The following is a 57,671-nucleotide window of genomic DNA, read 5'->3' on the forward strand; positions in this document are numbered from 1 at the left end:
TGTTAACCATAGATAAACAAGTGCGACTTCGGGGAATATTTCCCACGCAGCAGCCTCACGACTATGATAAAACAGATAAAAACGAAGACTCCCCCAACCTTGGAGGAGCCTACAACTAGCTAAATTGGCGCTACTCGAAACATTCCTGTTAAAGCAGGGTACTGCTGAAAGCCGTATTTTTCATACAGTTTCTTGCCTTCGTTAGACGAAAAGAGACCGATAAAAGCTTGGTCGGGAGCACTCTCTTTTAGATAGAGCATGAGATTGTCCCTATCCCCATTTTTTGAAACTCCGGACGCACAACAATATCTTGCACATAAAAATAAACGTACCCCAGCTCCGAGTCTCAAACCTTTTTTCGCCCAAAGCGATCAGCGTCACCCATGGCTGGTGAATGGTAATTGTTTTCATGCCGAACTGCCCCCCCATTGATCGCAGCTATCTACGTTCCTCGTCGTCTTCAGCCGCAATGCCACACACAACAATCATATGTTTTGACACGTATGTACCGATGGCTGCTCGCTTGCATTCACGTTCCTTGAATCAGCTTGGCACTTTCGCTGTCTGCCCCTCCCGATTATCCGATCGTCCATTATCGTAAAACGACGGGCAGAGATATCGGTGAGAGATCCTTCATGATTTTTTCCACTTCCTGAGCACAAAGCGGTTTGATTTGACTGAAATACTTCTGTTTTGCAAGCGACATGACAGTTGTGCAAATATGCGTATTAGTCACCGCTGGAACTAATACTACATTAGGATCAACAGAGTAAAAGCCTTTTGAAGCAACCTCGCTTTCAAAGTCCTGGGTTAGCCGCACAATATCATAAATTTTAATACTGAATAACTCATCGCTGAACTTAACGTAGACATCAAATCGGCAACCTCTGCTTTCCGCCTCAAACTCAAGACACTCAGAATTATCTGTAACGTAAATTTGGATTTGGTCCATGCTCGCCTCGCTTGATTTTTTTGTGATGCAATCATGATGCCCCCTGAACGAACGGGTAGCTATATTCATTCTCTCATGGAGAGTAAGAAACAGGGAGGATTTAATTACTTTATTGGTGAGAATTTCGAAAATTAAAAACTCCATCCCATGCCCTTTTGGCAAAGCTGAAAAAGAGAGTCCCTGATGTTACAAATCATCCATGCGGCAAAAATAAACACTCGCCCAGTCCACTCACCTACAGCGGTACATACGTATAGCAATAAGGCACCTCGTTTACGGAAGGAGTGATTCGATGCCCATCGCGAATGACAACAGGCAGCAGGTTTTGCAGACATTCGGAAAAAGTCGTCCTTTTTTTGTCCCGAATGTCGGCCAGGCGGATTCCCGACTTCATTATTACGTAAAAGGAGCCGATTATGAAGCGTACTTCATGCCGGGAGAAGTTCTCCTGACGTTTCAAGAGAAGCCTGCCGGAGATTTTTCGCCCACAGCAGCCCTCGGCTCTATTTTTCCTCAATCCGCGGAGAAATGGAACAAGCAGGTACGCGGAGTCCGGCTGTCTTTGGCGTTTTTGGACTCCAACCCGGCAGCAAAGCCGACAGGCCGCAAGCTCGCTACAAGGACAGTCAACTATTTGAAGGGCAACGATTCTTCCAAATGGCATACAAATATTCCTACGTATGAGCACGTCGTCTATCCGAAGCTGTGGCCGGGAATTGACCTCGTGTTTCACGGTGATAACGGCCGGATCAAATACGAATTTGTCGTTCAGCCCGGTGCGAAGGTGGCAGACATCCGTTTTGCCTATCGCGGAGCAAAATCGTTGTCTCTGGATGAGCAAGGGAATCTCCTCATACACACCGAAATCGGGGAGCTTCGCGAAGCACGTCCGTTCAGTTACCAGCAGATCGGCGGGCGGAAGGCAAGCGTCGGCAGTTCCTTTTTGCTCGAACAGCAACTAGATGGCGCACCCGTCATCCGCTTTCAGATCGGAGCTGACTACGATCCGCATTACCCGCTCGTCATCGATCCTGAGCTGGAGTACTCCACGTATTTGGGCGGAGGGAATTTCGAGATCGGCTTTGCGATCGCGGTCGATGCAGCGGGGAACGCCTACGTGACAGGCTCTACAAACACTCCCGAAACGGCTGCCGTTCCTTTTCCCGTCACTCCCGGGGCCTTTCAAACAACATTTGGCGGGACATCGGATGCATTCGTCGCGAAACTGAATCCCGCCGGAAACACTTTCCTGTACTCCACTTACCTTGGTGGAGGGGGGATCGACCAAGGTTCGGCGATCGCCGTCGACTCCTTGGGAAACGCCTACATCACAGGCAACACGAACAGCTCTCAAACGAATCCGGTTCCGTTTCCCATCACTCCGGGGGCCTTTCAAACGACTTTTGGCGGAGCGCTGGATGCATTCGTTACCAAACTGAACCCTGCGGGCAACGCCCTCGTTTACTCCACCTACCTTGGCGGGGATTCCATCGATTTCGGCTCGGGTATTACCGTCGACGCCGCCGGAAACGCCTATATCGTCGGCACTACGGCAACTTCTCAATTGGATTTCACACCTTTCCCCATTACTCCCGGCGCGTTTCAAACGTCGTTTGGAGGGAACACAGATGTGTTTGTCACCCAATTGAATGCCGCGGGCAACGCGCTCATCTACTCTACCTATCTGGGCGGAGGATCGTTCGATTCCGGGGCCGCCATCGCGGTCGATTCCTTGGGAAACGCGTACGTCACGGGAAGTACCTCTACTCCCGAGACCGATCCCGTTCCCTTCCCGATCACCTCGGGTTCCTTCCAAACGCTTTACGGGGGAGGCAGCTCTGACGCGTTTATTGCCAAACTGAACGCCACTGGCAGCACGCTTGTCTACTCTACCTATCTGGGCGGCGGGCAAAACGATGCAGGAGCTGCCATCGCGATGGATACGGCAGGCAACGCATACGTGGCCGGAAGCACCGCTACCCTCCAGACCGATCCCGTCCCTTTTCCAATCACCCCGGGCGCCTTCCAGACGGTCCACGGAGGGGGGCTCTTAGATGCATTTGTCACCAAGCTGAACCCGACAGGCAGCGCGCTTGTGTTTTCTACCTATCTGGGCGGCAGTCAGGACGATCAGGCTTTCGGGATCGCACTTGATTCCTTGCCAAACGTCTACGTGGCGGGTATCACCAACACACCGCAAACAGCACCCGTCCCTTTTCCAATCACACTGAATGCCTTTCAACGCAACTACGGGGGCGGCAGCCACGATGCATTCGTGACCAGCCTGAACACCGCAGGCAACGCTCTCCGCTATTCCACCTACTTGGGAGGCGGGCAAGACGACCAAGCTTTCGGCATCTCCGTAGATGGATCGGGAAACGCCTACGTGACAGGCATTACTTCCACTCCTGAAACAGATCCGGTTCCGTTTCCCATTACTCCAGGGGCAGCGCAGACTTTATTTGGAGGGAATCTGGACGCATTTATCGTCAAAATCATCGTGCCAGCTCCGCCGATCCCTATCAACGTCCTCGAAGTCTGCATCCGCGTCCCCAAAATATACGACTGGGTCTACACTGCGCTCTCGGGCCGAAACGAAGTCCGGATTCCAGACGAGTGCCGCCCGCTGGTGGAAGCCGCAATCCTGGCCGGTCAGCGTATCGATATCCAATGTGCAACGCCGCTTGTTCCACCATCATCCGGACACGTCCAGCCACCGTGCTGTTCAGACGCTGCTTGCTCGATTATCAGCATCCGCCGCGACACCAGTCTCGTTTACGGAAACGCAGTGCGAATGGGCATCGTCCACTTTCTGCTTCGCTCCACGCAGTTGATCCGCGTATTTGCCGACAGCGCGCTGCTGTGCGAATTTTCGGCTCCTGCCCAGCTCGACAGCGAAATCGCGCTTTGTTTGCCCGAGCCTCTGAATGCCTCCAACATCCGCTACCACATCGTCGCCAGCGAGTGTACGCCGAGCAGCCATGTACTGTTGGACGGCAGGGTCGCCATGGACATCGTCATCTGCATGCAGATCCAGGTGGAAACGGATGTGAAGCTGGAAGTGCTCGCCAAACTTTGCGCACCTCGTCCGAACTCGTTCCCGGTTCCCGTCCCGACCCCATCGTTCCGTTGCCCGCCCATTGCTTTCCCGCCGCAATGCCCGAGCCTGTTCCCGCAATGAGCAACGATCGTCAAGCCGGGAGACGTGCGTTTTTTGCAAAAAGGCAGCTGGCGCTTCGGACTTTTCATTCTCGTTCCAAGCTCGGCTGCCTTCTGTTTGCTGTCCGGATAGTCCCATTTTAGTCAGTGATCGCCGCGCTCAAAATTTTGTATCGCAAGAAGCGCGAAATGGAAAACATCAATATTCCATATTATGGTATAATTTTCGGTTAGCAGGAGTAGTCTGGGATTACTCCCGACCTTCGCAACTGTTCAAGTTGTCCGCAACTCCATCGCACGCAAAAATCAAATTGGTAATGGGTGACCGCTCAATGATAAAACAGCTCGCAGTTAAAATGCCTTTAGTCTACAAACTCAGAATCCTTCAGCTTCGTTTAAAGAGAACGACTCGCAATCTGTTTGTGAATTTTGCCAATGAGCGAATGGTTGATCGCTTCCCCCATGTAGTCAAACGACATCAATCGCTTTTAAGGAGAAAATTGGGTACATCCGATCCGATGTTACAGGAAAATAAAATTACCAATCTACGCATTGCCCTAAAATCCATGGACGGGATTGTTTTGAAGCCAGGTGAAACCTTTTCGTTTTGGCATTTAATTGGGAAACCGAAAGCGAGCAAAGGGTATATTGACGGATTGCTGTTATCGCAAGGTGAAGTGAAAACAGGTGTTGGGGGAGGGGTGTGTCAGTTAGCGAACTTGCTTTTTTGGCTTGCCTTGCATACACCGTTAGAAATCACGGAGAGACATCATCATAGTTTTGATCCGTTTCCAGACGAGCATAGGGTCTTGCCTTTTGGGAGTGGGGCAAGCGTATTTTTTAATTACGTGGATTTGCGTTTCTTTAATCCCACCAATGATCAATTTCAATTTCACGTTTGGCTAACCGACCAACATCTAAAAGGAATTGTCTTTTGTGAAAACGAGTTGCCCTTTTCCTACCATTTGGAAGAAAGAAATCATCAATTCCATCATATAGACGGGAAAAATTTTAGAGAGAACGAAATATGGAGGAGAGTCATTGATAAACGAACCGGGAATCTTCTGCATGAAGAATTGATGATTCACAATTATTCTGAAGTCAAATATGAAATAACTCGGTAGGGGCATCAAGAACCTATCTTGATTTGCCGTAATGCAAAAGTTGTTGAGTGGTCAACACCCGCTGTTCCGTTCTGCCAAAACATTTGCTATCTTGCCTGCCCTGTTTCCTGCCCCCTTTTTTGCGGTACGAATGTAAAGATTCTTTAGCCAACATGTCTTTACCCGTTAGCTGACACTCGATTAGACGTTCAGCCACTTCAGGCTGTTCAATCTGCATGTTTGGCACGACCGAAATCGTTGCGAGCCATAAGCCATAAAGGAAGGAAGTCCAGCTCGATTGTGCCTCTCTCTGACTTGCTCCTCTGGTGATTAGGGCAGTTATTGGCAAATGTCCTCATTACCTTTATTCATCTTCCTTGTCAAAAAAGCCGCTCGGTTGACCGACTCTTCCGCACTTTACTCAAGCTTTTCCAAGAAAAAACCCCAGATAAATCCTAAGGATCAGCCGCCAACGACTAATTTGTTTGGATCAACAAACGACATGACCGTTTTGTTGACCGCAAGCAGTCACATCCCGTTTGCTGAAAAAAGTATCGACGTTTTTCACAGAGAAAACCCTGCTCCTTGGATACTTGAAATATTACCCGCCGAATCCTCCGATACTAAATAAAGTGTCCAATATCCTGGCTCGGTAATAGTAAATCCATCCAAAAGCACCTGTTTCCGTTGATCGGCTGTTACATTCAATTGTCCAGATCGTACGATTCTCGGATCATTCCCGGCCATAATCAAACTTTTATTAGGCATAACGTTAAAATCCGCGTCCCTAACGAAGATATAGTAAATAGTCCCGGGCTCATCTGACCAAATCTCAAAATCTGCCGTGGTCGATGTGTGATTTCCAAGCATTGCATTCACGTTTGGAGTAATTGTATCATCGTGCGGTGTAACGATATGCAGTTCGCCTTGGGCGATATTGACATTATTCTTGTAAAAATGAAGCGTGATGTCATAGCTTGTATCCGCACGTAATGTTTTAATAGCACCAAATCCATAAGTCTCTCCGTAATTGAAGACCCTGTATTCCTGCCCATTTACATAAGCCACCATGTAATCGGCATAGTCGCTATCTGACCACCTCCATCTAAATTGGACTTGCTCCGCACTTAGTGCTGTCTGTTCGATTGTTACTGATAAGCTATTTCCGGGTCACCCTGGACCTACACCGTGCGAGCGACTTTCATCGCACACGGCGTTCCATCAACAAATAAGAAGATAACGATTTACAACGGGCAGATTTAGGGTAAAGGGAGCAAGCTTATCTTGCAGCTAACTAAAGTTATCGTTTCAACCCGCGCGATTTGATGAATGGCGGGATAATTGAATCTCCAGCCCCATGCCAGAAGATCAGTTAAACCAATGGATGATCATTTCAATTGCCATAACGACGGGCCCAATTCAGAAATTTTTTCATCATCACAATCTCCTCCTTAGTTTAGCGCTTAATAGCGCCTTCGCTAAGTAAGGACATCGGGAGAAAGATTTTAATAAACGACGAGAGGTAACCGGTAACAGGCATGAAGAAGCGTGAGCGGAAAATTTTTTCAAAATCGCAGCGCGAAACATTCTCAGCGGCGATGTTACACAGCTGGAACTAATCCACTTTCAAAGCATCACAAAAATGTCCAGCCGTTACATAGATAAGAAGTACATCACAGAGATGCGCCCGCGGTGGAACGACCAGGTCGAGATCCGAAAAAATAGAACCTTGCTGACGCGAAATACCCCACTTAAAGGAGGCATTTTACCAGTTTCTCGTCTTTCTTCAGCTGAAGGACCCCTTCTCGTTGCTTCGGCAGAACAAATCGGATCGAGAACGGATTGTCTATCTGGAATGCTATCTCAACACACCAACCCTTCCATATGTTACAAGAGATCAGACAGCATGGCGGTTCGCCACTGACTGTACCGCAAGGATGTTGTCGATTACAAAGACACGCGGCGCTTTTCTCGTGAGGCAGTACGCTTTTAGTCGGTCGTCTGAAATTTCGATGGGACGCAAAGTTCGCTGTGTAGTGCGGCCGTCACTGCCAAGGTAAATAATCCGGATGTACTGATGCTGTTGTATGGCTCTTTGCAGTTGCCTTTTCATGCTGTTCGCCTCCATATAGGAACGTTTGTTTGTATTATATGCGAACATAATACGAATATGCAAATAAAAAAAGCTCCACACTTGTGGAGCTTTGCAGAAGCGTCGAACTGCCCTATAGCTACCCGGTTAAAATTTTTCAGGGAATTGCTTGACGATGCCTTCTGTCAAAATGTCCGCCAAATGAATCATATGGATCTCGTTTTTGTCCGTTGCTGCAATATCCGCTTTCCAATCTCCTTTGAGACAGTTCAGAACTATTTCCGTAATCAATTGAAGGTGCGCATAAAGCATATCTTGCAGCGTTTTAAACTGCCAGTTCGGATTCGCTGCACTTAAAAATTTCGAAATATCGTCAGCGTTTCTATGCCAATCCGCCTCCAGCTTTTTCACATCCGCCTGATTGCCCGCTTTGGCAGCCGCTACAATTTTCCCAGCGATCAAAATATGCTCTCGGAGAAGATCAGCCAGCTTATTTCCGGCGGCTTCCCCATAATAAGGCTTGATCAGATTCCCGATATCCTGCTGGTTCTGCAAAAGTCGGTCCAAAACGTCCTGCTGGTCTGGACGATTCGATATGGCACTGACAATGTAGCTTCTCGTCCATATTGTATGGTCGATCCAGACTTTCTGCATATCTGTCTTCAACTGCACCATTTTGGGACTTAGGCAAACTGAATCAGCGGCCTTCCCCTCTTTGGCTTGCACGGATACTACTGCCTGCATCATGCTAAAAACGAGTGCCAAGGTCAACAGTAACGCAAGCATCCGTTTGATTTTCATATTCATCTGCTCCTCTGTTCATAGGAAATAAGTCTTTTCAGGCTGTTTTATTATGGTTGAGATACCTGATTTTATACATTGCACTTGCCACTTTGAGGTTATTTAGGGTTGGTTTTCAATGGTTGCCAAGAGATAGATGAAATGCTCATGGAGTTGTTTAAACAGGCAACAGCCCTCCCCGGTTATCCTCCGGACGGAGGGCCGTGCTTTTGTCGCGTTGTTTTTTCTGTCATCCGGTCAGGCATCGTAAACATAAGCCAGGGCAACTCGCTCAGTCCGCCTGCTGGATCGTTGGTCAATCGCTTTTTCCAGGCGTTCGAGTTGTTCAGTAGTCTTTTGGCAGTCAAACACTGTCAATTGCCTTCAAGCCGGCTTCACGTTTCCAGCTCTCCAGCTTGAAGGCCGTAGACGTTTCTTTATCGATAAAATTGTCAGGCTTATCAACATCATACTTATCTGGCCTATCCGTCTCAATCAACTTGATCAAATTATGCGGGTACGCTGGGTCAGCAACGTCACCCGTCTTCCATATCTTCTGGAAAACGCTTCTGCTGAGTGATCCAAGTGACACAATTCTACTAGCACTTAGCGGAATCAATGCATAAGTTGTTGAAGCGTCATGTCCTGCTGCCATTACTGGCCCGTCTGGTGAGAATGTGACAGGTGCACTGTCTGATCCAAGACTTTACTCGTATTTTGCACCCAACTTCCAAGTGATTCTAGAACAACCGTGTTCCTTCCCCCTTTCCAAAAGAAAAAGCCGCTCGGTTGAGCGACTTCGAAAGTAATGACTGATGGAGCGCTGTCTAATCTGCAGTACCAGTATAGAAAGGCAAACCGATAGGCGAAGAAGCATTGTGAGCTGCATCTTCAGCTGTTACATAAAGAGTGTAGTTGGTATGACCAGGAGTCAATCCACTTAGATGGACATTATTTGGGCTACTAAAACTCGCTGCGATATAACCACTATCTACTGCAAGGTTCCCTTGTCCGTCAGTTCCTGCCTTAATCTGAGAGCTGTTCGGTGCGGAAGCATTGCTAGGAACTACAACAAAATAGAGGGTTCCATCCTCATTCACATTGAACTTCAGATCAGCATCTGTGGCTCCAATCCGATAATCGTGATTCACAAATGTGAATGTTGGTGGTGTCGTATCGCTATTCTCGCCTTATCCCTTTTCTATTTCTCGGTTTATAACGAGCCTACACCGTACAGGCGACTTTCATCGCACACGGCGTTCCATCAACGGATAACAAAGGAGATTTACAACGGGCCAATTAAGCGTAAATATTTACAGGATTTGAATGCAACATTTGAATCCACGTAGCAAGTGATAACAAAACAGCCGATTGGATAAATCGGGGAGCCACTCGACAATCAGCTTCATCAAGGAACAGTCAAAAGAAGTTTTCACTGGGTTCGAACCAGCGCCCCACACCTCTTACTTACTTTTACTTACTTTGTATAAAAAAAGACTTTTAATAAAAGTCTCGTGGATTTGAATCACATTCTATTTTTAAAGGCATAAACCAATTTCTCAGGAATTTTCGTGTATCTGAAACTGTTATCGGAACATCGCCTTTTTGAATATCGAGGTACAGGCTATAGCCTCCATCAGATTTAGACTCAATTGGAATCAAGTCAATAAATTCGTTAAAATCTTTTACTGCTTCGCTGGCGCTATCTATTTGTGGTTTGGTTACATCACTTACAATCATCAAAAATTGTCTCTTCAACAATACACCCCATTGTTTTTATTTTCATTATATCACAGTAATGAAAAGCAGGTGGGAAACGAACAGTTGGCGACTTATCGATCTTATCAGAAAATGGTGGCTAACCGCCGCCCTTTGTATTGAGGTTTTGGGTGGGTCATTTGTACCTCTGGTGGCACTTCACTATCCCTACGCAAGTTGAATAGGTCTTTTGGCATCCTCACTCAGAAGACAGCTTTGCGGAAAATTCGATTCCATGATATCCGTCATCCTCATGCAAGCTTGCTATTGAAACAAGGAGTAAATTCGAAAAGGTTGTATTAGAAATGCTAGATCAGGCCAATGTCCGTATTACATTAGATACATATAGAAACCTTTGCCTAATCTCCAGAGAGACACCCGGGATGGATTTGGTAATATATTCTACAAAACCTAAAAGTAGCCTAAGTTCGTATCAAAACCAATGAAACAACCGAATGACAACAATAAGAAAAACCCCTTGATTACCAAGAGGTTTCAGCATTCATTATATGGTGATCCGGACTGGGTTCGAACCAGCGACCCCCACCCTGTCAACAAGAAGTCCTACATTTCCGTTCTTTTCAGAATGATGCATAATGCTTCTTTCTGCGCGGTTTCTTCAACAATATTTATGCGTAATGCTTCTTTTCATTTCCGCCTTTTGCAATCAATGCGTTTGCAGTTTTGTTTGCAAATAGTATTTAGGAAACATCTGTCGTTACCAGAAGTTATTAATATATTGTTACTGGTGATCTTTGAGTTATCCGAAGCGGATCAACTTGCTTGTTACTATTAAAACCTTGATCAATCCATTGGAATACAATTTCGGCAACAGTAGACTTTGGAATTTCAAAACCACACGCTTCGATTATTGCTTTAACTTGTTCTTGTTTTAATATTGGTTTTTTATGATTAAAAATTGGATCAAGCCATAGCTCTCTATCCGACTCGTCTTTAATGATGACCCGGTAACCTTTATCACTATAATCCCTTAAACCTTTGTATGAATATCCGTGTTCCCTAGCTTGGTCATCAGAATTAAAGATAGTTATTTGGACGGGTTTTGGAATAAAAGACCTGCTACGTTCTATAATTTTGAGCTCAAGGTCGTCATCATAATTATAGGGAAATTTTTCATGTATCAGTGCAAGATGATCATCGTGATAATAAAGCATTAATTGGCCTTCATCAAGTCCCCAAAAATGGTATTTACTCCGATCATGAGTAAAAACATCAGTTTTATCATTTTCTCTAACCATGGTTACAATATGATTTGAAAATACATGGTCAATATCTTCTTGAGAAAAACCAAGTTTTTTCAAAACTCTTTCCGTACCGTGGGGCCCTTCGCCACCGTAGCCGCAATTGCAACCGCCCAACCATAATTCTTGGCCAATTTCATCTATCAGTACTAATCCAGGGGTATTAACACTGAGTAAATTTCCACTCCTAAAATGTTCTGATGGAACAAAAAAACCGTAGACCGCAGCATCAATGTCTTCAAAGAATGCATGTATCTTAACAATGTTTCTTAGCTTATTAATATTTTGCTCAAAAAAGTCGATGCTGTTTCTAGTAACACCACTATTATCGAATAGCAGAGGAGCCGAGGATTTAATTTTCCGTTGAATTCCTAGTTTTTTATTCCTCGCATAACTATCCACATCACTTGCTAGAAATAAACTTACATTTTGTGTTTGCTTTATCGGGGATAATTCGCCACTCTTAACTATGGCATTTAACCGTTGTCGAGTAACGCCTAACATTTCTGCTGCTTCTGAGGTAGTGAGGATGTTTGTTTTCAAAAAGTCTAATAGCTTTAACTTCGAATTCATTTCCATATTCGCTCAGCCCTCCATCAACCAAGGAATAATTTCCCTAAACCTATTATACAATTCTATTGACGATCGTCAATCAATAAAATTACAACAGTAAACAATCTGTGTTTACGATTATAAAAAAACCCCAGTTATAAACTGAGGAAATAATTTATACTGCTTTTGTATTTCTACATTTTGGATAACTGGAGCATCCGTAAAACTCACCTTTCGCGCCTTTACGCAAAACCATTTTTCCTCCACATCTTTCACAATGCAACTCCTTCTGAGGTAATTGTGCCATTACTTGTTTGGGATTTGGCTTAGATTTGGGATTCATTTGAAGAATCATCTCTATGAGCATTTCACGGTTTATTAGTCGAACACTATTTGATGATGCAAGATTACGAGCAGCATCAGTATAATCTCGATTACTTACTACCCATGCCTCGTGAGCTTTATAGTGAGCAATTGATGCTTGTGCTTGTTGTACCGCTTCGATACCAACATTCTTACTATATCGCTTTGCTTGAACAACTATCCTTTTCCCTTCTTTATGAATGACCAGATCAGCTCCATAATCACCGGCGGCCCTTGTCACTTCTACCTTATATCCCTGCGACTTGAAGAGTAATCCTAAATAGTGCTCAAATTGGCGTCCGTCCATCTTGTCAATATCAGATATTCCTGATTTCATGAGTCGTTCTTCCCGCTTTATCTTCACAGCTAATACAATACCTAATGCGATAGCTCCAAATATTCCAAAAGCTACTGCACCAGTTACAAATGAGTTGGTGTAGTAATATGAGGTTAAAAAAATCAATAATGTGACACCTGAAAGTAATTCTCCTAATGGATCTTTAGATCTCCTTCTACGTTTTGCCATTAAATTAGTATCTCCTTCTGATGATTTTCAATTTCAGGATAGTAAAGAATTTCAGTGACAACAAGCCAAAAGAATTGACACATTTCGACAAAAATACACCCTTTCCTTTTGAAAGGGTGCAGGTACTTTAGTGCAGGTACTTACTGTCAACATGTATATCTTTCGGTACCAACCATAAGAAAATGCCTTCCGGAAGCTCTTCACGATGCTTATCTAATATTAATATTTGTTCTTCATCTAAATTCTTAACAGTCATTCTTCCAGTTGGCTTTCCTTTTGATATATATACTTCTAGATTCATGTTTTCCTCTAAGATGAAGTCAAACTGACTTGACCAAATTTCACAGCTATGTTTTACTTTCCCAATTAATTCAAGCTGCTGTTCATAAGTCAATCTTCTTTTTCTTTCCCTGTGAAATACAGTGATTCCTAATAAGATAAGTGTTGTCGCTGGAATAATAATTAAGCAAATTAGTGGAGCAATAAATGTTTCTTTGGTATACATGGACAAAAAGTAGTAAATGCCATAGACAAGTGATGAAGCTAACCATATGATCGGTACGATCATCGAGAAGGTCACCAACAACATTGAGGCTCCGTTAAGGGGAGGCCCAGCTGTCCACAGTTTTACTCGATAATAAAAAATACCAATGATTATCCAAAGCAACAACAGACTTATCTGTACAATTAACCAGGTAGGCATAACCCTCACCTTCTAAAAGTTATTGATTGTTCTCCCCCTTTAAGATCAACGGTATTTCCCTTAGAGGGGGATTAGAATTCCTTGAGTCTGTTATTACTAATTTATGTCGGAATTTCAGGAACGTGTCATCTACTTTAAATCTACCATAAAATACGCCTTCATTTACTGTTAAATCGATTTGTTTGTGAGGTAAATTTTTTGCACCAATCCCCATTGGACGAAGAATTGCTTTGGGATCGGAATTAACTATATGTTCTTTAGACCTCTCTGTAAGTAATTCAAATGAAAAAGTATATACTTGTCCAACTTCCAATACCTCCGTTGGGGGACCACTGAAGTACAAAGAATACTTTTCAGAGTACATTACCTCAATTACCAAATCACTAAATACGAATTTAACTCCCTTTACATCATCAGGGATAATCGAATTCATCTCTGTTTCGGTTAATCCTTTTGAGTGTAAATAAACCATTGGTTCCTGCATTTCATCAATAGCATTGCCAAATAAATTTTTAGCTATAATCCTTGGAGTTAATGTAGTCACATTTTCGCTCCACATTGCCTCAGGTATTCTACCCAAACTAAATGTAATTAATTTCAGAACCTCTTTTATTTTGAATTCATTTTCGCTATAGTAAGCTAATGTTACTTTTGAACTAGGTTTTGTTCGGAGCGCATTTAGTTCTGGAATTATTATTTGTTTATTTTCAACTGCATCGTTCCATTTTTCCTCCTCTGAATTCCCTTCCTTCATTACACTATAAAAAGTGGATACTTTTGATCCGCTACTAACAGGATTAAACATGACAGAGACAGCTTCAGGATCAATTTTTATATACAATTTTGTAGTAGGTTCAACATTATCTATTGTTACAATTACTTCGGATGTATCCGTCGGCCGTTTATATATGTCCTTCGCAAATACTTTGATCACGTTGTCCCCAGTTTCAAGAGGCAATATAATTTCTTCTTCATAGGGATGCGGACTTTGATTATTAACAGAATAAAAAATCTCATCAATAATGTCTTTGTTATCTACAGACACCTTAAGTTTTACTGGACCAGAGAAAATTTTCCTTCCTCTTCTGGAAGATTTTTTAACCTCTGCATCACCTTCTGAAACAGAAATACTTATCTTAGGTATAGGAGGCAAGCCGGTTGAGACTGGTTTTTTCACCTTACGAACTTTCTTTTTTTGCTCCCTACCCTCTACTGTCAAATTAGATTTCTCAGCTTCGTTTGATAAGTTTAATTTCAAGATTGCTGTAGTATCTTGACTTACCGGTAATGGCTCAAATGCAATTTCTGTTGTTTCTTCTTCATCTAGTAACTGAATTGAAACATCTGCTACCCCTGTTTTATATGCGTTAATTTCAAAAGACAAATCGATGTCTAAATCTTCTTCAATAAACATATATTTTGATTCACCCAAAGTGAATAACTCAACGGACTGATCTTTTAAAATGGGACTAACACCTGGCACACTTGGATCGAACACACCCGCGACATACAACCCATTTGAATCAAGAATAGTCGCTTCAACAGGGCACATAATTTTTGCTAGCTTTCCATTTTTCAGTTTTGAAGTAATGTTGTTATTTCTCTCAATTCCTGTTGGAATTGGCTGTATTTTTTCGGACGCTGACCATTTTACAAAATCGATAACTTCATTGTAACAACATAACTTGGAGTGCTTTCCTGAAAAAAAGTATCGATTAGCTACATGTGGTGGCTCTGCACTTCTAATTGGTACAACTCCATCCCCGTTATTAAAGATCGCCTCTTCCTTAAACATGAAAGCATTCCTTAGCCTGTTATCAGGAACCTTATATAAAGTTGCGTATCCATAACCAATCAAACAATCGTGCTCAATTTCCTCTGGTAGAGATTTTGCCATGGCTTGTTGTAATGGCTGCATATAATTTTTCCAAACATCAATAGTTGGCTGATCAGGCGTCTCCTTGTATTCTTCATTGAAAAAGCCTTGCACGTTCATAATGACATTTATATAGTCAGCAGTATCGAAAAACTTACCATCAACTGCATTAAAATATGCATCATGAGGCAATAATTGGTATACCGACGGGAATAACCTAGACATCGATCGGGTTCTCTCTTCACTATAAATAGGAAAGATGTGACCTAACCCCTCAAACAATCCAGGTTCTCCATAGGTCAATACCTTATAAGCGTCAGGTGCTCCCAACCATGGTGTTCCAATGGTAATCAATTTTTTAACCAGCTTACTTCTTTTTTGAGAAGCTAACTCCAAAATTGCTAATTTGGCTAACAGCCCACCCATACTGTGTGCTACAAGGATTACACCATCATTTACAGCAAGCTCAGCTATTTTATTCACTAAATTTTCTACATGATCGAACAAAGAACGGCGCCAATCATATGGAAAAAAGGACATTTCTTTAGGTGAAAAAGCTTGAATAAAATCGGAATACACCTTAAATTCGAATAAAGTATAAGCACTTACTGAAGATAGCAAGCTTTTTGCTTCAATATTTTGATTAGCGATATTCATAATCTTGAGATCATCGATTGTCTGAGGAAACCACACTTTATGACTTCCTGCAAACAATTCACTACCCTTAATACCTGGAATAAAAAGCATTTGAGTCACTGCTAATCCTCCTTGTAATGTCTGCTATAGTTTGTAAAATTATTAGGTAATTTATCACATTTTGTCACTTCATTATAGCTCGTTATCTTTATTACAAAAAGAGGAAATCAAAATAGCCACTAATACTCCACTTATATCCAATCAAAAAACGGCCTAATCTTGGCCGTTTATCTTATATGTCTTTTCCAGTGATTCGATAGCTTGTCCAATCCTTTCGATTGCATACCGGATAGCCTGCTCGGTCTGCGGAACAGCAGACTGTTCATATACTTTAACCGAAGTAGGTTGTAGTGCTTCTTTCTCTATATCGTGTTGCTCCCATTCTCTAACACGGTGCCAGTTGGCTTCCAATTCCCAAACGTAACTCCTTGCATCAAGAATAGTACGATTAATAATGCTGAACAATCTTCGATCCTCTTCATGAATCCCTATCAAGACCCCTGCCTTTACCACCTCATTCCAAGCACCGATTTGTAGGCCCGAAATAATGGACTTTGCAGTACTCCATCTATTCATAATATTTGGTCCCCTGCCAATAAAGGTTAACGATCGATGAAGCACTTTCTGATTAAATCTAAGCTCTTCGTACAGGTATTCTAAGAATGTTAGCTTTTTCAATTGGAACTCTATTTTGGCATCTTTTTGTCTTTCCTTAGCCTGTTTTGATAATTGCCAATTCGCTACAAAAAAACCTCCGACTGCACCTATGAAAGCACCCACAATGGATGATGCGAAAGCAATAGTAGCGTTTGCTAGAAACTCAGGAGAGTATAAAAATTGTTCAAACGTCATCCCAATCATCCTTTAGATATTTTTAAGTTAATACGCTCATTTTTGAAATGACATGATCAAGTATCAATTGCAGACACATCCTTTCGATAATTTCACAGTTTTGGTCGTCCCGTCCCATTCCACCTGCAGACCGAGAGCCTCAGCAAGTTCACGGGCCGGGGCATAAGAGACGCCAGATTCTATTGCCTCCGTCAAATCGTGGCAGTTGACCGTCACCTGTTTGGTGGCAGCGTCGTATACCGGCCCCACGCCCAGCGCTTCTGCCACCACTCTGACCGGGAGCATGGAAACCCCGCCCTTCAGGTATCCATCGGCTTTTAAGTGGACTCCGTTTATCTCAATGGAAACCTTATCCACAGGTTTTGGGGTTGGTTTTGGGGTTGGTTGTGGATTTGGTGTGAGTAAATACTGCACATCTGCTTTAAACTTTCCCCACGCCTGCGCCGCTGTCAGGCAGGTAAATCGGCGGGCGAAGTCGTCAGAAACGAAATAGGCTGGGCAGTTTTTTCCAGTGATATCGAAATGCCTCCACAGGCGATCCACTCCCCAGCCAAACCGCTTCAGGATATCGGCAGACAACTCCACCGTTCGCTTATACATCGATTTAAAGTCTCCATCACAGTTGACGCACATCTCGATCCCGATCGTACAATTGTTTGGATAGGAACTGAGCATCTTGAGTGCTTCAGGCTTGTACGACTTGGCACCTACGTGGTAGCCCATCTCTGTTTCCGGAAGGCAGCGGACAATTTGCTTGTCATCAACAATATAGTGGGCGCTGGCCTCGGTAGTAGGTTTGTTGAAGTAGTTGCGGTTGGCAACGGCGTTGGCTCCTTTTCCTTCGTTGGCTGTCCAGTGTATAACAAGGCCCCGGGGTGAAATATTCGTCCCGGGGCGCGCGTTTTTGTTTGTCAAAAGCATGTCTGTGATCTGCACTACTGTTCACTCTCCCTTTTCTCTGTTGTCTGCTTCCAAAGCTGATGTGTAAGGCTCGCCACACCTGCTGCCAGGATGCCTTGCACAACGCTCTCGACCGTGACCGCCTGCAGGATACCGCAAGCCAACACGATGCCCGCCAGCATGAGCAGCCACGGAATGCTCCAGTCCTGCACACGCGGCGTTCGCTTGAGAAAGTATCCCAGCACCAGGAGCACGACGACCACGATCAGCGCCTTGTCTGCCATGTACTGCTGTGCCAATGCCAAAAGTTCCGTTTGATTCATTTACCTACACCGCCTTTGACAAGATTCCAGATGAGAGCCGCGGCACCAAGTAGCGTGCCAACGATCCACTTCTTATCATCTTTGTTTTGTTTTTTGTCTTCTTCGATCTTTTTTTCCAGTTCATCAAGCTGCTTACTCAGCTCATCCAGCCGCTTATGAGCTGCCTTCGTGCTCTGCAATGCCTCGATAGCCAACTTCTCCGTCTGTTCCCATTTGCCCGCCATGTTGGACAACTGCTTGATCTCTGTTTCGATCTTGCCGATGGCAACTAAAATCTCAGTAATCCCCTTTTGCAAGTCTTTGATTTCGTCCAATGTTCTTTCGCCTCCTCACCCCCTTGGGGCAAAAAAATAGCCCCGATCGGTTCGGGGCAGGCTATCAGTCGTGATGATGAGGGGCGAGCTCCCCCTATGCAACCTTGAACAGCTTCTCTGATGATGCCAGCAGACCAGGCGGTAGGAAATTCTTTGGTCTCTCTGGAAGCAGATCGATCCACGCGTTCTGAAACATTTTGTAAGCCGTCTCGCAGCAGTTCATCTTGTTTGCAGCATCCAAAGCATGAATTCTACCTTGCGAAAGAATAAACAAGCCATTACTGAGCGATTGTCTCAGATCATAGGGCGTCCGCAAATGCTCATTAATAAATTGCTGCATCCGATGTTTTTGCAAATTAGACAAGGTCTCCTTGAGACGGAATACATCGTATTCCTCTGGCCGGTATTCCAAATGACGAATCTGAAAAGGATATCGCCAATCGGTCTCCGCGAGGTGGAGCTCGTCCAGGACGATAGCAACATGAGAATAAGGGGAGTCCGTGACCCCCCTGATGATCCTTCCTATCCATGAATCCCCCTTGTAAAAAAGGAGGTCGAAGCGTCTGAGTCGCACACGCCTCGCCTCCTACCAGGTGCCGGTTACAGTCATTTTCGCGTTGTAGTAGTCCTGCCGGTTTTGCTGTGTCTTTTCGAATTGCTGGTGGAAATATTGATAGCGCCAATCGTTCGTATCATTGATCGGCATGTCGTTAAGGTTAATGGTCGTGAGCATCGCGTCCAGATATTGCTGTTCTTCAGCAGAAAGCTTTGTGCGATCGATTGCCTTGCCCAGCAATTTAAAAAGCACCACCAAACCAAATTCGACGGCTGACAGTGCTTTCGGAATTTCCTCTTTTGCTGGGGAGTAGTCTTTAAACAGGACCAGCGTTACCAGATCCTGCTCTTCTGCTGTAAGGGAAGAAAAAGTGGATGCTTTGATCTCACCTGTAGCAATGCGCTCACGGATGTCCTGCTCTCTCTGAGCCAAAGCCACATCCACTTTTGTTTCCTTTTGGAGTAATTCAAGTTGCTCATCTGGAGTTAATGGTCTATCGAAAAACTCAAAATCAAAAGTGTTTGTTACAGGATAGTAATATCGACGGAAACCCTTACCTGCAGGGATGTTCTCCGGCATCGGCAGCTCTGATCCATCATACTTTACGCATCTATCCAATGCTTCTTTGGGCGGATCAATGTTATAAACTGTTTCAATTTCTGCTTTGTTCGCGTCAATCATTCGATAAGTGAAATGAATCATAATTTATTTCCTCCTTGTACGATCACAGAATTTTAACTGCCACGACTGCGGATGAAACTCCTGTATTGTAGCTGCCATATGAATCATTGACATACCCCAGAAGCCCCAACTTTTCGTTCAACTTGCAAAGCGCCATTCTTCGATATGTCGCCCCATACACGCTGTATTTCTTAGTTGCCCTGGTTGAATCAAATTTTTCTATGATGGTACCAGGGTTACCGCCTGTATCAAGGGAGAAGAAGTACAGATCGCCCTTCTTATCTTGGATAGCAGCATGTGCATATGCATATGGCCATGTCTCCGCGATGGTTAAGTTAGCCTGGTTGATCTTCAGGACTTGTGCTGAGGTTGTTCCATACCAATCCCCATATAGGAGGTAATTTCCATCTGGTGTGAGGTTCACGCCATGTCTCCCGTTTGGACTGTTCCCATCATTAGAGACTTTGAGAGTGTGTGTAATCACGCCAGCCGAACTAACCCGCCACATTGTCTGCTCGCCGCCGCTAACGCCCCTACCCGAGACAAAAACAGCACTTTTGTCCCCGTTGAGGGTAATCTGCTGTTCCCAGTAGCCGTTGCTCCATTGAGAGATATTCGTTGCCCACAATGCTGCGCAATCCGATAATCTGAATTTGCGCAAATATGTGTCGCCATTATAGATGGTGTAGAAGCAGTTGTTCGCTTCATCTACGACCAACCCCACCCATTGCACTGTTGCACTCTGGTTGATGTTTGGTGCGCCTGAAATATTCGGCAATACAGTCGTTGTCGGTGCTACCGACAAATCAAGAGTAAATTTATATAGATACCCCTGAAAGCAGAAATAGATGGTTGTTGCGGTCATAGCAAAGTTAAAAGGTTTTGCTGCTGAGTTTCCTGTACTTAATTGCCATGAGGTGCTTTCTGTGCCATCCGGTAAAAATTTCGTCAGATAAATATACAGGTTGTTGCTGTTGAATCTCAAAACGTACATATTGCCATCTGCGTCCCAATCATAACCCAATACTTGAAATTGAGAAGATGCTGGTGTAACGAATTTAACTGCTGGCTTTCCTACGCTTGTTTTCTCTACTGGGATCACAGAACCCTTACTGAATCCAGCCCCTACATGTCCTCCGCGTTGAGCCGCATCAGCAGCTAATGACATTGCATTAAACATGCTCATTCCCCTCCCTTCTCTTACGCCTCGCTGGTCATCACACCATTAGCATCGAACGTGCGGTCCACTCGCTCTGTTCCCAAGGCTGTCACTCCGTCGGGTCCATAGTACGTTGTTACGACGGTTAGGTAGTTTCCGTTTGCGTCCGGGTTAGAATGCACTACTCTTGCATACAAGGAACCATCTGTTCTCTTGTAATCGATGGTAGCGTATTTGCCATTGGCGTCAGCCGCTCCGTTTGTATAGTAACGCAATTTGTTTGTACCGATTGGCTTCCAAAACGACCATCCTGCTGCTGTCGTTCCTGTCCGATGCCATATTAGGCAAGTGGAATCGTCTGAAAAACACATTTGATGAACCGGTCCGCCGCTATCGTCCGTCCAAGGCTTATACGTTGCGACCAATCCGTACTGTGTCCCAGTCTTAATTCCGAGGTCGACCAATCTTGTGAATTCCAGCGTAATGCCCTGGGCATATGCGCCTGGAAGTTTTGTTGTATTCCGGGTGTCGGCAGGTGTCTTTGGAACGTAATTTGCCAAATCGGTATCTAGGGCATATTGCGGATGTGGGTCGCCAGTGTTGTTGTGGTTTCCGCTGTGGAGAATCGTGTTGTTCAGGTATTTTAGCACCGCATTTGAAACTGCAAAGAGCGATGTAGCTCCTGTCTCGTCCGTTACGGTAAGTGACCCCTCTGCTGCATTAATTACGGTTCCGGTTGCCTGGTCCTTTAGTTGTCCGCCGGCCGCCAAAACAACCCCTTCCAGGAGGTCCTGGAATGTGATGCTTCCGGTCATGGTTCCGCCGCTTTTAAGCAAATAAACAGCGTGTGGGTTTGCTGCTGCGGCGTGTGTCGTTAGGTCGGCTGCTACCTTATCCGCTGCAGCTTTGATAAACGCGTCATTGTTCAACAATCGCTCGAACAGTGGGTTGAGCGTATCTGCATGAACAGGGTCTGTGGTAAGAAGCTGACGCAAAACTTCACTATAGTCTTTAGGATTATGGATAGGATGATCTGCCATTCGCTACTTCCCCCTTTCTTAAAACTGTTCGTCCCAATCGATTTCAAGGGTTGTTTCTGCATCCATCCCCTTTGGCTTAAATGTTTTCCAAGCAACCAGATCGCCGGCCGCATCGTACAAGCCGCAGCAGCTGATTTCCACACTCCCCGTTTCAGCAAAGGTAGCGCTGACGGCTAATCTTAGGGTAGTGCTGACCGGAAAACTATGGCCGTCGATGTTTTTTCGGACTACCTCGCCCGGAATCACATTCACACTCCCATCAGGAGCAATTGGTTCCCGGGTCGCTGGATCGTGGCCGCCAGTCCCCCATCCTACCTGGGTGACTTTCGGCAACGGCGCGTCACCAGCGTGTGCCTTCGCAAATTTCTCGCGCGCCTTAGTCGTCGTTACGCTATTTGCCATCCTCTTTCTCCTCCTCTACTACCACGCCATTTTTTATGACTCGCATGGTTGTCGTATATTTGGGCTCCATCTTGCTGTCGGCTTCTTTGGTCATATGTTTACCACCTCCGTCACCACACCATTTTTCTTCACTCGAAGAGTTGCTGGCTGCTTGTAAAAGGTTTGCTCAAACGTGGTTTCCCCATTAAATGTCTGATTGCCATTAAAAATAGCTGCACCTGTTTGAGCTTTAATTTTCACCCTATTAGCGACCTGGTGAAGCAGGGGAATATCACTTGCAGCCTTAATCATTGCTCGCGTTATTCCCCCGTGCTTGACTGGAATCGCTAATGGCTGCGGAACGCTGTTGAATGTCAGCTGACCATTGAAAGAGTTCCGGCCATCGAATGTAGGGCTTGAAAATTCGGTGAACACACCGAAAGCATGAACCACATTTTGATATAAACGCACTTTAACCTCATGTCCGGGGCCATCATTGCTGTCATAACCAGTGAAAAAATAGTTGCCATCAAACCGGATACTGCCATCAAAATATAACGGCCTGCCTGATCTCCCTCCCGAAAGAGCCCACGGTCGTGTGGTGATCGTCATATGGATGCGCGAGGCAATCACGTGATCGATGGGCAGCATCTCATGCCCAACACCGAGGCGCGCCTCAAAGGAAAGGTGCTTCGGCCTCATTACCCTTACCTCTTCAACCATTTGATGAAAATCAAGTAATTCATCAATGTCGACCTGGATGACAAAGCGTTTCTCACGCCCATATTCAATTACCTTCGCGCTTCCGCTTGTCGTAAATCCTGCCACGATCCTCTCCATTTCTCTCGGAGTGATAAGCGGAGGGATATTGAGTCGTGACAGAACCCTTGCACGCCGTGTCTCCACCGCTGTCCCTTCAGGTACTGGTGGGAGTTTTAACTGTCTTTCCCATTCCGAAAGCCCCCATGTGGCAAGGATGGGATTCCCTTGCTGAATGACGTCCAGCGCAAATTCAACACGTCTATCCGATTCACTCTCGATTGCACCCAAAATGCCATTGGTAATTTTCGACTTCCTGTAATAAGGCGGTATGAGGAAAATAAGCCACTGACTCATGCCATCACCTCAAGCGTAACGGAACCAAGAACAGGCACTTCGTCGGGTCCGAAAGTGCTGTTTCCTGCCACTCCATTGATGGTCAACCCGCCGTAGTCATCGACACCCTTAATCCCCAAGAGGAGAGCGCCCGCCTTCGTCCATACGACCGGACGAATCGTTTCTTCGGCATCTGTCGACTCCAGAAGGTCCAACAGGTATTCGGCCAATGAAGCCTCATAAGCTGTTGTCACGGTGGCAAGTTCGAAGTTCTTTGCCAGCTTGGCCTTGGCGTAGAAATTGAATGTTTTGGGCGTTGCAGCAACCACGAAGATTCCATCATCACCGGGACCAAGCGGACGATTCGCTTGGATATGTGCCCGAGCTGCTTCCACAATCGTCTCGTCCGGAGAGGTACCATTCTGGCCGAGCAGCACCACTCGAACGGTGTTTGGGCCATCCAGGTTTTCAAAAACCCGCGCGCCAGCAACTCCCGGGACCTCCAAAGCCCATTCAATGTAGTGAGCGGCATTCCCGGATGTCGCTCGGCGCCGCACCTTTTGCCAGTATCGGTTCCGAAGGTCTGGATCGGACTCTTCATCAGTGCCGCCTTCCAAATCTGCCAGGAGCTCAACCGATTGCAATCCGTTAATGGTTTGGACAGGCAAGAGTTTCGTTCCAGCCTTCAAATTACCTTTCAGGCCTGTTTCCTCTGCCTGCAGCAATCCCATTCCAACGCCCGAACCATCCAGATTTATATCCTCCAGGACAACAAAAAACAGAGGGGCCGCTCCCTCTGTCATGAAACGAAATCCGGAAGAAATCTTATCTCCGGGAATCCCCGTCAGTTTTAATTGTGGTGTAGGGAGCCTAGCCTTTGTTGCCAGCTTACGTGTAATCCCCTGAGTGCTTACCGCAAGGTCAAGGTTCTCGCCCTCTGCATATTCCACCCAAAGCGCGTAATACAGAGCCAAAATAAATCGATATCCTTCGGCGTGTTCCATGGCGTCTACTTTTAGGAAGTCATACGGGATACTCCCTTCCTCCACATTCATGGGCCCAGCGATAGACAGGTACTTTGCCACAAGCCTGTTAAAAATTTCGTCTTCGGTTGGAATTGTCATCATTCGATTATCACCTCCTGCGGGATCAGCCCCTGATCTGTGACCAGCAAATAGCCTATTTTCAGGCCTGCTCCAATCCATTCAAATGAGAAGCCCTCACATCGATCGATACCATACAGAAACTCCACAGCTTCCCTGACGAGGCGCTTTGCTTCTGCCTGTTTCCATTCCCGAGTACCTTCTCCCCGGATCAGCTCCTTTAATTCATGGCCGTAAGCGGATGTATAAATAGGGTAGATGTAGCGATCCGTGCTCAGCGCCTTCTGTGCATTCTGCTGGAGAGCCTCTATCCCATCGATAATGATTGGTTTACCGTTCGGGTGTAAGAGAAATTCTCCCTGCTCAATGTCAAAGGCGTAAGTACGTAGAGAGGGTTGTTGCTGCTCTTCTGTTACTTGCGGTTTTTCAACCTGTTCAATAATTTCAGGGAAAATGCTCATGGCCGCACCACCCTATCGATGATGTAATAACGCGAACCAACTGAAGCAACAAGGACCCTGTCCCCTTTTTTCAGCACATCCTCAAACTTCATCTCCACAAAGTTGTAAGTGAATTTTGTGAGCTCTGGTGAAGGTGAATCGTCATCGGTATCTAGTAAATCCTTTTCCGTCTTGTCCCCCAGATTACGCTCTTTCTGCTCTTCATGAATGATTGTGACGATCCGCGAATGCCTTGTAAGGTGCTCAGCAATCATAAGAAAATCCTTACCAAATGGTTTGTTTATGCCATCGATAAGGATTGATAGGTTGGGGGGCGGTGTCTGAATGGTAGCCAGTTCAAGGCGCATTTCTTTCGGGATAGCATTTGCTTCTGACTTATTCGGCCCTCCAAGCACATGGGCAAGTTTTTGAAACCCATTCACGTACCGCTCACCTCCATTTGCAGCTGTAACTTCATTTCATGATAGCCTGGACGAATCGTATGGCTATCGCCCCAAACAGTATAAATCCCGTTCAGCTCCGTGATTTCCTCATACACCTCGATCTTTGTACCGGCAATGATGTCATCGATGCCCAGCGAGCTAACGGAGGCTTCGTCCTTTACCTTGTTCAGGTTGCTCAGTTCCTGCTTTGCAAGAGACGATGCTGTCCCCTTTTTCTCATCCTGAACTTCGATCACTTTGACCATTTTGCCGTACCGCTTGGCGTTGGTCTGATCCACCTGCTCATACAGAATCGCGCTGCTCTCATTGTCGCTGCCTACCACCCTGACCGCCGTCCTCATTTCACTGATGGAGCGTTTGCGGCTTGCATCGAGTAGGCTGATGCCCTGATTGATCTTCCACTGCTTTGTCTGGCCCCTTTGGGTTCCCACAAACACTTTACCTTGCTCAAGCCAGCACCAGTAGCGAATTCCGCTGCTGCGATACACCTGATTTAAGATGTCCACCACCGCATCCCAAAGGCTTTTTCGGATGACCTGTTTCTCAACGTATGGCATCGGGCCGATTTGACCGATTGGGATGCCCACTTGCTGGAACATCCTTGTCAGCAGCGCATCGGATCTTTCTCCAGTTGTGACCTCCACCACGTCGTTATTCAGAAGGTAGAAGCCGAGATCATACGCGACGGGATTGATATCACCCATTGATGTTTTCCGGAGATCTACAATCATGCCAGTAAAAAGTGAACGAGGCGCGCCAGTAAAATAGGAGATCAGTTCCATCAAGTCGCCTTCTTCAACATCTATCTTTGGCCAGAACCTATCCCGTCCCCTGTTTGTTTTCACCGTCAACGTCCGCTTTGCTTCTTGCCGACTTCCCGACCATGTCGCTTCGGTGAAAGGAATCCGTTGAGCCGTTTTACCAGGCTTTTGAATGCGAATCTCGTATCGATAATTGGGCTGCATGGCGGACACCTCACTTCTTCAGCTTTGGCTTCCCTCGGGAAAGGTATTGGTCGACCAAGCTCTCTTTTTCTTGTTCCTTTGTAGACGATACCTTGGCTGAGCGAGTATCCGGACGTATTTTCCCGCCGTTCACCGTCTGAAAAGCAATGTTCACGTTGGTGCTCTCCAGCGTAATAAAGCGGTATTCCTTCAAAGTCAGGCTGAATTCTATGTCAAATCCATCCCACTCGTGAGAAAAGTCTCGTATGGTGGCCGGAGTGTTAATAGAGCTGCCGGTAACTGTAAAGCGGATCGGATAGCCTGAGTTCTTCCAGCGCTTGATCGTTTCACCGAACTCTTCTGGGGAAGGGAATCCATCATAATCGCAAATACCCGAGTCGTATTGTTCTGGCCAGACAGATGAGAAGGAGTATTCTTCGAGTGAAGGATCTCCGATGATGGTGGCCTCACCAATCCCGACTAAATTGATATCTGTGTACTGATGCCCCACCTTCACGGAGATTTTCGGCGGCAGGATCGGCAGCCGTAGCTTTTCGGCATTATTATTCCACGTCAACCAAAACTCAAGGTGCTTGTACTTCATATCACCGACCTCCAAAAAGAAAAGACGCTCTACTTTTATAGAGCGCCTCGTATTCACTTGAATTTTACTGCGGTTCCGTATGCGATATGCACTGCTCCACTTAAGTGATATCTGAAACAAATCACTGCATCTGCACCTTGCTCTTTAGCCTTTTCAGCGAGCATATTAATAAAAACGTCCAAGTCGCTTGAAATTTTCGCAGATGCGACTGACACTGTTCCTATTGGCTCATAGTCCCGATTAAGCTTGTCAGAGGTTATAACGAGCATATCGGTTTTTGACTCTGAATCCTTTTTTGCTGCAAAGATCCCCATATGAAAGCCCCCCATTTGAAAAACTTTTTGTAATGGGAATATTTTACCTGTTATTCAAGGACAGTGACACCAGTACCTGAGAATATATGACCAGTTTTTTCAGCAACAATTTCTGCAATTTTTTCTGCCATCCTTTCTAACTCGTCTGGATCACTGACGTTACTTCCCTGAACGATTACTTGAACAGTCTGTTGGAGCTCAACGTAAGTATCACCTGCTGATTGTCCGTCTGTGAAAGATTGTGTTGCTAGAGTATTCGCCAGAGATGGTGTATAGCTTGGGACGTAGCTAAATGCTCCATTCATCGCATCAGCAAGTACATTTTCCGATGCAGCCACTCCCATAGCCATCGTTTCTGGAATTGCCATACCACTGTCAGTAAGGCGAGAAAATGGACCCATTTGTGCATCCGAATGTGGTAAAAACTGATCAGCCCATTCAAATACACTGGATAGAGCATCTGCAACTTTGTCCTTTACTGACAATATTCCATCTACAATGGTACTGATGATTTTTTGACCGCTGTCGAATAGACCGCTTATCCATCCGTCAAACCAGCCATCAATAGTAGTAAAAGCATTAAAGAATGTCTCCTTAATGGTATCCCATGCCCCTGACCAATCCCCAGTAATAAATTGGGTAAACGCTGTGAAGAGCCCTTTCCAAAATTCAAGTAACATTCCAAAGTATGCAGAAATTCCATCCCACACTGCTATTCCAGCATCCTTCACCCATTCCCATCCAGCTACTAAATAGGCACTTACCAAATCCCAATTCTCGTATAACCACCATCCGACTGCGATTAACGCAATTACAGCAGCGACGATAAGAAGAATAGGCCAAAGTGCTGTTAGTGACGAAATCCCAAAGCCCATCATAGCTACCTGTGCAGTTCTCAATCCAATGGTTATCGGCCCCCAAAGTCCAGCTAATAGCACTAATGGACCGACCGCCATTGCAAGAGCTGCAACCACCATCAAAAACGAAACAGCTACTTTCGTGATAAATGGATGCTCCTTTGTGAAGTTGCCAATCCCTTTTATCATAGCACCTAAGAAGCCAGCTACCGGCTTAACTACCTCCAAAACCGATTCACCGACAGGTTCAAAAGCCAGTTTCATTTCGTTTGCCATTGCCTGCCACTCGTTGGTTACCTGATCCACGATTTCGCTTGTTTTCCCGGCGAATCCTTCAAGAGGTCCAGCATCTAGCATTGCAAGCAACGCTTCTCTGCCCACGTCCTCATATTGAGTGCCGAAAACGCTACCCAAAACATCATCTTGCAGCCCTTGATCTTGAATGGCTGCTATACCAGCTGTAATGGTCATTATTGCTTGCTCAGCTTCCTTGCCTCCAGCCTTTATCTGGTCAAGCATTTTAAACAGCTTATCTTCTCCAAAGATACCTTCAAGGGCTCCGAGTGCATTTTCATCCAGTGCCTTGTTTAGACGAATACCGAACGACTCTTTGAAAGCATCACCAAGCTTATCAAAGTTGAACGCCTTGTCTGCTCCGGCGACAAACATTCCCATCATCTGTTCGGCGCTTAACCCGGCCTCTTTAAATTGACCGGAATACTCCCAAACCGTATCAAGTAAATCGTCAGCTTTATCACCAACACGCTGGTAAGCAGTTGCAATCATATCCAACCCTTTAATGGGGTCAGTCGCCCATTGTCCCTGCATCATATCTAAGGCTTTGGCTATTCCAGCTTGATCAAGGTTCCCAAAAGACGCCTTTTCAAGCGCCAGAGCTCCTTCTGCGACTTTCCCTATCTGATCGTCTGTACCTTCAAGCAATTGGCGAAGTCGGCCATATGCTTCTGCAGCTTCCAAGGGAGTTTCCACGAGCCCAGTAGAGAACAGTTCTTTTACTGTCTCCGACATGCCGATCATTTCTTGATCCGTGGCACCCACATTTGCTTGAAGGATACCAAGCGCCTGATCCATTCCATGTGCAGAAACTGCAGCAGCAGTCAAACCAGCTGTAATTACGGCTCCACCTGCTGTTGCCATCCCCCCAATTACCTCTAAGTGACCTGCTACTTCATCAACATGATCCAAAGACTCAGATACCTCGTCTCCAGCCCTCGCGGCGTCACGTAAGGCTCGTTCTAATCGTGAAATTTCCTGAGTGTCAATTTCACCCTCAGCACGATCCACCTCATCCATTTCCCTTCTGAGTCGTTCGGCCTCCCGTTCAGCATCACTGAGCGCATCATCCAAATCTTCGATTGGTCCAAGATCAAAGTCATCAAATAAATCATCAAGAGCATCCTCTACATCACCGGCTACGTCTTCTACATCATCTAAGCCATTCAACAGCCCTCGGATACTACGAAGGAGATTGGTTAATTGGCGAGTCATTTTATCTTGAAACTCTAAGGTGGTCGTCAAAGCCATTCACTATCCCCTCCTTCCCTTTCCGCGCCGCCGTTTTGCTTGTTCCACCTTCTTGGCCTGCTCAGCCCTTTTCTCAATTTCCAAAACGGTGGAAACGAGAACAAATTGTCTCTCTCGTTCCGGTAGGTTTAGGATTTCAGACGGCACCATGCCTTTTTCCTGCCAAATATAAGAATAGAGAGCCAGCTCAGGGCTCTCTTTTATGAGTTTTTTACTTCTTCCTCCGCCTCCTCGTCTTCCGCGAAGTCGCTAATTTCTGCGATAGCCTCATACAACGAATCAATCTCATTTGGTCGGAACATGCAAGGAACTACATCAACAGCAGCCAGCTTATTAAATTTTGCTAGAACTTGCTGTGAATCAATTCGGAAATTAGTGCGATCCGTATCAATTCCAGCGATGATAATCTCTGCTTTATAGCGAAGATCATCGAAATCCACTTTGCGCTCTGCCTTGCTCTTTTTTCCAGTAACAGATACTTTAATTGCATTCTTACGCGACCTGTAATACACATCCCCTGGAACAGATCGAATAGGGAGTTTAACGTTGTTACGTTTCCACTCCCATTCCCCTTTCTCTTCTGTTTGAGTATTCATACCAAGAAACTCTTCCATCGTGAGAAAATCACTCATGTATATCCCTCCGTAGGGGGAATATATCCCCATTAATTTTAAATGAATTCGTAATCGTCAACCGTACCTTCTAAGCTCGTGTCCTCATCTAACTCACCATGGGACCATTTTGCGAGTGCTAAAGAATCGGGCAAGAACCCTTTTACAGCAACCCGATATTTGCCCGCGACTGGATCATCCAGTTCCCCAATGAAATTGATCTTCTTTTCTGGATTGTTCGCGATGGCCTGAATGATCTTTTGCACATTGGAAGTTCGCTCAAATGTTGCCGTCATGCTTACGGAAGAAGCAACAATGCGATGCCCCTTGCGAAGACGTCCAGCTCTTTTACTTTCAGCCTTATCAAATTCTTCGTTGAGTTCGAATCCAATGCACTCGTTCAGTTCATTTCCGTTCTGGTCATAAAAATGACCATGAACACCAGAAAAGGTTTGTGCATCCTTATTCATTCGATGTCACCTCACTTCGCTTTGTTATAGGTGTAAATTTTCTCGAGTGCATCCTGATGTCTGAAGCCCGCAATGAAGTGACCTGCGTTTCTTGCCGGCGTATAAATCGGGTCTGGACCGTGATACTCCGGATCCTCGATGTATTCGTAATCCGCAGCAATAACTTCAATAGCTGCCAACGGTCTTAGCACAGAGTCCTTTATCATTTGACAGAAGGCTGCACGTCTCGCTGGACTGTTGCTGTTCGGTTGCTGTCGAATCCACTCCTTGCCAGCCTCTTCTTCCGCATACATGATCGAATGGAAGGTATCTACCACACGGATTTTCCCGAAGTCTTTGGATTGATCGGGACCCGGGGTTGTAAGCGTATTTACCGGCTCTTGAATAATGACCTTGCCATTATCCATGTTGAGCATCAGCGTGCCGGATTGCACTAGTTCGATCAGCTCGGTTTCATCCCATTCTTTGGTGAGTGCTTCAAACTTGGTCACGTAGAGGGCCATCGTATAGTTCAAGGGCATAGCAGCCATAAGCGAGCCAATAAACACCGCTGTTTTTGCGCTTGGATAGGTTTTGCCCTTCCACTTGAAGCCGTTGCCGACATTCACCACAACCATGTTGTTTGCATCGGTAGACGCCTTTTTGATCGCCGCTTTGTCCTGATCACGTGTGGAGTCTCCACCGAATACAAATTTGATGTAATTCCCGAGGACGTTTTGCTGATCCGCCCAATCCTGAGCGGCTGCATTCAATGCCGGATCGGCAATCCCCAATGTGAAAACGCCAAACTTTCCTTTTTGGGTAGCCAGATCGTTTTGATAGGCGGTATATTTAGTGGCTTCCACACTCTTTCCGCTGTCTCCACCGGTTAAATTCGTCCCCGCGGTTGAATCGGGCAGCTGATCTGCCAGTTTGGTCAAAACGACGTAATCGCTGAAAGCAAATGCAGCGACCAGCTCATCCACTGTGCCACCTGTCTGACTGTTAACCAGTTCAGCGTCTTTATAGACCAGCAAATCCCGTTTGGTGTTATCCATTAGGTTGGGTTGAACAACGACTTTCAGGCTGTTGCCAAGCGCGCCTTTATACTTCGCCTCTATTTTCAGGACGTCAGTCGCACCGTTTTTCAACGTCGCACTCGCACCCTTCGCGCTTTCTCCCGCCACACGATAAAGCAGCACCTCAGTTGGTTGCGGGTCCGCTGCCCATACTAAGTCGAAGTCATCAACCTGGCCGAATATCTTTTCTGCGGCCGATTTATTGCGAACCGTGATAAACTCTCCGACCGGCCCCCAATCAGCAACGATCGGCAGCGCGAATTTTCCACGTAACCCGGCTGTAGTCTGTTCTTCAATAAAAGATTTGAGGAAAGAGTAGGCACCGGAAAGCACCTTCTCTTCCCCCGGTTGGTATTTACCAGACATTTATTCCACCGTCCTTTCCTTGAACTTCTTTACGAACTCTTCCGCCTCTTCGACGGTTAATTCGTCAGGGGCATCAAAAAAGGCAGCGATTGCTTCCGTCCGATTCAAGCCGAACTTCTGCTCTGCCACCTTCATGATTTGTTCCTTCGCGTATTTCACAGCTTGTTGTTCGCCATCTTGGTCAGCGCCTGTTCTACGTGCCACTTGGTTTCCCTCCTTTCTTCAAGGTAGGATCATATCGGATATGAATCACTTCCAACGGGTCGTAGTCGATCGGTGTGTACGGAATATAAACGGTATATTTCATTTCCATCGAGCAATCCAGCCCATCCGGCCTACTCAATGTAAGTCGGCATTCTCGAAGGTACCCAACAAGCGTTCTGGAAGAGTTGTAAAGAGGCAACGTCCAACGCCTGTCAGCGAGATCCTGTCTGATTTGTTCTGATACGTGGGCCAGTTGAGTTTGTTCTTTGGCTAGAAGAACAAAGTTCATCGTCCCTCTCTCTCGGTAAAAATCAGCACGACGGGGTTCGGGGATGCGCTGCGGTTCCTCCACAAACCACATGGGGCGGGAGAAATCTTTCGGCTTTCGAAGCACTTCCGTCTCTATATGGGTCAATGAATACAGCCAATGACGCACAGAGAGAACGTCATCACCCATCAGGGAACAACCTCCTTGCCAACTCGTCGAGTTCTTCTTTCACCAGTGCATCCATAATGGACTCAACCTCTGCCTCAGAACGAGCCATATATCGTACCCCCGGAATACGTTTGCCTTTCAGCACCATACCGGAAGAATATCCGGGAACATAAACAAATTTCTCATCGTCCCAATAACCCGGTACAAATTGTCCGGCACGTTGCGTAAATCCTTCCTCCACGTACCTTGCATATTCAAGATGTGTCCCAACAGTAATTTCCACTTTTGTCCCACGAAGATACATGTCGAAAATGTTGTCTGGATTCCCGATCATGAGCGATGCTCGAAGGACGCCATCCCGAACGGGAACGCGATCTTGCGCACCTCTCAGAACTTGAAAACCTGCCTTTCTGGCTACCCGATCCATTGCGGCTTCGACTTCCCGTTTGCTTTGCTTTTTCAGTCGTCGATACTGGCGCTCCAAGTCCTTTTTGTTGACGGTAGCCATTAGATTTCAGGCTCCTCTCCGGTTGCCGCATCGATTAGGCTGATCACAACCTCGTAGTGATGCAATCCAGCAGCTCCGTAAACGGGATAAGGCAGTCCAACTTGATAGACAAGCCCGGAGAACTCAGGCTGTTCAAGTTGAATACGCATCCCAGCTTTCATCCCGCCATGAAGGGTATGCAGAAGGAAGTCCTGAGACGTTGCCTGCCGTCCTGTAAGCTGCTGAATGCGACCGGGGGAACCAGAAACCCGGCAAGGCACGTTCTGGGCTACTGTGCGCCATTCTGAGCGGTCTTTTCCTCCGGTGAAGGGGTCAATCTCCCCCTCGACATCCAAAAGGGTAAATGAGTGGCACAGAAGCCGTTTGTATTCGGTCAAATCATCCACAGCTTCTGCCCCCTTTTCTTGCTGTATTTCAAGAGAATATCCTGCACCTTCGGATCGTTTGACGAGTAGGAGATTGACTCCTGATAGTCCCCTTGCTTTACGCTGGTTACACGCTTTTCCTGCGCCATATCCTTCGCAACCATGGCCGTAGCCAATCGCAATTCTTCAGGCACTGGGTCAGGTAGATTCACCTGACCCAGTACATAGATGTTTGCATTCAGGACAACGGAGCTCAGCTTGTCCTGCGGTAAAGAAACCAATTCAGGAAAATGAGCCAGCAGCTGCTCGTTACTGAGGATTGTCATCGGTCGTCACAGCCTGACTGCCGCCTTCGTCATCCCCGGATGGGTCATCCACAATCTTGTATTCATGCTGGGAGTATATGACCTCATATGCCTTGCGACTGACTTTCAGTTTTTCTTTGCCCTTGCTGATCACAAGGATGTCATTTGGCTTTTTCATTGTGGGGCAACTCCTTTCTCACTGAATTGATTAACCTACAAAGCCGGCAGGACGCAGCACACCAAACGCGGCTTCTTTGACTACCAGGAATGCCACTTGGAACGTTGCTTTCAGTGCAACCATGTCCTGCTCAGCAAGAGAAAGAGGCTTACCATCTGCAGCATTTACGCTTTGCAAGGTAGCCTCTTTCAGGATTTCATATTCGATTTGTTGCAGAATCCCGACCTTGGACTTTTTGTAGTCACCCGCAATAAGATCCGCTTTTGTTTTGTCCCATGCACCATTGCGGCAGTATTCAATCGGCAGAGCGTACAGAGAATCTTCGGCAACCCCTTCACGGACGGAAGTCAGATAGAGCGGATCGCCCTGGCTGTTTTTCAGACCGCGTAGAGAAGATTTCAGGCCAAAGTGGGCAGCGAATGCACGCGGCTCTTGGTCATCAGCTTCAATCAAGGCCATAACGCTGTTCACGTCATCCGCGAGATTTTGCCCTGCTACCGATCCGCGGGTAAAGGTGTTGCCGGAGTTGACCGCAGCAGTCAGGATGTTTGTTGCAAACGGCGACTCCGTACCGATGAATGCAGCGGCATCCAACTTGGTGTAGAATGCTTCCGCGATGTAGGGCTTCAGTTCCTCGAAAACGTCAATACGCGGGCGGTTGAGTGCTTCCTTCGACATCGGAATGATGACACCCAGTTTTTTCGCCTGCAGCGTTACCTGTGCCCAGGTTGCCTTTGATGTTTTGATACGCTCTCCCTCACCGACCCAGTAGGCACCCGGGCCATCGAGCAAGACGGGAATCTTCTTTGTGGCCGTGGTCATCGGTTCCAAATCGGCAAGCTTCATGATCGCTGAGCCGCGAACCACGTCCTTGACGATATCCGTTGCGGTTTCATCAGGAATCAAGCCGGTCAGTTCCGTGCTGAGGGTAGCACCTTCGGCAAATTTTTGAATGTCAAACGAAAAGGCTGCGGTCATAGCTATTACCGGCATTACGCTCATTTGCTTTTTCATCATGGATAGGTTCCTCCTTAGATACGCTGCATTTTTCGCAGGTCAGTAATATTTGGAATCGTTGATTTTTGTTGTGTTGACGGCTTGGCATGTGGTGTGGTGCCCCGGGGTGTACCATCTGATTTGAGCCAAGGCTTTGACGTGATCAACTCGGACACATGTTTGTCGATGTTCTTGATCTTTCCGCTGTCAGTTACTTCGACTTTGGTCAGTTCAGCCAATCGGATCGCATCAGCCAGTTTATCAGGATCAACGCCTTGTTTAATGGCTTCCACGATAAAGGCATTTTCAATGCGCAGGGATTGAATGGTCCCATTGGCGGTCTTCAGGTCGGTTTCTCGCTCTGCCAGCTTTTGCTCCGCCGTTTTTTGCGCTTCCTGCTGCTGTTTATGGGCATCAACAATCCCTTTCAGATCGTCCACTTTCTCAATGCCCAAGCCTTTGAGGAAGTCGCTGACTGCTCCTTGTAACGCGGAATCATATTCCTCTTTTGAGGTAAAAGCTACCGCAGGTTTACTGCCGTCCCCTCCCTTATCGCCTCCTGCAGCTGTTTGATCGCCTCCTCCATTGGAACCAGCAGCTGCTCCGGTACCACCACCATTGTTCCCGACCTGTCCACCTTGACCACTTCCATTCCCGCTGTCACCGCCGGCAGCACCACCTCCTTCGTTGAATCTTTGAAATTTAAAGCTCCATTGCATCTTTTTCATGTTCACTTTCTCCTTCCTCAGATTGAATTTCCAAAGAAACGTATTCGGGATATTGCTGTGCAACAGCTTGGATACCCAACAATGCTGTCTGCATGATGGTGGAGATTGCAGCGCAGACAATGTCCTTCCCATGCTCGGCATAATTCGCATGACCAACTGCTTCGATTTTCATTTCCCCATTATCCAAAAACGCCTTGATTCTGATCACATCGACCTCGCCTCCTTTCAGGCAATAAAAAAACACCACGATTCCGTGATGCTACTCCGGCAAACCTTTTGCTTTTGCCCATTCTTTGTATGTTCGAGCTGATGTGTATCCTCGCTCGTTCCCGATCCGATAAGAACGCTCACGTTCCAATTTCTCCAAGACTCTCGACTTCATGACAGGTCGCCAATAGGACCGGCAGTTTGGATGATTCGGGATGCGTTCCCCTTCGCGCCCTGGGTTGTCCGCAGTATCGTAGTCCAATGGATACCTCTTACCATCCAACTTGCGACATTGTGAAGAAGTCCTCTTGTCCAAGGTGGCGCTAAACTCTTTCTCACTAACAATATCCGAGTTAGCCTGGTACGCTGTTGTCTGTCCCTGAGCTGCTGCACGATTTAATTCAGTGCGAGCTAAACGCAAAGCATTAGACCAACTTTCTGACGTTCGGAAGGTGATTTCCTTTGCTGTACGGGTAACGCCCCACCCTTGAACGGCACCCTGCGTAATGACATCCTCCATCGCTGCAGCCAGTAGATCAGTTCGCATACGAATCCGTTTGGAGAAATGTCTGCCTTGCCATGGACGTTCTACTGCAGCAAGCACCATACTTGAATTGACCTGTGGGAGTCTTACTCCTACCTGTAGCTCCTGTTCAAGAAAATACAGGTGGTGGTAAACGCTTCGCTTGTATTCTTCGCCCCACACGATGCGCAGCTGCTGCTCCTCTTCTACACGTAGAGCATGTAGGATAGTTTTGACGCTAGCCATTATCTGATCTAGTCGAGACGCATTGTAAACCAGCGACACCAAATCTTCGCCACTTTCTGCATAACGAGCATATAGGTCGCTGATCTCTTGCACGATATTCTTATTGGCTTTGGTAAACAATTTCCTCAGCTTGACGCCGTGTTTATGGATCCGGGCTTCTAACTCCTCTTGGTAGCGTTCCTCTTTGCTCATGCAGCATCACCCTGCGGGTCATTCCCGCCATCATCATTTCCGACTCCGTCTCCGCCAGGATCATCCCCTTCATCTACAGCCATAGGATCAAGCAACGCCATACGGCGCTTGGACTCGTCTTCCTGTTCGGCCAGAACCTTGTCGCGGGAAGCTTTCGGATCATCAATGAATGGCAGGAGTGCCAACCGCTCTTCATGCGATACCTGGCCGACAAGCTTGGTCACGATATCGACCATCTCTACCAGGTTGACAGGCATGTTTTTGCTGAACCGGATATCGATATTTTGATAGTCCCATTGCTTTTTGTACTTGGCATTCAGCATGCCCGTCAGGATACGGATACGGTTTCTGAATCCTTTCCCATATTGACGCATTTTCAAGCCAGCTTTGATGTCAGCATGGTAGAAGATGATTTTCAAGGCAATGCCAGAAGGCGCGGAGCCCACTTGATCAGGCCGAAGATGCGGTGTTCCAGATTGATCGAGAAGGGATTCAATCAGCCGGTTGATGGTATTTTCCTCGTGTGTATCTTGAAGGTCCCACGTGATAGGCACCGCCTTACCTCCGATGAGGATTTGAGAGGTTGCCCACATTTTCGCAAGATATTGCTTTTTCCTCTCCATGTCGGTGATCAGATTTCCCTCTTCGTCATAAAGCAGTAACTCGTCCAAATCGAGGTCTTCAAACAGCACCTTCGGATTTTTGAAGTATTCCTGGACGTTTACCTTTCCGGTTATCGCTTTGTTCATCGCATCCATGAGGTTCTTCAGATCGGAAAGATCCCCCATGCCTTCAATCAATCCATCGTCACGGTATTGCTGATGTTTACGCCGACGGTTCACGTAATGTGTCCAAGGAACAATGGGTTTCTGCTGGAGCTTCCCATCTTGGTCCTTGGCTAATACAGTCACCTGATGGGCGACCGGATTGACCTCTCTACTTGTATCCAGAACGAGCGCGGCGCCCTCCTGCTGCAAGTAGGAAATCTCGTTTTCGTCATACACCTCGACAATCAGCCTTTTTTCATTTCGCTGCATGTCGGTCAGATAATAATGCCGGATGACTGCGATCAGCTTTGCCTTCACTGTTGTGTCATAAACAGCAATGCACTCATCCGCTTTGAACTCTGTCATGCAAATCTGACCATCTTCGTCAAAATAGTAGTATTCAAAAACCTCTCCATCGATAGAGCCGTCCTCTATCAATTCGTAGGACAAACTCTCTTCATCATTGTCTACTAGAACCGCCTGCAGCTTTTCCGCAAATTCATTCATACCCTTTTTTTCGACGTTGGCGGTATAACGGATTGGATTGCTCGCGATGTAAGCAGTCCCAAAGTCGATTATTTTGCGAGCGAAGTTTACCACGATTCGGTTATTTGGCTTGCCCTTTTCCTCCGGTTGCTTCAGTATGTCGTGGTCACCATCGACGTACTTGCGCATCAGGGAATAATCCTTTTGCTTGTGTTTGGAAATCAGATCGGTTACCCAACGCCAGGTGTTGTTGGCTTTATTCTCCTCGTAAAACTCCTCAAGCAGCGTTGTTTGCACGCTTTTTCACCCCCTTTACGCCGCATCGTCGGCAACTTTCCACGGAATCACTTTGAACCTGGCTATCAGTAACTGGTGGAACGTCTTGCTGTTCCATACAAGGTACCGCAGCGCGTCCATAGAGTGGTCGTTTTCCTTGAGCGGAATCTCCGCTTTTTCCCCGGAAGCTCCTTCCGGATACCGGTAGTTTGTCAGTTCCTGAATCACATCTTTCAGGTGATCGCTGATGAAGATGTTTGGCCGTCCGTTGTCCGTTTTCACCGTAAACAGCGATGAAACGGCACGGATACCAGGCTTTAGATGCTTCTTGGCCGCTTTTGCCGGCAGGCCGTTCGTCTGATAGGTCTTGATGTTACTCGGGTCCTCCTCGTCGCACCAAAACAATCTGATCTTCCACTTTTTCATCAGCTCTTTATCCTGAGCCACCCAGCAATTCGGATCACCCGGGATGAGGATTTCCATCTGGCGTTTATAGATGGCATCGACGATCCATAGTTCTCCGTTGGCTGTCATTGCACCAACCAAAGTGACACCGGGATTAGTAAAGCCCCAGTCCTTCCCCGCCTCAACCAGTACAAAATCGCCGTTTTCAAACTTCTGTCGGCAGAGGGATTGCGGGATAACGTGAACAGAGCGGTCAAACTCTTCATACACCTGCCCAAAAAACACATCGAACCGGGCAAAAATCTCCCGGTCAACATATCGCTTCGGCATGGTCTCGATCATGCGCTGTATATTCCGCTGCAGCTCAGGCAGTGGATTGTCCTTGCTGGTCCAGTAGAAATTGCGCCACTCCGGGTCGTTCCGGTACTCTTCCAAATGCCCTCCAGCTGGCGTGTGTTGACCGTTCAAGACGATTTCATGATAGAACCAGTTCATTCCTTCAGGCGTGGTCGTCCAAACGCTCCAGCCGCCTTTATCAGCGAGAGCATAGGAGAGATAACCACTCCAAGTATCGGCCTTCATTTTCGATGCCTCATCCAGCCACACCCCACTCAAACCTTTACCAACGAGCGTTTTCGGCCTGTCAGCGGACTTGAACTGAATGAGAATGTACCCTTTCAGCCAGATACGGTTTTTTGATGCGTCCCAGTTCTCAATCATCTCTTCCGGGATTACCGCTGCCAGCTCTTCCTGCTGAATTTCAGACATGGAGTAGGTCGGCGATACACACCAATATTCCAACCGCGGCTTCGGCTTTTTCATGACTTTCAGGTTGCGTGGCGGCTTATACGGCAGTCCCTTTCCTGCTTCAATGTCGGCCAGGATGTTGTCGAAGAATTTGCGGGCACCTACGTTGGTTTTGCCACCACGACGACCGCAGTTCATGACCACATTTCGAGCGTCGCACTCCATGACCTCAATCTGTTTTGCATGAGGAGTCCAATCCGTGAAAGGATCAAGCGTTAGGCTTGTCACGTGACCACCTCCGCACGATGATTTCCTTCTCAGGACTGCCACCATTGTTGACCAGCTGCGCCTTCAATTGAATGGCCTTTAATTTTTTGTCCTGGACGCGGGTCAGAGCTTCTTCCAAAGCGAGAATATCCTCAATTGCTCGGTACTCGGTCTCCTCAATCTCTGTTGTAACCAACTCGTCGCGGGAACGGATAAAGGTTTTCGTTTCCCCTGATTTCTCGTTATGAACTTGCACCGGCTCTTTGATGGTCAGCCTCTCCTGAAGGACACGCCGTTGCTTCTCGGTTAACCCTTCTGTCAATTTGCGAATGCGCATCATCATTTCGCGTTCACGCCAGGATAGCAAACGAATTTCATCATCGGCTTGGCTGACAGGGTCGAGATCGATGCGATCAAGCACTTGCGCCTGCTCAGGAGTCAGAGCATCCATCCAGATAGACTGGTATTCGCCTGTTTTGACAGCGTTGATGTTGCGAGGTGGGGCACCACCGCCAGCCCCGTGGAATCGGCACACGTCCCAGCCGGGTTTTGCCCAGTTTTTGCATTGTTCGCCTTGTTGTTTACTCCTTGCTTTGCACCTCTTTTTTTCTGGGTTTCGTGCCATCTACATTTACACCACCTACCACTCCATGGGGTTGTTTTTGGAAAATAAAAAAGATGCACCCTTTTAAGTGCACCATCGCTTATCTTTCTTCAGCATTTAACATTTCTCGTATTACTCTTAAAAAATGTTTACTCAAATATCCAAAAGTCCAGATCGTTCCCAAAAAAGCCACCACGTTTGCTATAGCAAGCGTTTTTGAAAATGACCACATGTACATCCACAAATTCATGACTATAAAGTAAACAAACGCCTTTATCATTCCGTAAAGGTCATCTTTATGCTGTGCAAATTTTCCTGCATGTTTTAACGCTGCTGCGATACCAGCAACCAAAGCAGCATACCCCAACGCTAAAGTTACATTGATCTGAGCAAGGTTCTTCGTAAGATCACTCCATTTACTTAGACCGTTTGCATCTTCAATTATGGTATAAATCATTCCTATAACCATCATTATGGCTAAAAAAGGCATAACGAGAGCATGGATGAATCTTCTCATTATTCGTATCCCTCCTGAGTTACAGAAGTTCAACAAAAGAACAACTATTCCTTTTCTTCTACTCACACACCACCCGATGAAAAGAAAACAGGCGCCTATTTAAGACGCTCTCTGATTTGAATATTTATCATATTCTTTTATTAGCTTTTCAACCTCATCATTAAACGTGTTTAGGCATTCTTCCATCCTATTGTAAAAATACATAAATTTATCTACTGAGGTGTCTATCTGCACATTCTCAAATTGCCCATGGATAGTATATTTCGACCAACTTCCAGCAAACCCAAGACAACTGTAAATAGCATCATGGGCTTCTATACTTATTTCACCAGCTCTGTCCATTAATTCGTAACACTCGCTTAAAAGGATATTTAGACAATCAGCGATACATTGGTGTTCTAGTTTAGAGCTCTTACAGCTATTAAGATCATTTAAAACGTCTCTAATTCTTATTTGTACATACCTTGCCTTGCTAAATCGAGATCTGAACGAATTAAGAAATTCCCTTCGATGCTGAGCATTATCAGTAATCTTTACCCCTAAAAGAGTAAACGATCCCCCAATAATTGCACCTAAAAATCCAATCAATGCACTTGAATCTATACCCGGTTTTGGTATTTTAAAAGCAATTCCGATTACAAGCAGCACCACTATTGTAAAAACACCTATAAGCCCAATAATCTTTCCACCTTTAACTTTATCCAAGCTAATCCCTCCCATCTACATGTTTCGACAGGAGTAAAAATTTTCCCTTTCCTCATAGCTCGTCCTTTTGCAGCTTTATATCTAGCTCTATAAGCTTCTTCAGGTCATCCACCGTTTTAATTTCGATGTGACCGGATTGGAAGTCTTTGACCCATTTGCCGATGGCAGCTTTGACGACTTTCCTGTACTGTGCCTTTGATTCCAAAATGCCTTCCAATACTTCAATTTCATGCTTCAGCAGAAGATCGTCAGAAACAGACAAAGAACACTTGTTTGTATTTTTCATTGAGACACCCTCGGCTTTCCTGTAAAATGGAAAACGAGATAGCGAGTGATGATGACAACTGCGGCCGCAGATTTCGCTATCTCAGCCGGGGTGACCCGGGTGCTTAGGGGGACGTTCGCGCGTCCTCCTTTTGCTTTTTAAGCTGCTTCTCCCTGACGACTGACCAATACTGGCTCTATGCCTGTCACCTCGTAGAAGCGTTTCTTTATGACATCGCAAAATTTCGGATCAAGCTCCATGGTTCTGCAACTGCGTCCCATCTGCTCGCAGGTCATGAGTGTAGAGCCGCTGCCGCCGAAGAGATCCACAACGATGTCGTCCTTTTGACTACTATTACCGATCGGAATTGCCAAAAGGTCGAGTGGTTTTTGTGTTGGATGGACATACTTACTGACGTCCCCGCGGGATACCTCCCATACTGTCTCTGGTTCCTGCTGTTCATCAGGTAATCCAGCCCGCCAAACAGTGGTTTGCTTTCGATCACCGTACCAAGCAGGTGCCTTGCCCTTCAAATGAGCATAAAATACAGGTTCATGCTTGTATTTGTACTGAGCAAACCCGAAGGTTGCCGCATTTTTCACCCACACACATTGCGTTCTAACGACGATGTCGGCTTTATTCATTGCATTTTCAAATTCACGCTGATACAGCGACGGATGGAAAACATAGATCGCAGCCTTTGGGTCCATAACAGATGAATAGTTCAGGAAAACTTTATCCAGGAATTCAATGAATCGCTCCATAGGCATATCATCGTTCATGATGCTCTCTCTGCCATCCGCAGCCAGTTCCGCAGATTCACTCTTGAATGCCACGTTATACGGAGGGTCGGTCACAACCAGTGCGGCTTTAACTCCGCCCATGAGCGTTTCCACATCCTGCTGACTTGTTGAATCACCACACATCAGCAAATGTCTCCCCAGACGCCAGATATCTCCTTGTTTCGTTTCGGGCTCGTGGATCTCATCCAACGCCTGCTGAACGTCGAAATCATCATCAACGACTGGATCCTCCACTTGAATGTCCATGTACTCACTGAGCATTTCCGTGACTTCCTCATCGTTAAAACCAGACAGAGTGATGTCCAATTCGCTTTCCTGCAGTTCAGCCAGTACCTGGGCCAGTTTCTCTTCATCCCAACCTCCGCTGATTTTGTTCAACGCCAGATTGAGTGCCTTTTCGTGGGTGTCATCCAGATTAACAACTGAGACCTCAACCTCTGCAGCACGCTGTTCATTGGTGAGGATTTTGAACCGCTGGTGTCCACCAACAAGGTTTCCGGTTCGCTCGTTCCAGACAAGAGGCTCAACGTAACCAAACTCCTCGAGGGAACGCTTTAGCTTTTCATATTCGGGATCACCTGGTTGCAGATCGATCCGTGGATTATACTCAGCAGCCTTGATCATTGAGACTGGAATCTTTCGTATGTCCATGCTGCTCAGCTCCTTCGTGGCAATAAAGTAAGAATAAAGAATATTGCCAGCCCCAAAACGGCTGTAATTCCTGCTGCTGTAGGGTTGGCGGTACTTTTTTGAGTAATACGAAACGACTACTATTCAGGTGGAAAAGTATACGTTTTGTATCACTTTGAAAAATGGCGATAACACTTAGAGGCTCAAGACTTTGGAGGCTGTTGCATTCTGGCGACCCCCTATTCGGGATTCGGGTCTTCCCCAGCCTCCGTGATCTCCTGTCTGAATAGCTGCAAGAGAGATGTTTCCGCTGCCTTCCCGTTAAGTGAGAACAACGGGTTGATTGCCAGTGCCGTCCTACCGGCGGTCTCAACGCGCCGGAGAATCCGCTGCTCAATGAATGACTTGACGGTCTTTCTGGCCTGCGGATAAGAGCAATCGGCAACTCTGGCGAGGTCCTTGACGGTGAGCGGTATGCCTTTCTGGCCGCGCTCATTGTCTCCCTCGAGAAGGTTAGTCCCCTCGCTGGCATAAGGGATGACCTTCAACAAAAAACCAGCCTCAGCGAGTGACAGCTTCCTGAGCCGTCGCTTTGCCTTCTGGCTGGCTTTGATCTTTACGAATTTTGCGCTACGCCCTGATGGACGGAAAACTTTGACGATCTCATCAGGACGCCGGAGAATTTGCTCTTTATAGAATACTTCGCCTGTATCAGGGTCAACAAATTGTCTCATTACATCTCACCCACCTCCCATGAAAAAAGCACCACTTGGGTGCCTACAATTTCCCTATTACATTGTCGAGTGCAAGACGACAAGCATCTATTTGATCTGGATTTACTTGTGTCCTTGTTCCATAAATGAAGTAATGTCCTGGATTTAATCTAAAAAGCGGTGTTCCATAATTGGCAGCTACTACTCCAGCTGAGTTAAAGTCTCTTAAATCAACACAATACTCATTTGAAAAATCACTCGATGTTAATATTGGTGTTGTTGATGGGGTAAAATTATTTGGATCGCTCTGATAATTAGTCCATGCCGTTTGTTGAATTATATTTGCTAATCCAGCAAAAGCTCGTGCAGTACCTTGAAACTGTGTAAATCTGTTTCCCACAAACAAATGAATCAGGGGCAGATTTATTCCAGATTGCCTTGCGAGAGTTGAAAAATTATAATTTTGATATACAGGGTGTGGAATGTTTAAGCCATAAATTAATCCAAAGAGGGCTCCAACCCCAGCCCTTGATGAATCATCTGCATTGAATGGGACAATTACCTGATCTGATGCTACTATAGCTTGCTGGGTATACAGTGCAAAACTAGGATTTGTATCAATAAAAACAACAATGTTTCCTTCGATACTTTCAGCAATCACATCGCATAAATCCCTAGCCCACATCAAAACATTTCGCCAAGCGTTCGTAATAGCTAGAGCTTGTGCTTGAGGATTCGCATAGTAGGATACAGAGGACAGCATTAATTCAAGATTTCCATCACCAGGTATTAAGTATAGATTACTTGGAACATTATTGTTATACTGTGAAACTTGTTTAACATAATTAAAGACATTAATCTGACCTTGGCGCTGTGTAGCCCCCATTTGCTGCAGTTGATGCATAAAATACCCTACTATTGTTTCTGGATTCGCTCGTTGTTGCATCTGTATTAAATGATTTTCTCCTGTCGTTCCTCCTCCCAAATATGTCATCGTAGCATTAGCTTGGGGGCATAAATCGAGCACAAGAACCTTTTCATCTGGGTTATTTTCTGCATACAAGGAACCTAAATGAAACGCTAAAGTACTCTTTCCGACCCCACCTTTATTATTCCATAGCACATACCTTTTGGTTATTTCCCCCATTCTACATCCCCTCCTCCTCTCTGCATTCGACATTAAGGACTATTTTCCTACACTATTTATATCCATATTAAACGACAATAAACGACAAATATATTTCTGTTCTCTTCGATATTATTTTGTTTGCTGTGCTACTACCGATAGACAATACTATGCCTGCTGCGGTCACAGACTGTAGGAGGTGGTGCAACTGGGCCTGCAAGCCCGAACCAGCGAGTTTTCCCCTTACTTGCCGACAATGACACGTCCACTGCACTCTTGAGGAGGATCGGCGTATCGGATATGAGAGGTACTGGACAGGGATCGAGGAGCGCGGCGGCCTACCCTCGCAACAATACTCCCTGTCCACTACATCCCCCTAATTATTAGCACTCAACGATCACCCAGGCAGACGGGAGTCGATGTGATTCGCGAGCGCGACAGACACAAAAACGCAGAACAAAAGATACATAAAAACTGCATCCTCCGTAGCGCCCGCCGCACCTTACACCCTTTTGGAGTGTGCATGCTCTTGTCGTCATGCGCGCATATAGGACTCCTGTTGCTCTGCCTGTTTGACTGCAACACTCATCGCCCCTACGTTTCGCCCCGAGTACCGTTTTGATAAGGGAGCGATACGGTATCTCCCAAGAGCAAAACTCTTATCTCAAGGGTACCGATCCGGCCAAATAAAAACGTCCAGCATTTTGTCCTCGTTTTTTTCCATATTTTTCTCCGGTTTTTGTCCTACTTTTTGTCGAAGTTCTTACAATTCTATCAAAGATAGAAGCTTAACAAAGGAATACCTATGAAACAAAACAAACCAAAGGTTTTATAACTATTTACAAAGTAACTAGATGTCGTTATAATCTGATTACAAAGTAAACAGTTTGGAGTGAAGTTTATGGCTCAGTATATTGATTTGGATCAGCTAATTTCAGGGATTAATGGTGAGAAGTTACTAGAGCTAATCGTGGAACAACATCTGATGACTTCGAGTGAAGTAATGGAACGACTAGAAATCTCTAAACAGCGGCTTTTTAGTTTAAAAAAACAAGGTCTTCTACACGAAATTAAAAAGGGCATTTTTTCAAGAAAAGAGGTGGAAACAATGCGGATAGCCCAAGCACAAGAGGAAAGGTTGAAAAAATATAACAAAAAAGCAGCTTATGAATTAATGCCTGCTTATAAAAATATTGATAAACACACACTTATTATTAATAAACTGCGTTTTTTTGACTGCCTAACTATGGTAAAGCACGAAGTTACAAATGGAATTTATAATAACCATCTTGCAGGTGCCTTAAAGGCTGTTCGGAACACCTTCGAAGAAAACGGATTTGTGTGCCTGTTAGAACACGAAGGGTTCGATTATGTAGAAAATCTCACTGATTTGCAATCAGTTGACATTATTAAGACATATACAAAAAACGAATATGTTAAATTCATGGAGTCTATTGAAGCTCAAATTTTAGGGTTGCCGAAAGTTAATGGCTACTCAGATATAATTGCCTCATTAAAAACGAAATAGCGCCTTAATGGGTACCAGTAAGTGTACCAAGATATATTCCGCTAGATATAATGCGTAACAATAGCAAAAAAATAAGATAACAGTCTGATATTTGAAAATAAATAACGGCACTCAAATGATCCTGAGTGCCGTCGCGAGCTGGAATATCGCCTCGCGCTTTTTGATATAGTATTGGTCTTTCGTCAGTCCCAAATCCAGGTACACGTTGATGTCGTTTACTCTTGCCGGGCTGAGGTACTTCTCCTCAATGATCTTCCTTTCTATTTCATCCAGTGAATATTGGAGTGCCCGCTCGATCTGTCTCGCTTTCAGGTCATTTTTTGTCTCTGACTGATGCAACCTTGGAAAAAGCTGATCAATCCCCTTCTCGGCCTGCTCTTGTTTGTTTTGTACGGCGACACGGAGGGCTTTGTATGCCTTCAGCTCTTTTACAACAGCCTTACGGACCTCTCTTTCGTTCACTGGTTGCAGAAAGGATAATTGCTCTGGAGCGCTCATCTTCCATTCCCCCTTGTCCGGTTCCAATGGTATAATTTTCTTGGCAGAATACATTGGGCTCCCGGAAAAGGGGGCTTTTGTTTTTCTCCGCGGATAGCAACTCTCTACTTACTTAAGGCCGTATATAGTTCTTAACTCTAGAAGACTTACATCTATTCCAACCTTGAGTAAATCCTCACGACGTTGCTCGTAAAGGACATCAACCATCCGCTGTTTATCTTCATCACAACCGAGATGAATAAGTCGGTGACATACCGGGCATAGAGGGACAATGTTTGCGATTTTATCCAGCTTTACCCTAAAGCGATCCTGTTTTCCAAGCGGAACTAGATGGTGAGCCTCAACGTATGGCTTGCCCGTCAAAGCAGAAATAAAGGTAGTGTGAGATCCATCGTACGAACATTTAAATTTTGCCATTTTTATAGCTTTGGCAGCTTTCTTTGCATCCCTAGGCCACTTATGTGAACCTGAGGAATCTTTAATAGGATGTGGTGCCTCTTCTGGATTATCGTCGTTCTCCTCAAGAATAATCTCTCTGGCATCGTCTTCACCAATAACATGTTCAATTGTTGTTTGATACGCTTCCTCATCCTCCGATTGCTCAAAATAGAGATTATCCTCATGAAGAAGCATGGCCTCATTGAACTCTTCAACCTTCCGACCGGCTATCAAAAAGCGAACGTGCTCGTACAGTTTCAACATCGTTTTCAGGTCGTTAATTAGTTCAATTGATGAAGGAAGTGATTCGGCAGGGTAATACTTCCCTGTAATATGACCAAGCATATATCCTACCGCCAATCTACCTCGTCCCTTTAAATCGATCTCCTCAAGCGAAAGGTCGTTTGGTGTAAACGGCTTTAGCTTAGCTCTTAGATTATCAGAGATAACTTTAATCTTCTTTCGACCGAGCTTACCTTTATATTTCTCCTCAAAGAAAGTCCAACCTTGATTGAGGGATAGATAAAATCCAGAACAATCTGCTTTAAACAAATAAACAACGTAAACACCACGTTGGGCAGATTCAGTAATCTGTCGATGACATAACACAATCCACGGAACCTCAGCCCAATTTCCCTGTCCAACAGATCCAATTACTTTTATCTCAGAGGTGTCTAAATTCAGTTGTTTCTTTAAGATGTCTACCATATTATTTCTTACGAAATTCCCCAACTCGTGCCCCTTTAGATCTTCCATAGAAGCAACAGGATATTCTTTCAAGATTCGTTCAAACCCTGTTTGCAAGTTGAAATTGTCCAAATTGATTGGTGTCGCTGCACTTGGCTGAAAATCTAACAGCTGATCGATTGAAGTCCCAAAGTATGTAGCGAGCGAAATCAATTCTTCACTAGTTACAGGTGAACTGTTGTTTTCAATTCTAGAGAGCTTCGGTAGGTTTACACCTGTTTTCAAGCTAACATCCGTTAAAGTAGCACCTATTTTCAGTCTCATTTCTTTAATTTTTCCGCCTAAAGAATGATTCACGAGTCATTCACTCCTTTTATCTTTGCCATTATGACTTTAAAATACAACATGATTTTATCAATATTAAAACACGCATTTTTCATTTTTGCAATATACATTTTATTCACCACCTTCTTAGTGAGTTATCCTCTTTTACTATTTTTGTCCCAACTTCCTATGCTATCTTTCATGCAAAGGAGCGTGAATCTATGAGCAAGTCTTTCTATTACCTCATTCCCTGGAGCCGTCAAAAGGCTATCAAGCATGAGCTCGTAAAACTGATGGTGCCCTTCACATTTGAAACTACTGGCGGAGAGTGTGTCGTTGTCTTTCCGGATCTCCCCGTCAGGCAATATGCTAAAGTCAGACAGTTATTCAGTGGAGATGGGAAAGCTTATCCCAAATAAGATTTACTTCCTCCCATTCCAAGGCTGCATGCCGCCACCAATTTTATAGTTATTCACCCAAGGGTGGGTGCCTGATTTCTTGATAAATTCATTCACATCCCGCGTGAGAATACAGGATCTTCTCCAGGGATGGTTGGGGTTCGGTTTTACCACTGGCATACATTTACCCACCTTTCAGAAGGGAGCAGCATTACGCTGCCCCTTGTTCCCCGCCGTTGTTGGATTTTGCCATATGCTCAGCGACAAGCTTCTTGTATTTGGACCAGGCACTTTGCATTTTGGTTGATGATGTACCGAGCGAGTTCGCAATTTGCATCCATGTTTCTCCGGACAACTTACGTTTTAACAGTTCAGGGAAGTCGTATGGGATATCTTCAAATATGGGAGCTTGTCCGCTCAAAATAAATTGCTCTAGTGCCTCTTTATCAACGGAGGCAGCCGGACCATCGGAATCATCTGATTCCCCTCTGCTTTGTGGATCATTATCTTGTTCAGAATCGACGTCGTTTTCTACATTCTTTGCATCGGATTGAGGATTGTCGTCAGTAGCCTCGGATTTTCCACTTTGAGTTTCTGCTTTGTCTTTCCCTTGTCTCCACTCGTTCCATTTCATTGCAAGTGGGGCAACACGCTTTCGGTACTCATCGACCAGCTCGACGATCTTACCGCTAGAGATACCCAACTCACTTGCCATCTTCATGTAGGTTTCACCCTCGTATTTACGCTTGATGATGCTTTGGAAGTCATAAGGCAGATCATCATAGCTAGGTGACATACCGCTGGTGATAAACTCATCGATCACTTCCAATTCGGCCTGCTCAGTTTGTTCTTTGATAGGTACCTTTTCTGGGGGAAGTCCCAGATCTGCTTCAATTTGTTCCCCTTGGGGCTTCACTTCTGAGACAACGCCTTTGTCGTCAACCTTGTAAGTTTTCAAGGGCTCATTTGTTTTCGCGTTGATCGTGACGTTGTAGTTGACAATCAGGGATTCCATCGACACGTCTACCTTGCAATCGATCATCTCGGATAAACTGTCAAGTTTTCCGTCCAATCCGTTATCTGAAACCTCCAACACAATTTCCTTCTTGCCACCTGGTTTCAGATTCACTTTCTTGACAACAGATTTGAAATCAATGTACGGCATTCTATATTCCTCCCTAATTTGAAATGGTGAGGGGGACAGCTCATCTTCCACACCCTCCCTTGGGTTTTACAAATCCAAAACCATCTGATTTCTGGTTGTTTTTTTCCGCTTAGGCTTGTCCTTAATGATCGGGCTGCCAATTACCGGCTCAATCTCGATGCGCGGGTTGGCCCGGTCAATTTCAAAATCCTGATACTGGATCAGAGCCTGACTATCGTCATCGTAGATGATGCCTTCGAGAGCATCAGCCCACGCTTTATCAGTGTTGTGGCAGTCCTTGTCTTTCCCGTCGTTCCAGTAAATCCATGTCCGGAGAATAACTTTCCTGCCTTCAACCGATACCCAGTCATTATCCATAGCCCATTCCAGTGCTGCATCGGCTACCCGCTGTTTGTACAGCTCCCCCCACTTTCCGAGTGTTGGACGGTTTTTGACGATGATGTACAGATGGTTCCATGTTGGAACGACCCATATGTTCTCCATCTTTTGCGTGGTCGGATTCCGCCGACGTTTTTCCATCAGTAAGGGGATCACGAGTCGAGGTGATAACATCATCCGTCTCCCTAAGGCGTTTGCTTTGGATTGCGCTGCATTTCATAACGATGCCATTCGTCTTGCAATTCATCGAGTGATGCTTCTTCAACAGGTTTGCCGCACGCCTCTGTAATGCCGTGTTTGATCAGATTGGCAAGCAGCACTTCACGTAGTAATTTCATGCGTCATTTCTCCCCTATCTCCATGTTCTGTCCTTTTCATCATCATCTGCCGGCTTGTCCGCAGGTGATTGCCTTTCGAACCGGTGATCGATGCTGACGAACTTGTTATGCTCTTTCAGGAATGCGAGCTCGACTGTACCGGTCGGACCGTTCCGTTGCTTAGCAATGATGACCTCGACGACGTTCTTGTTGGCAGATTCCTTGTCGTAATAGTCGTCACGATACAGAAAGGCAACGATATCGGCGTCCTGCTCAATAGATCCGGATTCACGGATATCGGACATCATCGGGCGTTTGTCTTGACGCTGCTCGACCGAGCGACTGAGCTGTGAAAGTGCAATCACCGGTACGTCCATTTCTCGGGCGATCGCTTTAAGCATGCGGGAGACCTCGGAGACTTGCTCTTGTCTGTTCCCCTTAGAAACGCAGTGAACCAGTTGCAGGTAATCGATCAAGATCATGCCGAGTCCATGCTGCTGTTTGAGCTTTCTCGCCTTTCTCCGAATCTCCTGAACCGTCAGACCAGGGGAGTCATCGATGAAAATCTTCGCTTTCGCCAAGTTTCCGATTGCTCTGGTCATTCGCTCCCAATCGTCGCCCTCAAAGCCGCCATTCCGCATCTTGGAAGCATCGATATTTCCTTCCGCACAAATCATCCGCTTGACCAGCTGCAGTGTGCTCATCTCAAGTGAAAAGATGGCGACCGTTTCCCCTGTCTTGATGCCGATGTTTTGGGCGATATTCAATGCAAAGGCGGTTTTCCCAACGGAAGGCCGCGCAGCCAGGATGATCAAATCTGATCGCTGGAACCCTCCGGTCATTGCGTCCAAATCTGAATAGCCAGAAGGTACACCAGTGATCTCCGTCTTGCGAGTACTGAGGCGGTCAATCTCCTCATAGGCATCCATCATGGCATCCTTGATGGGAACGAAATCGGAGCTGCTTTTCCGTTTCTCCCCCAAATCCATGGCAATGCGTTCTTGCTCGGCAATCAGTTCATCAACGGTTTCACTCTCATAGGCTTGGTTGATAGCTTTTGTGTTGGCCTCAATCACACGCCGACGGTACGCTTTTTCCGCCACGATCTCCGCGTAATATCCCACGTTCGCTGCGGTTGGCACCGAGCTGGCCAAATTGGTCAGGTAAGCGATCCCTCCGACTTCTTCAAGCAGCTTTTTGTCTTGCAGCTCGGCAGTCACGGTAACCAGGTCGATAGGCTTGTCCGCATCGTAGAGCTCCAGCATGACGCTGAATATTCGCTGATGATTGGCCGGATAGAAATCCTCGGCAGTCAGCCGTTCAGATGCCGTTTCTATCGCTTGCTTGCTGAGGAAGATGGCGCCCAGGACGGACTGCTCTGCCTCAAGGTTCTGCGGTGGTAATCGATCGAACATGGCTCCTATGCCCTCCCTTCCAAGCGATAGTTCAAACCTTCGCCGCGCAGGGTCACGTTGTAGTCTCTGGTCATCTCGTAAATCCGAGAGCCAATTGCATCATCGATATCCGATATCTCGTCAATGTCTCGCTCCGAGGAAACGAGCAGCGGCAGATTGTTCAAGTACCGGAAATTGACGATTGCGAATAGTTGCTCGAGCTGGAACGCTGTAGGAGTCGTTCGGCCTTTGAATAGGTCATCGATGTAGAGCACATCGACATGTTGCAGCTTCGTCACCTTCTCATCCAGCCTGTCCAGGTCATCCTTGATGTTGTTGAATCCTTCCACCCACGGGAAGTACATCACCGGGATTCGCTGCTTGATGAGGTTGTTTGCGATCGCCATCAGCAAATGTGTTTTTCCGCTGCCGACAGCCCCCAGAAGTGCGATGCTGTTTTGTCTTGTCTTCCGGATCTCGTGAAATGCCTTGTAATAATCCGTCGCTGCCACGTAAGCATCCAGTACCACTTGTGGCCGATCCAAATCAAAGTTTTTGAATCCCATATGCTGAAAGCCGGGAGTGATTTGGCTTGCGCGGAACAATCGCTCAATTTTCGCTTGCTCCTGGCACTCGCAAACCCGCCACACCTCATGGCCGTCAGATGACGTCGTCAGGAAGCCACCCTTGTCCATGCACTTGGAGCATGCGCTCGTTGTAGTTGTCCGGCTTGTTGAGGCGTCCTGCTTCGCCTTTTGTGATAGGTTTTGGAACATCTGTATGAGCTCTTCTGCGCTGATTGACTGCACCAGCGTCCCCCCCTCTAATTGGCGTTACCTTTGCCATTTTGGCTTGTTCATGATCGGCTTTCTTTTGGCGCATTTCCTCCAGAGTCTTAACATTCTCCTGCAGGCAGCGCCGAAGAACCCGGTCAATGTAAGCCCACGATCTCTTCTCATGGATGGCAGCCTCCTTTATGGCCTCGACGAGAATCGATTTAGGCTCTTCAAAATAGCCACCATCGAGCCAATCAATCATGTTGTCCTTGATTGTCTCCGTGAACTTACCGATTTCTTGCTGATAGATCAGAAATGGATCATCATCACTTCGCGCATGCGTAGCAGGTAGAAGATTAATTGGTTTAGTATTGTTTTGTTTAAATAATGCGGAAGCATTGCCGGAAACACTGTCGGAAGAACTGTCGGAAAGATTGTAGGAAAAACTGTCGGCATTTATTGCCGACAAACTGATCATTTTGTACATTGCTGATTTGTTGCCTTTACGCGACTGGAAGTCGATAAAACCTTTTTGTTTCAACTCATGCCTTGCGTTGGTGATGGTTCGCTCAGAGAGGCCGGTCTTAATGCTTAACACAGATACAGCTACAGCAAACGTATCTATCCATCCAGCTTTATTGTTTATGTGCATTAACGCATGCCATAAAGCAATTGCAGATGTCGATAGTGGGCTTGTTTCGAGCCGATCGTAGAAGGCATTAAGCTCACGTATGTAGTTCAACCATCATCACCTCCGCTTTTTTCGATTTTGTTTTGATTAAGACACTTTCCGTGTTTTCTCCATCAATGTGAGGAACGTCATTGGAACTTCCCATGGCTTTTTCCTCTTGGTTAGGCACTTTAACCTTGCCCATTGTTCCCCGTTGCGCCAGAAGGTTTTGGCAACCTCCCAGCGCATAAAACGAAACTCATAAACGTCTCCGACCATCGCGACCTCCTCATTGTTAAGAGGCTCTTAATTCAACGACCTTTACCTTGCCTGACTCTTTATGCTCCAAATGCCAAGCTGTTGGATGCTTCTTAATAATCAACCAGTTGTCCGGTTGCAATTTCGGTTCGAGTTGTTTCAACAGAATCTTTTCTTTCAGCTGCAAGCTACGCCGTTTCACAGTCCCACCTCCTCCACAGCAGGCATGAGACCCATTTCCCTAATGAACTGGCTGGGACCAGGTTGGAAGAACTTTTTGCCGTATAAAGCGATCTCACGTGGCCGGGTGAGAATGAGCCTTCTCTTTGCCCGCGTAACGGCCACATACATCAGGCGCCGTTCCTCCTCCATGTCGACTGTCCTCTTTGATGGAAATGTGCCCTGATTCATCCCGACCAGGATCACCGTGTCGAATTCAAGACCTTTGGAACCGTGGACGGTGAGGAGTTGAACCGCGTCCTCGTCTTTGCGGAAGTAATCCTGTATGTCTCGGATTCGCATCCATTTCAGAAAGGCTTCGATGTTATTCCGCTCACCGGCCGCCTCTTGCTGGAGGCACCAACGCTTCACGTATCGTAGAGCTGCCAGCATATCGTCGATACGGTTCTGCAGGCCCTTCTCTTCGTAATAGGCTTTTAATCCGATAGCATACCCAGCTTGTCTCATCGCCTCGTAAGCATCGATGTCAAAAAACTGGATCTCATCAAAGTTTCGTAATGTGTCAACGATTCTGGCGAAATCCTGCACCTTTGGGCTTCCTTCTGCCCGTAATACATCCAAGGGCCGCTCACTTGACCAGTTTGGTTTGGAGAGCAAGGTTGCCCTTTCAAGGTCCGTCATCCGGTTGGCAGGGAAGTTAATGCAGGACCAGAGCGCCTTTTCATCCTTTGGATTGACCACCAGGGACATGAAGCTGATTAGTTTTTTGATGTCCGTCCGTTTAAGCGGATCAGCGTGCTTGTTCACGACCACCGCTGCCATCTTTGCCTCGGCAAGCTTCTCCTTTATAATTTCAAGCTGTCCATTCGTCCGCGCCAGCACTGCGATATCCGAGAGCTTCCCTCCTTTCTGGACATGGAAGTAAGCTGTTGCCACCACATAATGGGCCTCTTCCTCCACCGTAAGCGGAGCTTCAACCAGCTCGATCGGTTGGCCGTCTCGTTCGTTCACAAGCCTTTTATCCGTTCGGTTCTCGTTATGTTTAATCAGAGTGTTGGCGGCTTCCACGATTGGAGCCGTTGATCGATAATTCCGTTCCAGCTTGATCACTTCACAATTGGGATACTGTTTTGGGAAGTCCAGGATGTTCTGCACATTCGCCCCGCGAAACCCGTAAATCGCTTGATAATCGTCCCCTACAACGAACAGATTCTCTGGAGCCATTGCCCGGATAATGTCCATCTGCACATTGTCGGTGTCCTGAAACTCGTCCACATATACGTACTTGTACTGATTTCGATAGTATGTAGCGATGTCGTCTTGTCTCATCAGTTCCAAGGTTTTGGTAAGCAAATCATCCAAGCTGATGGCATTGCTCTGTTTTAACCGAAAGAGATATTCCCGTGCTGCTTGCTCCGATTCGTAAGAGCGGAATTTCCCTTCTCCACCACGAACCAGCAGGGCAATATCGTCCAATACTTGCCGCACCTTCGCATCGTATCTGAACTCATCGAGGATGGCCGCAATGATGGCCTCTTGGTCCTCCTGGTCATAAATCGAGAAGTTGGGTTCCAGTCCAACCCGATGGCCCCATTCACGCAGCACGCTGACGCAGAAGGAGTGAAAGGTATTGCAGAATAGTTTCATTGCCTCTTCTTCACCGATGAGGTGAGCGATCCGCTCCTTCATTTCCAGTCCTGCCAGGCGAGTGAAGGTGAGTGCCAGCATATTGCTGGTCCCCACCCTCTTTTCCTCATACAGATAGGAAATGCGCGTCGTGAGCGTCTTTGTCTTACCAGTACCGGCACCAGCCAAACATAGAATGACCGGCTCCTTCGATGTGGCAGCGGCTGACTGTTCTTCGTTTAATCCCTGAAGAAGGTTAAGCGACATCTTCTGCTACCTCCTTCAAGCCGATGGGATGCACCGACCACCCGGCTGGGATAATATCATGGGGGTCAACCACGCCAGCAATCAGAATGTTGTCGAGTTTGTCAGAGAGCTTGTCCAAACCGTACAGGACGTTTCGCAGGTTCGTTTCATCGAGGTTCTCGATGTTATCCAACGCAAGCACCTTGATCGGAGGTTTCGCCCGATCCAACACAGCCACCAGGAAAGCGATCAGGAAGATCATCTGCTGACCAGTAGACAGCGCATCAAAGTTGCGACGCTGGCTGCTGTCCTCCCAGCCAAACTGGAAGATTTCCTGCCCTGTGTCCGATTCCGTTTGGAAGAAAACAGGGTAATTGATCCCCAACACTCGCAGATTGGCCTCAATATCTTCCCTCATGGGCTCCAGCATTGTCTTGACGATCTCTCCCTGAATCCCTTTTGCTCCAAGCGCTTGATCCAGCATTTTGAAAGCCTCTGATTTGAATTCCGCCTCTTTGTTCGCCAGCATGGAGGTGCGGAGAGTAGCCATCTGATTCCGTACCTTTTCTTGCTCCTCAACCTTTGCCTGCAGTTGAGTGATTTGGTCACGCAGACCGTTCCGACGGGTCCCCAACAAATCAAGGGGAGCAATGGCTTCGACTGGCTCATTTTGCAGCTTGTCCCGTTCTTCCTGGGCACGCTTCAGGTCATCAAGTCGCTTTTGCTCCGCGCCTAGTATGGCCGATTTCTGTGCCTGCAGGTTTTTGATTGATTTGGCTCGTTCCGCATTTTCCTGCTGATTTCGGTTTGTCTGCTGCATAATGACTGACAACCGTTGCTCAATCTCCATAATCCGTTCCTGCCGCTGTTGAATGGATTTCTCAGCGGTTTTCAAGTATTCGTGATGCCTGTTTATCGCTTCGTCTTTTTGTGCAATCTCCGAAGCAGCGTATTCGATATATGCTGAAAAATCCTTGTTGCAAGCGATCTGGCTCTGAATTACGCAGACCCCTTTTGTTTTGTTGATGGTATCCAATGTTTGCTGAATGGAGGCTTTTTCCGCGGTAAGGCGGGCAACGTCCTGATTCAATTGAGTGATTTCGTGTTGCTGAATATTGTTGACTTCTTTTTGCAGGTTGGCTCTTTCTATGGAAAGGGCATCGAATTCGGTAGTGTCGGCAACATGTATCATCTGAGCTTCCAACGCATCGATTTGCTGATCAATCCAGTCTGTAGATTCTGGCGTCTGAGAAGATAGGCGTTCAATCACCGTTGCCAGTTCTTGCAGTCTGGAGATCCTGCGATCAATGGCTTTTTTCTTCTCTGTATCCCTTGCCAACTGAGCTTCCACTTGTACCAGCTGTTCACGAATCTCGGCCAGCTCCTGCTTGTTTGCCTCAATGTTCCGATCCGTTTCCGCCATCTTATTTTTTTGCTCAGCCAGCTGCTTAATGGCGCCTTCTGCATTCTTGGCCTTCTCTTTCCACGTGGACCATTCTCGGGAGACATACCCGCGCATTGCGAGCAGCCCTTCATCGATCGACATGCCGTCCTTGTATTCGAACAAGACTGCGGCAATGGTCTCCGTTAATGCCTGATGCAGATCGGGAGAATTGACCTCAATCTCCATCGTCAGCAGCCGTTCCTCAAGATACTGGGCGACTCGTTCTTTGTTCCATCCCCCTTGGAT

64 protein-coding genes and 1 pseudogene (1 of these 65 running past the window's edge) are annotated in these 57,671 nt (G+C 46.3%); 3 read left to right on the top strand and 62 right to left on the bottom strand.

The window, feature by feature from the left end:
• Window positions 1-327: 327 nt before the first annotated feature.
• Together NST23_RS18535 and NST23_RS18540 are read right to left on the bottom strand one after the other, a co-directional pair.
• A pseudogene (locus NST23_RS18535) lies at window positions 328-411 on the bottom strand (2-oxoglutarate dehydrogenase E1); the annotation flags it as partial.
• A 181-nt stretch (window positions 412-592) separates the two neighbouring features.
• The gene (locus NST23_RS18540; RefSeq protein ID WP_173596943.1) at window positions 593-1,096 is read right to left on the bottom strand and encodes a hypothetical protein; all 504 of its coding nucleotides are present in this window, start codon (window positions 1,094-1,096) and stop codon (window positions 593-595) included.
• Window positions 1,097-1,244: 148 nt separating this feature from the next.
• Here NST23_RS18540 and NST23_RS18545 point away from each other — a divergent pair, with 148 nt between their 5' ends.
• Window positions 1,245-4,133 carry a DUF7948 domain-containing protein gene (locus tag NST23_RS18545; RefSeq protein WP_173596942.1) on the top strand — a complete coding sequence of 963 codons (2,889 nt, stop codon included), beginning with the start codon at window positions 1,245-1,247 and terminating at the stop codon, window positions 4,131-4,133.
• A 310-nt stretch (window positions 4,134-4,443) separates the two neighbouring features.
• Window positions 4,444-5,235, top strand: coding sequence for a VanW family protein (locus NST23_RS18550; protein ID WP_340964249.1), 792 nt, complete (start codon window positions 4,444-4,446; stop codon window positions 5,233-5,235).
• 543 nt (window positions 5,236-5,778) lie between these two features.
• On the opposite strand, the gene NST23_RS18555 is transcribed toward NST23_RS18550, so the two are convergent.
• The 49 genes from NST23_RS18555 to NST23_RS18795 form a co-directional block, all read right to left on the bottom strand.
• Complete coding sequence (locus NST23_RS18555; RefSeq protein WP_340964251.1) at window positions 5,779-6,285, bottom strand: hypothetical protein; 507 nt, start codon at window positions 6,283-6,285, stop codon at window positions 5,779-5,781.
• A gap of 826 nt (window positions 6,286-7,111) precedes the next feature.
• Entirely contained in the window at window positions 7,112-7,327 is a 216-nt protein-coding gene (locus tag NST23_RS18560) for a WYL domain-containing protein (protein ID WP_122964847.1), read from the bottom strand.
• Between the two features lie 126 nt (window positions 7,328-7,453).
• On the bottom strand, window positions 7,454-8,107 hold the full coding sequence (locus NST23_RS18565; protein ID WP_173599828.1) for a glycosyltransferase: 654 nt from the start codon (window positions 8,105-8,107) through the stop codon (window positions 7,454-7,456).
• Window positions 8,108-8,450: 343 nt separating this feature from the next.
• On the bottom strand, window positions 8,451-8,741 hold the full coding sequence (locus tag NST23_RS18570; protein WP_340964253.1) for a hypothetical protein: 291 nt from the start codon (window positions 8,739-8,741) through the stop codon (window positions 8,451-8,453).
• Window positions 8,742-8,913: 172 nt separating this feature from the next.
• Window positions 8,914-9,237 carry a hypothetical protein gene (locus tag NST23_RS18575; RefSeq protein ID WP_173596937.1) on the bottom strand — a complete coding sequence of 108 codons (324 nt, stop codon included), beginning with the start codon at window positions 9,235-9,237 and terminating at the stop codon, window positions 8,914-8,916.
• A gap of 349 nt (window positions 9,238-9,586) precedes the next feature.
• Window positions 9,587-9,826 (bottom strand): hypothetical protein, encoded by a 240-nt coding sequence (locus NST23_RS18580; RefSeq protein WP_122964845.1) that lies wholly within the window; start codon window positions 9,824-9,826, stop codon window positions 9,587-9,589.
• 749 nt (window positions 9,827-10,575) lie between these two features.
• Window positions 10,576-11,685 (bottom strand): helix-turn-helix domain-containing protein, encoded by a 1,110-nt coding sequence (locus NST23_RS18585; protein WP_340964254.1) that lies wholly within the window; start codon window positions 11,683-11,685, stop codon window positions 10,576-10,578.
• Window positions 11,686-11,833: 148 nt separating this feature from the next.
• Entirely contained in the window at window positions 11,834-12,547 is a 714-nt protein-coding gene (locus tag NST23_RS18590; protein ID WP_340964255.1) for a restriction endonuclease, read from the bottom strand.
• A 127-nt stretch (window positions 12,548-12,674) separates the two neighbouring features.
• Window positions 12,675-13,115 carry a hypothetical protein gene (locus NST23_RS18595; RefSeq protein WP_340964257.1) on the bottom strand — a complete coding sequence of 147 codons (441 nt, stop codon included), beginning with the start codon at window positions 13,113-13,115 and terminating at the stop codon, window positions 12,675-12,677.
• A gap of 154 nt (window positions 13,116-13,269) precedes the next feature.
• Complete coding sequence (locus NST23_RS18600; RefSeq protein ID WP_340965195.1) at window positions 13,270-15,873, bottom strand: lipase/acyltransferase domain-containing protein; 2,604 nt, start codon at window positions 15,871-15,873, stop codon at window positions 13,270-13,272.
• Window positions 15,874-16,035: 162 nt separating this feature from the next.
• Entirely contained in the window at window positions 16,036-16,674 is a 639-nt protein-coding gene (locus NST23_RS18605) for a hypothetical protein (protein ID WP_340964259.1), read from the bottom strand.
• A gap of 63 nt (window positions 16,675-16,737) precedes the next feature.
• Window positions 16,738-17,610: an N-acetylmuramoyl-L-alanine amidase gene (locus tag NST23_RS18610; protein ID WP_340964261.1), complete on the bottom strand. Its 873-nt coding sequence runs from the start codon at window positions 17,608-17,610 to the stop codon at window positions 16,738-16,740.
• Window positions 17,610-17,897 (bottom strand): phage holin family protein, encoded by a 288-nt coding sequence (locus tag NST23_RS18615; RefSeq protein WP_340964262.1) that lies wholly within the window; start codon window positions 17,895-17,897, stop codon window positions 17,610-17,612. Before NST23_RS18615 ends, NST23_RS18610 begins: the two co-directional genes overlap by 1 nt.
• Window positions 17,894-18,211 carry a hypothetical protein gene (locus tag NST23_RS18620; protein ID WP_340964264.1) on the bottom strand — a complete coding sequence of 106 codons (318 nt, stop codon included), beginning with the start codon at window positions 18,209-18,211 and terminating at the stop codon, window positions 17,894-17,896. Before NST23_RS18620 ends, NST23_RS18615 begins: the two co-directional genes overlap by 4 nt.
• Before the next feature lie 94 nt (window positions 18,212-18,305).
• The gene (locus NST23_RS18625; RefSeq protein ID WP_340964266.1) at window positions 18,306-18,785 is read right to left on the bottom strand and encodes a hypothetical protein; all 480 of its coding nucleotides are present in this window, start codon (window positions 18,783-18,785) and stop codon (window positions 18,306-18,308) included.
• Between the two features lie 12 nt (window positions 18,786-18,797).
• Window positions 18,798-19,469, bottom strand: coding sequence for a hypothetical protein (locus NST23_RS18630; RefSeq protein WP_340964268.1), 672 nt, complete (start codon window positions 19,467-19,469; stop codon window positions 18,798-18,800).
• Between the two features lie 22 nt (window positions 19,470-19,491).
• Window positions 19,492-20,628, bottom strand: coding sequence for a hypothetical protein (locus NST23_RS18635; protein WP_340964271.1), 1,137 nt, complete (start codon window positions 20,626-20,628; stop codon window positions 19,492-19,494).
• Between the two features lie 20 nt (window positions 20,629-20,648).
• The gene (locus tag NST23_RS18640; protein ID WP_340964273.1) at window positions 20,649-21,647 is read right to left on the bottom strand and encodes a hypothetical protein; all 999 of its coding nucleotides are present in this window, start codon (window positions 21,645-21,647) and stop codon (window positions 20,649-20,651) included.
• Window positions 21,648-21,665: 18 nt separating this feature from the next.
• Window positions 21,666-22,049, bottom strand: coding sequence for a hypothetical protein (locus NST23_RS18645; RefSeq protein WP_340964275.1), 384 nt, complete (start codon window positions 22,047-22,049; stop codon window positions 21,666-21,668).
• A gap of 90 nt (window positions 22,050-22,139) precedes the next feature.
• Window positions 22,140-23,144: a putative phage tail protein gene (locus tag NST23_RS18650; RefSeq protein ID WP_340964276.1), complete on the bottom strand. Its 1,005-nt coding sequence runs from the start codon at window positions 23,142-23,144 to the stop codon at window positions 22,140-22,142.
• Complete coding sequence (locus NST23_RS18655) at window positions 23,141-24,250, bottom strand: baseplate J/gp47 family protein (protein ID WP_340964279.1); 1,110 nt, start codon at window positions 24,248-24,250, stop codon at window positions 23,141-23,143. Before NST23_RS18655 ends, NST23_RS18650 begins: the two co-directional genes overlap by 4 nt.
• Window positions 24,247-24,687, bottom strand: coding sequence for a DUF2634 domain-containing protein (locus tag NST23_RS18660; protein ID WP_340964281.1), 441 nt, complete (start codon window positions 24,685-24,687; stop codon window positions 24,247-24,249). The genes NST23_RS18655 and NST23_RS18660 overlap by 4 nt, the downstream gene beginning before the upstream one ends.
• Entirely contained in the window at window positions 24,684-25,109 is a 426-nt protein-coding gene (locus tag NST23_RS18665; protein WP_340964283.1) for a DUF2577 domain-containing protein, read from the bottom strand. The genes NST23_RS18660 and NST23_RS18665 overlap by 4 nt, the downstream gene beginning before the upstream one ends.
• Window positions 25,106-26,095, bottom strand: a complete 990-nt coding sequence (locus tag NST23_RS18670; RefSeq protein WP_340964286.1) for an XkdQ/YqbQ family protein — start codon at window positions 26,093-26,095, stop codon at window positions 25,106-25,108. The genes NST23_RS18665 and NST23_RS18670 overlap by 4 nt, the downstream gene beginning before the upstream one ends.
• Before the next feature lie 10 nt (window positions 26,096-26,105).
• Window positions 26,106-26,678 (bottom strand): hypothetical protein, encoded by a 573-nt coding sequence (locus NST23_RS18675; RefSeq protein ID WP_340964289.1) that lies wholly within the window; start codon window positions 26,676-26,678, stop codon window positions 26,106-26,108.
• Between the two features lie 53 nt (window positions 26,679-26,731).
• Entirely contained in the window at window positions 26,732-26,992 is a 261-nt protein-coding gene (locus NST23_RS18680; RefSeq protein WP_340964291.1) for a selenium-binding protein, read from the bottom strand.
• A gap of 50 nt (window positions 26,993-27,042) precedes the next feature.
• Window positions 27,043-29,394 (bottom strand): phage tail tape measure protein, encoded by a 2,352-nt coding sequence (locus NST23_RS18685; protein ID WP_340964292.1) that lies wholly within the window; start codon window positions 29,392-29,394, stop codon window positions 27,043-27,045.
• A gap of 200 nt (window positions 29,395-29,594) precedes the next feature.
• A complete protein-coding gene (locus NST23_RS18690) occupies window positions 29,595-30,026 on the bottom strand; it encodes a phage tail assembly chaperone (RefSeq protein WP_340964294.1) in 432 nt (143 codons plus the stop codon).
• A gap of 38 nt (window positions 30,027-30,064) precedes the next feature.
• The gene (locus tag NST23_RS18695; protein WP_340964297.1) at window positions 30,065-30,475 is read right to left on the bottom strand and encodes a phage tail tube protein; all 411 of its coding nucleotides are present in this window, start codon (window positions 30,473-30,475) and stop codon (window positions 30,065-30,067) included.
• Window positions 30,476-30,486: 11 nt separating this feature from the next.
• Complete coding sequence (locus NST23_RS18700) at window positions 30,487-31,899, bottom strand: phage tail sheath N-terminal beta-sandwich domain-containing protein (protein ID WP_340964300.1); 1,413 nt, start codon at window positions 31,897-31,899, stop codon at window positions 30,487-30,489.
• Complete coding sequence (locus NST23_RS18705) at window positions 31,900-32,103, bottom strand: hypothetical protein (RefSeq protein ID WP_340964302.1); 204 nt, start codon at window positions 32,101-32,103, stop codon at window positions 31,900-31,902.
• A complete protein-coding gene (locus NST23_RS18710) occupies window positions 32,093-32,560 on the bottom strand; it encodes a hypothetical protein (protein ID WP_340964305.1) in 468 nt (155 codons plus the stop codon). Before NST23_RS18710 ends, NST23_RS18705 begins: the two co-directional genes overlap by 11 nt.
• Window positions 32,553-33,047, bottom strand: coding sequence for an HK97 gp10 family phage protein (locus NST23_RS18715; protein ID WP_340964306.1), 495 nt, complete (start codon window positions 33,045-33,047; stop codon window positions 32,553-32,555). The genes NST23_RS18710 and NST23_RS18715 overlap by 8 nt, the downstream gene beginning before the upstream one ends.
• Window positions 33,047-33,433 (bottom strand): hypothetical protein, encoded by a 387-nt coding sequence (locus NST23_RS18720; RefSeq protein WP_340964308.1) that lies wholly within the window; start codon window positions 33,431-33,433, stop codon window positions 33,047-33,049. The genes NST23_RS18715 and NST23_RS18720 overlap by 1 nt, the downstream gene beginning before the upstream one ends.
• A complete protein-coding gene (locus NST23_RS18725; protein ID WP_340964309.1) occupies window positions 33,421-33,738 on the bottom strand; it encodes a DNA-packaging protein in 318 nt (105 codons plus the stop codon). The genes NST23_RS18720 and NST23_RS18725 overlap by 13 nt, the downstream gene beginning before the upstream one ends.
• The gene (locus NST23_RS18730; protein WP_005836794.1) at window positions 33,722-33,895 is read right to left on the bottom strand and encodes a hypothetical protein; all 174 of its coding nucleotides are present in this window, start codon (window positions 33,893-33,895) and stop codon (window positions 33,722-33,724) included. The genes NST23_RS18725 and NST23_RS18730 overlap by 17 nt, the downstream gene beginning before the upstream one ends.
• Before the next feature lie 30 nt (window positions 33,896-33,925).
• A complete protein-coding gene (locus NST23_RS18735) occupies window positions 33,926-34,912 on the bottom strand; it encodes a phage major capsid protein (protein ID WP_340964311.1) in 987 nt (328 codons plus the stop codon).
• Between the two features lie 14 nt (window positions 34,913-34,926).
• On the bottom strand, window positions 34,927-35,619 hold the full coding sequence (locus tag NST23_RS18740; protein WP_340964313.1) for a hypothetical protein: 693 nt from the start codon (window positions 35,617-35,619) through the stop codon (window positions 34,927-34,929).
• Complete coding sequence (locus NST23_RS18745) at window positions 35,594-35,827, bottom strand: ribosomal-processing cysteine protease Prp (protein WP_340964314.1); 234 nt, start codon at window positions 35,825-35,827, stop codon at window positions 35,594-35,596. The genes NST23_RS18740 and NST23_RS18745 overlap by 26 nt, the downstream gene beginning before the upstream one ends.
• Before the next feature lie 51 nt (window positions 35,828-35,878).
• Window positions 35,879-36,787, bottom strand: coding sequence for a minor capsid protein (locus NST23_RS18750; RefSeq protein ID WP_340964317.1), 909 nt, complete (start codon window positions 36,785-36,787; stop codon window positions 35,879-35,881).
• Entirely contained in the window at window positions 36,784-38,337 is a 1,554-nt protein-coding gene (locus NST23_RS18755; RefSeq protein WP_340964319.1) for a phage portal protein, read from the bottom strand. Before NST23_RS18755 ends, NST23_RS18750 begins: the two co-directional genes overlap by 4 nt.
• A gap of 15 nt (window positions 38,338-38,352) precedes the next feature.
• A complete protein-coding gene (locus tag NST23_RS18760) occupies window positions 38,353-39,756 on the bottom strand; it encodes a terminase large subunit domain-containing protein (protein WP_340964322.1) in 1,404 nt (467 codons plus the stop codon).
• Window positions 39,737-40,360, bottom strand: a complete 624-nt coding sequence (locus NST23_RS18765; protein WP_340964325.1) for a hypothetical protein — start codon at window positions 40,358-40,360, stop codon at window positions 39,737-39,739. Before NST23_RS18765 ends, NST23_RS18760 begins: the two co-directional genes overlap by 20 nt.
• Window positions 40,361-40,439: 79 nt before the next feature.
• Window positions 40,440-40,856, bottom strand: coding sequence for a hypothetical protein (locus NST23_RS18770; RefSeq protein ID WP_340964328.1), 417 nt, complete (start codon window positions 40,854-40,856; stop codon window positions 40,440-40,442).
• Window positions 40,857-40,955: 99 nt separating this feature from the next.
• The gene (locus NST23_RS18775; RefSeq protein ID WP_340964331.1) at window positions 40,956-41,561 is read right to left on the bottom strand and encodes a hypothetical protein; all 606 of its coding nucleotides are present in this window, start codon (window positions 41,559-41,561) and stop codon (window positions 40,956-40,958) included.
• A gap of 52 nt (window positions 41,562-41,613) precedes the next feature.
• A complete protein-coding gene (locus NST23_RS18780; RefSeq protein ID WP_340964333.1) occupies window positions 41,614-41,847 on the bottom strand; it encodes a hypothetical protein in 234 nt (77 codons plus the stop codon).
• Between the two features lie 137 nt (window positions 41,848-41,984).
• On the bottom strand, window positions 41,985-43,280 hold the full coding sequence (locus tag NST23_RS18785; protein ID WP_340964334.1) for a site-specific DNA-methyltransferase: 1,296 nt from the start codon (window positions 43,278-43,280) through the stop codon (window positions 41,985-41,987).
• Window positions 43,281-43,498: 218 nt separating this feature from the next.
• Complete coding sequence (locus NST23_RS18790) at window positions 43,499-43,993, bottom strand: hypothetical protein (RefSeq protein WP_340964336.1); 495 nt, start codon at window positions 43,991-43,993, stop codon at window positions 43,499-43,501.
• 43 nt (window positions 43,994-44,036) lie between these two features.
• On the bottom strand, window positions 44,037-45,119 hold the full coding sequence (locus tag NST23_RS18795; RefSeq protein ID WP_340964338.1) for a ParA family protein: 1,083 nt from the start codon (window positions 45,117-45,119) through the stop codon (window positions 44,037-44,039).
• An 880-nt stretch (window positions 45,120-45,999) separates the two neighbouring features.
• On the opposite strand from NST23_RS18795, the gene NST23_RS18800 reads away from it, so the two are divergent.
• Window positions 46,000-46,626, top strand: coding sequence for a hypothetical protein (locus tag NST23_RS18800; RefSeq protein ID WP_340964339.1), 627 nt, complete (start codon window positions 46,000-46,002; stop codon window positions 46,624-46,626).
• A gap of 111 nt (window positions 46,627-46,737) precedes the next feature.
• Here NST23_RS18800 and NST23_RS18805 read toward each other — a convergent pair whose 3' ends face one another.
• From NST23_RS18805 to NST23_RS18855, 11 genes are all read right to left on the bottom strand, one after another.
• On the bottom strand, window positions 46,738-47,124 hold the full coding sequence (locus NST23_RS18805) for an ArpU family phage packaging/lysis transcriptional regulator (protein ID WP_340964341.1): 387 nt from the start codon (window positions 47,122-47,124) through the stop codon (window positions 46,738-46,740).
• Window positions 47,125-47,232: 108 nt separating this feature from the next.
• Window positions 47,233-48,606 (bottom strand): MrcB family domain-containing protein, encoded by a 1,374-nt coding sequence (locus NST23_RS18810; RefSeq protein WP_340964343.1) that lies wholly within the window; start codon window positions 48,604-48,606, stop codon window positions 47,233-47,235.
• Between the two features lie 576 nt (window positions 48,607-49,182).
• A complete protein-coding gene (locus NST23_RS28485) occupies window positions 49,183-50,136 on the bottom strand; it encodes a hypothetical protein (RefSeq protein ID WP_445662492.1) in 954 nt (317 codons plus the stop codon).
• Window positions 50,137-50,202: 66 nt separating this feature from the next.
• The gene (locus NST23_RS18820) at window positions 50,203-50,688 is read right to left on the bottom strand and encodes a RusA family crossover junction endodeoxyribonuclease (RefSeq protein ID WP_340964345.1); all 486 of its coding nucleotides are present in this window, start codon (window positions 50,686-50,688) and stop codon (window positions 50,203-50,205) included.
• 11 nt (window positions 50,689-50,699) lie between these two features.
• Complete coding sequence (locus tag NST23_RS18825) at window positions 50,700-50,852, bottom strand: hypothetical protein (RefSeq protein WP_340964347.1); 153 nt, start codon at window positions 50,850-50,852, stop codon at window positions 50,700-50,702.
• Window positions 50,853-50,866: 14 nt separating this feature from the next.
• Window positions 50,867-52,246 (bottom strand): replicative DNA helicase, encoded by a 1,380-nt coding sequence (dnaB, locus tag NST23_RS18830; RefSeq protein ID WP_445662493.1) that lies wholly within the window; start codon window positions 52,244-52,246, stop codon window positions 50,867-50,869.
• 5 nt (window positions 52,247-52,251) lie between these two features.
• Window positions 52,252-53,001, bottom strand: coding sequence for a DnaA ATPase domain-containing protein (locus NST23_RS18835; RefSeq protein WP_340964349.1), 750 nt, complete (start codon window positions 52,999-53,001; stop codon window positions 52,252-52,254).
• The gene (locus NST23_RS18840) at window positions 52,886-53,743 is read right to left on the bottom strand and encodes a DnaD domain protein (RefSeq protein WP_340964351.1); all 858 of its coding nucleotides are present in this window, start codon (window positions 53,741-53,743) and stop codon (window positions 52,886-52,888) included. The genes NST23_RS18835 and NST23_RS18840 overlap by 116 nt, the downstream gene beginning before the upstream one ends.
• Window positions 53,744-53,966: 223 nt before the next feature.
• Window positions 53,967-54,131: a DUF6906 family protein gene (locus tag NST23_RS18845; protein ID WP_340964352.1), complete on the bottom strand. Its 165-nt coding sequence runs from the start codon at window positions 54,129-54,131 to the stop codon at window positions 53,967-53,969.
• Window positions 54,128-56,002: an ATP-dependent helicase gene (locus NST23_RS18850; RefSeq protein WP_340964354.1), complete on the bottom strand. Its 1,875-nt coding sequence runs from the start codon at window positions 56,000-56,002 to the stop codon at window positions 54,128-54,130. The genes NST23_RS18845 and NST23_RS18850 overlap by 4 nt, the downstream gene beginning before the upstream one ends.
• Window positions 55,992-57,671, bottom strand: the 3' portion of a protein-coding gene (locus NST23_RS18855; RefSeq protein ID WP_340964355.1) for a hypothetical protein. Its footprint extends 468 nt past the window's final position; only the last 1,680 of its 2,148 coding nucleotides appear in the window; its start codon lies beyond the right edge, outside the window — the gene reads right to left on this strand; it ends in the stop codon at window positions 55,992-55,994. Before NST23_RS18855 ends, NST23_RS18850 begins: the two co-directional genes overlap by 11 nt.

It is taken from the genome of Brevibacillus sp. FSL K6-0770, from assembly GCF_038000275.1.
Classification (GTDB): domain Bacteria; phylum Bacillota; class Bacilli; order Brevibacillales; family Brevibacillaceae; genus Brevibacillus; species Brevibacillus parabrevis.

Coding starts and splice junctions, on each gene's coding strand:
- NST23_RS18540 (WP_173596943.1), bottom strand. CDS start 1,096: ATGGAGTTTTTAATTTTCGAAATTCTCACCAATAAAGTAATTAAATCC.
- NST23_RS18545 (WP_173596942.1), top strand. CDS start 1,245: ATGCCCATCGCGAATGACAACAGGCAGCAGGTTTTGCAGACATTCGGA.
- NST23_RS18550 (WP_340964249.1), top strand. CDS start 4,444: ATGATAAAACAGCTCGCAGTTAAAATGCCTTTAGTCTACAAACTCAGA.
- NST23_RS18555 (WP_340964251.1), bottom strand. CDS start 6,285: ATGGTGGCTTATGTAAATGGGCAGGAATACAGGGTCTTCAATTACGGA.
- NST23_RS18560 (WP_122964847.1), bottom strand. CDS start 7,327: ATGAAAAGGCAACTGCAAAGAGCCATACAACAGCATCAGTACATCCGG.
- NST23_RS18565 (WP_173599828.1), bottom strand. CDS start 8,107: ATGAAAATCAAACGGATGCTTGCGTTACTGTTGACCTTGGCACTCGTT.
- NST23_RS18570 (WP_340964253.1), bottom strand. CDS start 8,741: ATGGCAGCAGGACATGACGCTTCAACAACTTATGCATTGATTCCGCTA.
- NST23_RS18580 (WP_122964845.1), bottom strand. CDS start 9,826: ATGATTGTAAGTGATGTAACCAAACCACAAATAGATAGCGCCAGCGAA.
- NST23_RS18585 (WP_340964254.1), bottom strand. CDS start 11,685: ATGGAAATGAATTCGAAGTTAAAGCTATTAGACTTTTTGAAAACAAAC.
- NST23_RS18590 (WP_340964255.1), bottom strand. CDS start 12,547: ATGGCAAAACGTAGAAGGAGATCTAAAGATCCATTAGGAGAATTACTT.
- NST23_RS18595 (WP_340964257.1), bottom strand. CDS start 13,115: ATGATCGTACCGATCATATGGTTAGCTTCATCACTTGTCTATGGCATT.
- NST23_RS18600 (WP_340965195.1), bottom strand. CDS start 15,873: ATGCTTTTTATTCCAGGTATTAAGGGTAGTGAATTGTTTGCAGGAAGT.
- NST23_RS18605 (WP_340964259.1), bottom strand. CDS start 16,674: ATGACGTTTGAACAATTTTTATACTCTCCTGAGTTTCTAGCAAACGCT.
- NST23_RS18615 (WP_340964262.1), bottom strand. CDS start 17,897: ATGAATCAAACGGAACTTTTGGCATTGGCACAGCAGTACATGGCAGAC.
- NST23_RS18630 (WP_340964268.1), bottom strand. CDS start 19,469: ATGATTCATTTCACTTATCGAATGATTGACGCGAACAAAGCAGAAATT.
- NST23_RS18635 (WP_340964271.1), bottom strand. CDS start 20,628: ATGTTTAATGCAATGTCATTAGCTGCTGATGCGGCTCAACGCGGAGGA.
- NST23_RS18640 (WP_340964273.1), bottom strand. CDS start 21,647: ATGGCAGATCATCCTATCCATAATCCTAAAGACTATAGTGAAGTTTTG.
- NST23_RS18645 (WP_340964275.1), bottom strand. CDS start 22,049: ATGGCAAATAGCGTAACGACGACTAAGGCGCGCGAGAAATTTGCGAAG.
- NST23_RS18650 (WP_340964276.1), bottom strand. CDS start 23,144: ATGAGTCAGTGGCTTATTTTCCTCATACCGCCTTATTACAGGAAGTCG.
- NST23_RS18655 (WP_340964279.1), bottom strand. CDS start 24,250: ATGATGACAATTCCAACCGAAGACGAAATTTTTAACAGGCTTGTGGCA.
- NST23_RS18660 (WP_340964281.1), bottom strand. CDS start 24,687: ATGAGCATTTTCCCTGAAATTATTGAACAGGTTGAAAAACCGCAAGTA.
- NST23_RS18670 (WP_340964286.1), bottom strand. CDS start 26,095: ATGCAGCCCAATTATCGATACGAGATTCGCATTCAAAAGCCTGGTAAA.
- NST23_RS18675 (WP_340964289.1), bottom strand. CDS start 26,678: ATGAAGTACAAGCACCTTGAGTTTTGGTTGACGTGGAATAATAATGCC.
- NST23_RS18680 (WP_340964291.1), bottom strand. CDS start 26,992: ATGGGGATCTTTGCAGCAAAAAAGGATTCAGAGTCAAAAACCGATATG.
- NST23_RS18685 (WP_340964292.1), bottom strand. CDS start 29,394: ATGGCTTTGACGACCACCTTAGAGTTTCAAGATAAAATGACTCGCCAA.
- NST23_RS18690 (WP_340964294.1), bottom strand. CDS start 30,026: ATGAGTGATTTTCTCACGATGGAAGAGTTTCTTGGTATGAATACTCAA.
- NST23_RS18695 (WP_340964297.1), bottom strand. CDS start 30,475: ATGAATAAGGATGCACAAACCTTTTCTGGTGTTCATGGTCATTTTTAT.
- NST23_RS18700 (WP_340964300.1), bottom strand. CDS start 31,899: ATGTCTGGTAAATACCAACCGGGGGAAGAGAAGGTGCTTTCCGGTGCC.
- NST23_RS18710 (WP_340964305.1), bottom strand. CDS start 32,560: ATGGGTGATGACGTTCTCTCTGTGCGTCATTGGCTGTATTCATTGACC.
- NST23_RS18715 (WP_340964306.1), bottom strand. CDS start 33,047: ATGGCTACCGTCAACAAAAAGGACTTGGAGCGCCAGTATCGACGACTG.
- NST23_RS18725 (WP_340964309.1), bottom strand. CDS start 33,738: ATGACAATCCTCAGTAACGAGCAGCTGCTGGCTCATTTTCCTGAATTG.
- NST23_RS18730 (WP_005836794.1), bottom strand. CDS start 33,895: ATGAAAAAGCCAAATGACATCCTTGTGATCAGCAAGGGCAAAGAAAAA.
- NST23_RS18735 (WP_340964311.1), bottom strand. CDS start 34,912: ATGATGAAAAAGCAAATGAGCGTAATGCCGGTAATAGCTATGACCGCA.
- NST23_RS18740 (WP_340964313.1), bottom strand. CDS start 35,619: ATGAAAAAGATGCAATGGAGCTTTAAATTTCAAAGATTCAACGAAGGA.
- NST23_RS18750 (WP_340964317.1), bottom strand. CDS start 36,787: ATGAGCAAAGAGGAACGCTACCAAGAGGAGTTAGAAGCCCGGATCCAT.
- NST23_RS18765 (WP_340964325.1), bottom strand. CDS start 40,360: ATGGCACGAAACCCAGAAAAAAAGAGGTGCAAAGCAAGGAGTAAACAA.
- NST23_RS18770 (WP_340964328.1), bottom strand. CDS start 40,856: ATGAGAAGATTCATCCATGCTCTCGTTATGCCTTTTTTAGCCATAATG.
- NST23_RS18780 (WP_340964333.1), bottom strand. CDS start 41,847: ATGAAAAATACAAACAAGTGTTCTTTGTCTGTTTCTGACGATCTTCTG.
- NST23_RS18785 (WP_340964334.1), bottom strand. CDS start 43,280: ATGGACATACGAAAGATTCCAGTCTCAATGATCAAGGCTGCTGAGTAT.
- NST23_RS18790 (WP_340964336.1), bottom strand. CDS start 43,993: ATGAGACAATTTGTTGACCCTGATACAGGCGAAGTATTCTATAAAGAG.
- NST23_RS18795 (WP_340964338.1), bottom strand. CDS start 45,119: ATGGGGGAAATAACCAAAAGGTATGTGCTATGGAATAATAAAGGTGGG.
- NST23_RS18800 (WP_340964339.1), top strand. CDS start 46,000: ATGGCTCAGTATATTGATTTGGATCAGCTAATTTCAGGGATTAATGGT.
- NST23_RS18805 (WP_340964341.1), bottom strand. CDS start 47,124: ATGAGCGCTCCAGAGCAATTATCCTTTCTGCAACCAGTGAACGAAAGA.
- NST23_RS28485 (WP_445662492.1), bottom strand. CDS start 50,136: ATGCCGTACATTGATTTCAAATCTGTTGTCAAGAAAGTGAATCTGAAA.
- NST23_RS18820 (WP_340964345.1), bottom strand. CDS start 50,688: ATGTTATCACCTCGACTCGTGATCCCCTTACTGATGGAAAAACGTCGG.
- NST23_RS18825 (WP_340964347.1), bottom strand. CDS start 50,852: ATGAAATTACTACGTGAAGTGCTGCTTGCCAATCTGATCAAACACGGC.
- dnaB (WP_445662493.1), bottom strand. CDS start 52,246: ATGTTCGATCGATTACCACCGCAGAACCTTGAGGCAGAGCAGTCCGTC.
- NST23_RS18835 (WP_340964349.1), bottom strand. CDS start 53,001: ATGTTCCAAAACCTATCACAAAAGGCGAAGCAGGACGCCTCAACAAGC.
- NST23_RS18850 (WP_340964354.1), bottom strand. CDS start 56,002: ATGTCGCTTAACCTTCTTCAGGGATTAAACGAAGAACAGTCAGCCGCT.